Here is a 53752-nt window from a genome sequence, read left to right as displayed (position 1 = left end):
CGTGCCCGCGAGGACCTTGCGCTCCTCGCGGGACATCTCGTGCCGCCCGGCCGGGACGGCTGACGTGTGTGCCATGGGATCTCCAGTGTGGTCGGGGACGGTGTCGTCCTCGGCGGAACCGAACGCTTAATAACCGAACGTTCGGTAGTTCAAGAAGATCCTACGGAGGAAAGTGACGCCTGTCACTACGGATGCACTGCGATCGGACGCTGCGCCGGCATTGTGACGAAACCAGCCTTGCGGGGGGCCCGGGTGACCGGGCGCGGACCACCGGGGCCGTGGTGCCCGTGCCGTCCCGGTGCCCCTGCCACCCGGGCGGGATCCGCTCAGCCGAACAGCCGCTCCGAGGCCAGGCGCGCGCCGGCCGTGAGGGACTCCAGCTTGGCCCAGGCGATCTGCGGGTGCAGCCGTCCGCCCAGTCCGCAGTCGGTCGAGGCGACGACGTTCTCCCGGCCGACCACCGAGGCGAACTGCTCGATCCGGTCCGCGACGAGCTCGGGGTGCTCCACGACGTTGGTCGAGTGCGAGACCACCCCGGGAACGATCACCCGCCCCTCGGGCAGCGGGTGCTCCTTCCAGACCTTCCACTCGTGGGCGTGCCGGGCGGAGGCGCCCTCGAAGGTGTAGCCGCCGGCATTGATGGTCAGCATGAGGTCCACGAGGTGCTTGAGCTCGAGGTCCGTGGTGTGCGGGCCGTGCCAGGAGCCCCAGCACAGGTGGAAGCGCACCTGCTCCTCGGGGATCCCGCGCAGCGCGTGGTTGAGCGCCTCGACGCGCAGCCGCGTGAAGGCCAGGTAGTCCTCCACCGTGGGCTCCGGGTTGACCTGGTCCCAGGACTCCGCGATGGAGGGATCGTCGATCTGCACGATCAGCCCGGCCGCGGCGATCGCCAGGTACTCCTCCCGCATGGCGTCGGCGCACGCGTAGACGAGCTCCTCGTCGGTCCGGTAGTACTCGTTGGTCACGCGCGCGCAGGAGCCCGGGGACAGCGCCGCGACGAACCCCGTCTCCGCGCCCGTGGCGGCCATGGCGGCCTTGAGGTTGCGGACGTCGGAGGCCACCGCCTCCTGCCCGGTGTAGGTCAGCGGTCCGGTGATCTTCGGCTGCGTGGTCGAGGAGCGCCCGGTGAGGATGCCCGACGCCGGGTCCTCGTACGCCTCCCGGAACCGCTCCCGGTCCCGGCGATCCGGGAAGCTCGTGAGCACGACGTGCCCGGGCGAGGAGCGCCTGCGCTCCGTGGACGCCCACCGGTCCTCGTCCGTGGGCGTCAGCCCGCCGAGGCGCGAGAAGGAGTAGTTCCACCAGGCCCCGTAGTCGACGGCGCTGGACATCGTGTGCCCGTACTCGCCGTCGTTGACCACGTCCACGCCGGTCTCCCGCTGGCGCCGCACGACGTCCTCGACGCCCGTGGCGAGCTCGTCCGTGAGCTGCTCGAACGTGATCGCGCCCTCGGCGTGCTGCCGGTTGGCCTCCAGGAGGCGCGGGGTCCGGGGCAGGGAGCCCACATGGGTGGTCTGCACGCGATCGGTGTTCTGCAGGGTCATGGAGGTGCTCCTCGGGGGTGGCTGACGGGGGTGGGTGCGGGCGGGGCGCTCAGGCCCAGAGCCGGCGCGAGGCGAGCTCGGCGCCGCGGGCGAGCGTCTCGAGCTTCGCCCACGCGATCTGCGGGTGCACCCGCCCGCCCAGGCCGCAGTCGGTCGAGGCGATGACGCTCTCGCGCCCCACGAGCTTGGCGTAGCGCTCGATCCGGTCGGCGACGAGCTCGGGGTGCTCCACGACGTTGGTGGCGTGCGAGACCACGCCGGGCAGGATCAGCTTGCCCTCGGGCAGGGCGTGGTCCTCCCAGACCTTCCACTCGTGCTCGTGCCGGGCGTTGGCGCCCTCGAAGGAGTAGGCGCCCGCGTCGATCGACAGCAGCAGGTCCACCAGGTGCTTGAACTCGAGGTCCGTGGTGTGCGGGCCGTGCCAGGAGCCCCAGCACAGGTGGAAGCGGATCCGCTCCTGCGGCAGACCGCGGAGGGCGTGGTTGAGGGCCTCCACGCGGAGCTGGATGAAGCGCCGGTAGTCCTCGACGGCCGGCTCAGGGTTGATCTGGTCCCAGGACTCGGCGATGGAGGGGTCGTCGATCTGCAGCACCAGGCCGGCGTCGAGGATCGCGGTGTACTCCTCACGGAGCACGTCCGCCCACGTGTAGAGGAACTCCTCCTCGCTCGCGTAGTGGTGGTTGCCGATCCGTGCGGCCGAGCCGGGGGACAGGGCGGCGACGAAGCCCTCGGCCGCCCCCGTCTCCCGCAGCGCGGCGGTGAGGTTGGCGACGTCGGAGGACACCGCGTCCCGGCCGGTGTAGCTGATCGGCCCGGTCGCCGCCGGGAACACGGGCGGCGGCAGGTCGGGGTCGGCCAGGTGGATGCCGGAGGAGGGGTCCGTGTAGGCGTCGTGGAAGGCGGCGAGGTCCCGCCGGTCCAGGAAGCTCGTGAGCACCACGTTGCCGGGGGTCGAGCGCTTCGGGACGTGGACGTCGTTGTCGTCGACGATCTCGAGCCCGCCCGTGCGGTCGAAGGAGTAGGTCCACCACGCGCCGTAGTCCACCGAGTGGGTCATCGCGTGGCCGTACTCGCCGTCGTTGACCACGTCGATGCCGGCCTCGCGCTGGCGGCGCACGACGTCCACGACGGCGTCCCGCAGCAGGCGGTCGAACTCCTCGGCCCCGGCCGCGCCCGGGACACGGGCCTCGTTGGCCTCCAGCAGCTCCGGTGTCCGGGGGAGGGACCCGGCGTGGGACGTGAGGATGCGGTCGGCACTGTGCAGCATGGGGCGCTGTCCTTTCCATCGGTCCTGGCGGTAGCACCGGGGCGGAGGCGCGGGGGCCGTCCGTGCGGGTTGCTGCGGCGTCGTCGAGCCAGGTCTCTCGGCCGCTCTGGATGGTGACGACCCCATCCAATCCCACGGCCCGGATGTTGCGCCATTCGGGACCCGCGTGACGGGCATGACGCCGTGTGACGCGCGGGTCCCTGCTCGCCGTCGTGCTCCGGATCACATACCGTGACGGTGACCGGTGCCCCGGACCCTGTGGGCGCGGCGGACGGAAGGAAGGATCTCCATGTTCCAGGACAACGGCCTCGAGGGCCGCACCGCGCTGGTGACCGGTGGAGCGAGCGGCATCGGACTGGCCGCGGCCCGCGCCCTGGCGGGCGCCGGGGCGCACGTGGTCGTGGCCGACGTCGACGAGGCCGGCGCGCAGCGGGTCGCCGACGAGCTCGGCGGGCGGGCGTGGGCCGTCGACCTGCTCGACACCGCGGCGCTGGCCGGACTGAGCCTGGAGGCGGACGTGCTCGTGAACAACGCCGGCATCCAGAAGGTGTCCCCGATCCAGGACTTCGACCCCGCCGACTTCCACCGGATCCTCGTGCTCATGCTCGAGAGCCCGTTCCTGCTGGTGCGCGCGGCCCTGCCGCACATGTACGAGCGGGGCTGGGGGCGGGTCGTGAACATCTCGTCCGTGCACGGGCTGCGGGCCTCCCCCTACAAGAGCGCCTACGTCGCGGCCAAGCACGGCCTCGAGGGGCTGTCCAAGACCGTGGCCCTGGAGGGGGCGGCGCACGGGGTGACCAGCAACTGCGTCAACCCCGGCTACGTGCGCACCCCGCTGGTCGAGAAGCAGGTCGCCGACCAGGCCAGGGTGCACGGGATCCCCGAGTCCGAGGTCGTGGAGCGGATCATGCTCGGCGAGACGCCGGTGAAGAAGCTCGTGGACCCCGAGGACGTCGGCAGCCTCGTGGCGTGGCTGGCCGGACCGCACGCCTCCATGGTCACCGGCGCGTCCTACACGATGGACGGGGGCTGGACGGCGCGCTGAGCGGACCGCGGACCGTTCAGCGGTGGCCCAGCTCCCGGGAGAGCCGGTGGGCCTCCGTGAGCAGGGCCCGCCCCAGGAGGCCGCGGCGCTCCCCGGCGAAGCGCGGCTCGATCCCCGTGAGGCTCAGGGCGTAGACCGGCGCGCCGGTCGCGTCGAAGACCGCCGCGGCCATGCCCCAGCTGCCCTCCACGATCAGCCCCGGGTTCACCGCGAAGCCCTCCCGCCGCACGTCCTCCAGCAGCTCGCGGATCCGCTCGGAGGTGTGCAGCGGGCCCCACTCGGCGCGGACCGCGGTCGTGGCGGCGAGGATCCGCTCCACCTCCGCGTCCGGCAGGTGGGCCAGGACCACCAGACCGGCCGAGGCCACCCCCAGCGGCAGCCGCAGGCCCTCGTACAGCACGTGGGAGCGGATCGGGAACGCCCCCTCCACCCGCGCCAGGCACACCGTCTCGGTTCCCCGGCGGGCCGAGAGGAACGCGCTCTCCCCCGTGGCCTCGGCGAGCCGGCGCAGCGACGGCCCGGCCAGCTCCCGGATCGGGTAGCGGTGGGCCGCGACCGCGCCCAGCACGTAGAGCTCCGGGCCGAGCTGCCACGCCGTGCTGCCGGCCGGGCGGTCCACCAGTCCCTCCTCGGCCAGCCCCGTCAGGAGGCGGTGCACGGTGGGGCGCGTCAGCCCGGTCGCCGCCGCGAGCTCCGCCACGGTGCTGCCCTGCTCCCGCCCCGCGACGGCGCGCAGCAGCTGCGCGACGCGGTGGACCACCTGGGTGCCCGAGCCGGCCCCGACCTTCTCCGTCATGGACTCCACTATATGGACATTCGGGGACCTGATGGCCGGATGCTGAGGAAAGTCCGCGGGATCCCGGCCCACCGGTTGACCGGTATGTGGGGTGTTCCTAGATTGAGTCCTGGGTCACAGTTCACCGACAGGAAGGGACAAGGGTGTCCAAGGTCATCGACAACGCCGCCGAGCTGCTCGCGGAGCACCTGCGGGACGGCATGACGCTCGCCGTCGGCGGGTTCGGGCTCAGCGGGATCCCGCGGGACCTCATCGAGGCGGTCCGCGACTCCGGGGTCACCGGTCTCACGGTGGTCTCCAACAACATGGGCGTGGACGGCAAGGGCCTCGGGGTGCTGCTGGAGAACCACCAGGTCACGAAGGTGCTCGCCTCCTACGTGGGCGAGAACAAGCTCTTCGCCCAGCAGTACCTGGACGGCGAGCTCGAGGTCGAGTTCAACCCGCAGGGCACGCTCGCCGAGCGGCTCCGGGCCGGCGGCGCGGGCATCCCCGCCTTCTACACGAGGACCGGGGTCGGCACCCTCGTGGCCGAGGGCAAGCCGCACGCCGAGTTCGACGGCGAGACCTACGTGCAGGAGCGCGGCATCGTGGCCGACATCGCTCTGGTGCACGCCCACACCGGTGACACCGACGGGAACCTCGTCTACCGCTACACCGCGCGCAACTTCAACCCGATCGTCGCCACCGCCGGGAAGCTCACCGTCGCCGAGGTCGAGCACCTCGTGCCGGTCGGCGAGATCCACCCCGACCACATCGTGACCCCCGGCGTCTACGTCCAGCACGTCGTGCCGTACAGCGGCGCGCCCAAGGACATCGAGCAGCGCACCGTCCGCCCCCGCCCCGCCACGGCCGGGCAGCCCTCCCACCAGAACGGAGACCACGCATGAGCTGGACCCGCGACGAGATGGCGGCGATCGCCGCCGTGGAGCTCTCCGACGGCGACTACGTCAACCTCGGCATCGGCATCCCCACCCTGGTGGCCAACAACCTGCCCGAGGGCGTGAACGTGGTGCTGCAGTCGGAGAACGGCGTGCTCGGCATGGGCCCGTTCCCCTACGAGGGGGAGGAGGACCCGGACCTGATCAACGCCGGCAAGCAGACCATCACGCTGCTGCCCGGGGCCTCGATCTTCGACTCCGCCACGTCCTTCGGGATGATCCGCGGCGGCCACGTCAAGATCGCGATCCTGGGGGCCATGCAGGTCTCCGGCTCGGGCGACCTCGCCAACTGGATGATCCCCGGCAAGATGGTCAAGGGCATGGGCGGGGCCATGGACCTCGTCGCGGGCACCCCGCGCGTCGTCGTGCTGACCGAGCACGTGACCAAGGACGGCTCCGCCAAGATCAAGACCGAGTGCGACCTTCCGCTCACCGGTGTGGGCGTGGTCGACCGCATCGTCACGGACCTGTGCGTCTTCGACGTCGAGGACGGCGGGCTCGTGCTGCGCAGCCTCGCCCCCGGCGTCACCGAGGACGAGGTCCGCGCGAAGACCGAGGCGTCCTTCCGCACCGAGCTGCAGGACGTCACCCCCGAGAGCGTCCCCACCGAGACCGCTCCGACCGAGACCGTGTCCGCCGCACCAGGTGCTGCCGAGGAGAACCGATGAACACCCCGAACGACGTCGTCATCCTGTCCGGCGCCCGCACGCCCCAGGGCAAGATCCTGGGGCAGCTGGCGTCCCTCACCGCGGCCGAGCTGGGCGCCCACGCCATCACGTGCGCGCTCGAACGCGCCGGCCTCACCCCCGACCAGGTCGACTACGTGATCATGGGCCACGTCCTGCAGGCCGGGGCCGGCCAGAACCCCGCCCGCCAGGCGGCGGTCACCGCCGGCATCCCGCTCGGGGTGCCCGCCGAGACCGTCAACAAGGTGTGCCTCTCCGGGCTCGTGGCCATCACCAACGCCGCCCGGATGATCCGGGCCGGCGAGGCCGAGATCGTCGTGGCCGGCGGCCAGGAGTCCATGACCAACGCCCCGCACCTCGCCGCGGGGGTGCGGCAGGGCAAGAGCTACGGCGACCTGAAGCTCGAGGACGCCGTGGCCAAGGACGGTCTCGTGGACGTCGCCGCCTGCGTGTCCATGGGCTCGCTCACCGAGTCCGGCAACGGCGAGCGGTCCATCTCCCGCGCGGAGCAGGACGAGGTCGCGGCCCAGAGCCACCGGCGCGCGGCCCGCGCCACCGCCGACGGCGTCTTCCGCGAGGAGATCGCCCCGGTGACGATCCCGCAGCGCAAGGGCGACCCGCTCGTGGTCGACGCCGACCAGGGCATCCGGCCGGACGCCACGGCCGAGTCCATGGGGAGCCTGCGGCCGGCGTTCGCCAAGGACGGCACCATCACCGCCGGCAACTCCTCGCCGCTGTCCGACGGGGCGGCGGCCGTGGTGCTGACCAGCCGGGGATACGCCGAGCGCCACGGGCTGGAGCACCTCGCCGTCGTCGGCGCCCCCGGCCAGGTCGCCGGACCCGACACGTCCCTGCACTCCCAGCCGTCCCGGGCCATCGAGGCCGCCGTCGAGAAGGCCGGCTGGACCGTGCAGGACCTCGACTTCATCGAGATCAACGAGGCGTTCGCCTCCGTGCTGATCCAGTCCCTGCGGGACCTCGACTACCCGCTGGAGCAGGCCAACATCCACGGCGGCGCGGTGGCCCTCGGCCACCCGATCGGGGCCTCCGGGGCGCGCCTGGCCCTGCACGCGGCGCTCGAGCTCTCCCGCCGCGGCTCCGGCAAGGCCGCGGTCTCCCTCTGCGGCGGCGGCGGCCAGGGCGAGGCGCTGCTGCTCTACCGCGACTGACCCCGTCCGGCCCCCGCGACCCACCCGCCCCGCCCCCACCGCGAGACACCACGCCCGCCCCCGGTGACCACGAGCACCCGTGGTCACCGGGGGCCGGCGTGGATCCTCGCGCGCCCCCCACCGCAGGAGATCCCGTCATGAGCACCGACATCCGTGAGCCCGCGATCGCCCGGGCCATGCGGCCCGTCAACTCGGTCGTCGAGAAGTACATCCCGTCCGCGCTGAACTTCGCGATCCTGCTGAGCGTCGCCGTGGGCGTCATGGCGCTGCTGCTCACGGACGCCGGGCCCGCCGACGTGCTGCGCGGCTGGGGCGAGGGGCTCGCCGGGCTGCTCGCCTTCATGACCCAGATGGCGCTGATCCTGCTGCTGGGCCACGCCCTCGCCAACACCCGGCCGGTGCGCCGGCTGCTCGGCGGCCTCGCCCGGGTGCCCCGCACGGCGCTGCAGGCCTACGTGTTCGTCTTCCTCGTGGCGGCGCTCGCCTCCCTGATCACCTGGGGGCTCGGCCTCGTCGTCGGCGCCCTGCTCGCCCGCGACGTCGCCGCCGAGGGGGACCGCCGCGGCCTGGAGCTGAGCTTTCCGATGCTGGTGGCCTCCGGGTTCTCCGGCTTCGTGGTCTGGCACATGGGCTACTCCGGGTCCGGGCCGCTCACCGCGGCCACCCCGGGCTCCTTCATCGAGGAGCAGATCGGGCGCACCGTGCCCATCACGGAGACCACCTTCTCCGCCTGGAACATCACCGCCGCCGTGGTCACGATCGTGCTCGTCGCCCTGGCCCTGTGGCTCGTCGCCCCGCGGGCCGTGGACCCCGCCCACCGGATGACCGCCGCCGCCCTCGCCGCGTCGGAGCAGACGGTCGGCGAGGACGAGGTCGCCACTCCCGCCGACCGGCTCGACGCCAGCCGGGTCCCCACCCTGGTCGTCGGGCTGGCGCTCGCCGGCTACCTGGTGCTGCACTTCGCCGAGGGCGGCACCGTGACGCTCGACATCGTGAACTGGATGTTCCTGGCCCTGATCTTCCTGATCGCCCGCAACGCCTTCGAGGTCATGGCCCTGATCAAGAACGCCGCCGCCAACGTCGGGGACATCCTCCTGCAGTTCCCGCTCTACGCCGGGATCATGGGCATGATGGCGGCGACCGGGCTGATCCAGGTGCTCTCCGACTCGATCGTGGCCGTCGCCTCGCCCCAGACGCTGGGGCTGCTCGCGTTCCTGTCGGCGGGCATCGTCAACTTCTTCGTCCCCTCGGGCGGCGGCCAGGTCGCGATCCAGGCCCCGATCCTGCTCGACGCGGGCGCCCGGCTGGACGTGGACCCGGCCGTGATGATCATGGCCATCTCCTACGGCGACCAGTGGACCAACATGATCCAGCCGTTCTGGGCCCTGCCGCTGCTGGCCATCGCCGGGCTGAAGATCCGCGACATCCTCGGCTACACCACCGTGGTGCTCGTGGTCTCCGGCCTGGTCTTCGGCACGACCCTGCTGCTCGTCGGCGCGGGCTGAGCCCGGCTCAGCGGACGCGCCGGAGCAGGGCGCGGCCGGCGGCGAGGGCGGCGCCGCCGGCCAGGACCCAGGGCCCGGCCACGAGGAGCGGGTCCAGCCACTGGTGGGAGAGGTCGGTGCGCTGGTGCCCGGTGCGGGAGGAGAGCCCGTGGCGGGTGAACTCGGCGCGCACCCCGGTCTCGGTGACCGGGTTGTCCGGGCGCAGGGTGGCGAAGGAGGCCAGGTGGCTCTCCCAGGCGTCGATGCGGTCGGCGGCGAGCAGGATCAGCCAGTGCGCGGCCCGGCCTTCGCTGTAGCGGCGGTAGGCGTGCCGGCGCAGCACCCCGGAGAAGCCCTTGGGCGGGCAGGAGGTGCCGAAGACCGGGGGCAGCCCGGCGTGCTCGAGCGAGCGTTCCCGCGGCCAGCGTTCGGGCTGGCGCTCGGGGAACTCCCAGTGCGCCCCGGTGGCGGCCCGGTCGTAGCGCAGCCTCGGCACCGCGGGGCGGTCGGCCGGGTCCAGGTCCGCCCCCCAGCCGGGGATGCGGGCCCGCAGCGCCTCCCGGTCCACCCGCCGGTCCGGCTCCCCGGGCAGATAGGCGGCGTGGGCGGAGACGTCGCCGGGGGTGTCGGGGATGGGCGTCATGGCTTCCTCCTCGGTGGGCCGGTGGGCCGGTGGGCCGGTGGCTCGGGTCGGGGTGGGGTGCCGGGGCTCAGGAGGCCCCGGGCACCACCAGGGTCTTGATGCACCCGTCGAGCTTGGCCGAGAACATGTGGTAGCCCTCGGCGATGTGCTCCAGCGGGATGCGGTGGGTGACGATGTCGCTGGGGGTGAGGTAGCCGTTGCGGATGTGCTCGAACAGCCGCGGCCACTGCCGCTTCACCGGGCACTGGTTCATCCGCAGGGTCAGGCCCTTGTTCATCGCGTCGCCGAACTTCACCGCGCTGAACATCGGCCCGTAGGCGCCCATCACCGACACCGTCCCGCCCTTGCGCACCGCGTCGATCGCCCAGTTCAGCGCGATCGGGGACCCGCCCTGCAGCTTGAGCTTGGCCGCGGTGACGTGCTGGGTGAAGTTGCCGTCCGCCTCGGCCCCCACCGCGTCGATCACCACGTCCGCGCCCAGGTAGTCGGTGCTGCGCTTGAGCTCCACCACCACGTCGTCGTGCTCGGCGAAGTTGACCGTCTCGGCCTGGGCGAACTGGCGCGCCTTGGCCAGCCGGTAGTCCAGGTGGTCGACCACGATCACCCGGCCCGCGCCCATCAGCCACGCCGACTTCGCCGCGAACAACCCCACCGGCCCGGCCCCGAGGACCACCACGGTCTCGCCCTCGGCGATGTCGCCCAGCTGCGCCCCGAAGTAGCCGGTGGCCAGGGCGTCGGTGCACAGCACCGCGTCCTCCTCGTCCATCCACTCCGGGATCACCGCCGGCCCCACATCGGCGAAGGGCACCCGCACGAACTCGGCCTGCCCGCCGTCGTAGCCCCCGCAGGTGTGGGAGTAGCCGTAGATCCCGCCCACCGCGGTGGCATTGGGGTTCACATTGTGGCAGTTGGAGTACAGGCCCCGGGCGCAGAACCAGCAGGACCCGCAGAACACGTTGAACGGCACCATCACCCGGTCCCCGGGCACCAGGCGCTCCACCGAGGAGCCCACCTCGTGGACCACCCCGACGAACTCGTGGCCGAAGGTCATCCCCACCCGGGTGTCGGGCATCATCCCGTGGTAGAGGTGCAGATCCGACCCGCAGATCGCCGCCCGCGTCACCCGCACGATCGCGTCATTGGGATGCTCGATCCCCGGAACGTCCTTCTCCTCCACCCGCACCTTGTACGGCCCGCGGTACACCATTGCTCGCATCCGGCCCACCTCGATCAGTAAGCACACTGTTGATGGAGGCCAGCGTTGCACCGTCCCCCGGCGCGGTCAACCCCCTGTGCGGGACGGGGCCCGGGGGCTCAGCCCGCGCCGGCGGAGCTCGCCATGTCGCCCCGGTCCCGGTCCGCCCCGCCCACGGCTGCGGCGAGGTCGCCGCTGGAGGGCACGCGCGGGTGGAAGCGGCGGTCGAGCAGCGTGTTGGCCGCCCAGGCCAGCAGGTCGCGCTGCCGGACCGGCAGGTCCAGGCAGCCGTGCCGGTAGCCCTCGACCTCGAGCTCCCCGGCGGTCCCGCCGAGGGCGAGGTAGCGCACCCAGAGCCGGCGGCCGCCGATGCGCGCGTCCTCGAGCGTCCGGTGCAGCCGGGCAGCCTGTTCCCGGCCCAGGGTGTCGTCCATCGTCGTCCTTCCGTGCATCGGGGCGGGGGAGGCGGTGCCACGGCGGCGGCCGGCTCCCACTCCCACGGTAGGAAGGCGCTTCCCGGCGGGGCCACGGTTTTCACAGAGGCACAGCATTGTGTCCGTGTGTGGTGGCGCGTCCCCGTGTCCGGCCCTGCTGTCCGGCCCTGCTGTCCCGTCGCGATGTCCTGCGGGCCCCGGCCTTCCGGCGCCCGGTTCAGGGGGCGACGACCGCGCCGTAGAGCTCCTCGAAGCGGGCGCGGACCGCGGCGTAGTGCCCGGCCCGCTCCGGCACGGGCGCGCGCCCCGGGCCGTAGGGCGGACGGGCCCGCTCGACTTCCGGGGCCAGGGTCTCGAGGGCGAGCAGGGCCGTGCCGCGCAGCGTGGCGCGCTTGAACTCGGCCCGGGCCACGGGCTTGCCGAGGGTGTCGGCGAGGATCTGCATCAGCCCCGGCACGTCCTGGGACGCGCTGCCCGAGGCCACCACGCGCTGCACGCCGCCGGCGACGTCCTCGAGCTGGTCGGCCACGCGCGCGTAGGAGACCGCCACGCCCTCCAGCACGCCGCGCGCCAGGTCGGCGCCGGTGGCCGCGGCGGTGACGTCGGCCAGCACCGCCCGGGCGCCGCCGGCCCAGCCGGTCGAGCGCTCGCCCGTGAAGAAGGGCAGCACCACCGGGGTGCCCTCGGCGACCTCCGCCTCGGCGACGTCCTGCAGCGTGGCGCCCTCCGGCAGCCGCACCGTGCTCCCGAGCCAGCCGATCGCCCGTCCGACGTCGTTGAGGGCCCCGCCCAACAGGCAGCGCCGGGCGTCGACGCGGTAGCACCACAGCCCGCCGGGGACCCGCTCCGGGATCGCGTGCAGCAGCACGCGCGCGGCCCCCGAGGTGGCGGCGGAGACCACCAGGGTCGAGGCGTCGGCCCCGCCCGAGCCCAGGTTGGCGCTCAGCCCGTCGGCCACGGGCGCGAACCAGTGCGCGCCCTGGAGGGCGGGCCAGCGCCGGGCCGCGGAGTCCGCGACGTCCGGGATCGGCTCGTGCGGGTCGAGCACGGGGCTGAGCTGCCCGGGGGCCAGGCCGCAGGAGAGCAGCAGCTGCTCGTCCCACCGGCCCGTGCGCCGGTCCAGCAGGCCGGTCCACGCCGCCGTCGCGGTCCCGGCGTACGCGCTGCCGAGCAGGCGCAGGTGCACGTACTCGCCGAGGGACATCCACCGCCGTGCCCGCGCCCACGTCCGCGGGTCCGTCTCGCGGATCCAGCGCAGACGCGGGGCGAGGTACGAGGTGTGCAGGCGGGTGCCGGTGCGCTGGAGGACCGAGGACTCGTCGAGCTCCGCGCGCAGCGCCGCCAGCTGCTCCGCGCACCGGGAGTCCGCGTAGGTGAAGCAGGGGGTCAGCGCCCCGTCGTCGTCGCCGACCCCCACGAGCGAGGACGCGAAGGTGTCCAGGGCGACCCCGGCCACCCGGCCGGCCAGCGCCGGGTCGGCCAGGACGAGGTCGAGGATCGCCGCCAGCTCCTCGGTGACCTGGTCGGGGTCGATCACGGAGGTGCCGTCGGCCCCGGTGCTGAACTCGTGCTCGATCTTGTGCCGGTAGCCGCGCACCGGGGTCCCGGTGGCGTCGTGCAGACCGCCCCGGCTGCCCGTGGAGCCGACGTCGAGCGCCATCACCAGCGGGTCGACCGCCTCCGCCAGGCCCACGGAGAAGGAGGCGTTGTCGTCCGGCCGCGGGGGCGTGGCGTGCTGGCTCATGGGGGGAGTCCTCCTTCGGGTCGTGTCGTGCCCCAGTGTAGGAGCGCCCCGGGTGACCACATGGTGAGACAGCAGTCCGGGAAGCGGGACGACGGCGCGGCGGCGCGTATTCTGGGCGCCGGACCTCCGGCGGCCGCCCCGGTCGCGCCGGCTCTCGGCCGGTGCGCCGGGAGTCCGCCCCGCCGGCCCCCTCGTCCCAGGACCCGACCAAGGAGACGCAGCCGCGCCATGCCCCACCTCCGCTCCCGCACCTCGACCCACGGCCGGAACATGGCCGGCGCCCGCGCCCTGTGGCGGGCCACCGGCATGGGCGACGACGACTTCGGGAAGCCGATCGTCGCGATCGCCAACTCCTACACGCAGTTCGTGCCGGGCCACGTGCACCTCAAGGACATGGGCGACCTCGTGGCCTCCGCGATCCGGGAGGCGGGGGGCGTGGCCAAGGAGTTCAACACCATCGCGGTCGACGACGGCATCGCGATGGGCCACGACGGCATGCTCTACTCCCTGCCCTCTCGCGACATCATCGCGGACTCCGTGGAGTACATGGTCAACGCCCACCGGGCCGACGCCCTGGTGTGCATCTCCAACTGCGACAAGATCACCCCGGGCATGCTGCTGGCCGCGCTGCGGCTGAACATCCCGGTGGTCTTCGTCTCCGGCGGGCCCATGGAGTCCGGCGAGGCCGTCGAGGGCGTCGTGGAGCACCGCCTGGACCTCGTGGACGCCATGTCCATGGCCGTCGACGAGTCCGTCACCGACGAGCAGCTGGGCCAGATCGAGCGCAACGCCTGCCCCACCTGCGGGTCCTGCTCGGGCATGTTCACCGCCAACTCCATGAACTGCCTCACCGAGGCACTGGGACTGTCCCTGCCCGGCAACGGCACCACGCTGGCCACCCAGGTGGCCCGCAAGGAGCTGTTCCTCGAGGCCGGCCGCCGGGTGGTGGACCTGTGCTGCCGCTACTACGAGCAGGACGACGAGTCCGTGCTGCCGCGCAACATCGCCACGAAGGCCGCCTTCGAGAACGCCATGGCCCTGGACATCGCCATGGGCGGGTCCACCAACACGATCCTGCACATCCTCGCCGCCGCCCAGGAGGGCGAGATCGACTTCACCCTCCCGGACATCGACGCCCTGTCCCGCCGGGTGCCCTGCCTGTGCAAGGTCGCCCCGAACTCCACCCGGTTCCACATCGAGCACGTCCACCGCGCCGGCGGGATCCCCGCGATCCTCGGCGAGCTGCGCCGTGCGGGCCTGCTCAACGAGGACGTGCACACCGTGCACGCCCCGGACCTGGCCACGTGGCTCGACGAGTGGGACATCCGCAGCGGCCGCTCCTCGGAGCGCGCCCGGAAGCTCTTCCACGCCGCCCCCGGCGGCGTGCGCACCACCCAGGCCTTCTCCACCGCCAACGAGTTCGAGTCCCTGGACACCGACGCCGCCGACGGCTGCATCCGCTCCGTGGAGCACGCCTACACGGCGGACGGCGGCCTGGCGATCCTCTACGGCAACATCGCCGAGGACGGGGCGGTGATCAAGACCGCCGGCATCGACGAGGAGCTCTTCCACTTCGTCGGCAAGGCCTTCGTGGTGGAGTCCCAGGACGAGGCCGTGTTCGAGATCCTCTCCAAGAACGTGCAGCCCGGCGACATCGTGGTCATCACCCACGAGGGCCCCAAGGGCGGGCCCGGGATGCAGGAGATGCTCTACCCCACCTCCTACCTCAAGGGCCTCGGCCTGGGCCGGGAGTGCGCGCTGATCACCGACGGCCGCTTCTCCGGAGGCACCTCCGGGATCTCCATCGGGCACATCTCCCCGGAGGCCGCCGCCGGCGGCGCCGTGGGGCTCATCGAGACCGGCGACGAGATCGAGATCGACGTCGCGCAGCGGGTGCTGCGGGTCAACGTCGACGACGCGACGCTCGCCGCCCGGCGCCAGGCCAGGGGCCCGGCCCCCTGGTATCCCACCAAGCCGCGGGAGCGGCAGGTCTCCAAGGCCCTGCGCGCATACGCCTCCATGGTCACCTCCGCGGACAAGGGCGCGGTGCGCGTGATCTGATCCCCCGTCCACCCACTCCCCGAGGGTGCGGGGGTCGAGACGCTCGTCACTTCCACTAGAGTGTGCCGGTGGCACGCCCAACAGGGCGCTCCTGTCGTTCACGCGGCCCCGCAGACCCACGTCCGGGGCCGCGCCCGTCACAGTTCGGAGTTGGAATGGATCTCTTGACCGAGTTCGTGGGCACCCTGGGAACCTGGGTGTGGTACGTGGTGTTCGCCGTCCTCGTCGGGGTGGGCCTCTACCTCACCGTGCGCACCGGCGTGGTGCAGCTGCGGCTCGTCCCGGAGATGTTCCGGGTGCTCGCCGACAAGCCCGGCATGGCCGAGGACGGCAAGAAGGGCATCTCCTCCTTCCGCGCGTTCACGGTCTCGGCCGCGGCCCGGGTCGGCACCGGCAACATCGCCGGCGTGGCCATCGCGATCAGCCTCGGCGGCCCCGGCGCCGTCTTCTGGATGTGGGTGATCGCGGGCATCGGCGCGGCCAGCGCCTTCGTGGAGTCCCTGCTCGGCCAGCTCTACAAGATCAAGGCCCCCGCCGGCTACGTGGGCGGACCGGCCTTCTACATGGAGCGCGGCATCGGCGCGCGGTGGATGGGGCTGCTGTTCGCGGTCGTCATCACCCTCACCTACGGCTTCGTGTTCAACTCCGTGCAGTCCAACTCCATCGTCGATGCCCTGGGCGGGTCCTTCGGCATCGACATCACCGCCGCGGACGCCCTCTGGTTCCGCATCCTCGTCGGCGCCGTGCTGGTCGGGCTCACCGCCGCGATCATCTTCGGCGGCATCCGCCGCATCTCCGCGGTCTCCGAGATCGTCGTGCCGGTCATGGCGGTGCTCTACATCTTCCTCGGCCTGCTCGTGGTGGTCCTGAACATCGGCGAGGTCCCGGTCGTGCTCGGCCAGATCCTGTCGGGTGCCTTCGGCGTCCGGGAGTTCGTCACCGGCGGCCTGATCGGAGTCATCATCCAGGGCATGAAGCGCGGCCTGTTCTCCAACGAGGCCGGCATGGGATCGGCCCCCAACGCCGGGGCGACCGCCTCGATCTCGCACCCGGCCAAGCAGGGCTTCGTCCAGGCGCTGGGCGTGTACTTCGACACCTGGATCATCTGCTCGATCACCGCGTTCATCGTCCTGCTCTCGAACCCCGAGTTCGGCGGCCGGGAGGGCGCGTCCCTCACCCAGTCCGCGCTCGCCCTCCAGCTGGGCAACTGGGCGGTGCACTTCCTGACCGTGGCGATCTTCCTCTTCGCGTTCACCTCGGTGATCGGCAACTACTACTACGGCGAGTCCAACATCCGCTTCCTCAGCGGCTCGAGGGCCGTCATGGCGGGCTACCGCGTGCTGGTGCTGGTCTTCGTCTTCGCCGGTGCCGTGCTCGCGCTGGACCTCGTCTGGTCCCTCGCCGACCTGTTCATGGCCTTCATGGCCACGATCAACCTCGTGGCCCTGGTGCTGCTGGCCGGGGTGGCCGTGCGGGTGCTCAAGAACTACGAGGCCCAGCGCAGGCAGGGGCTGGAGCCGGTGTTCCACAGCGGCGACGTCCCCGGGCTGTCCGGGCTCGGGGCGTGGGACGGCACCGACGTGGTGACCACCCGCGCGTACTGGGACGACCTGGCGGCCCAGCGCGTCCGCTGAGCCGATCCACCGAGCCGATCCGCTGAGCCTGTCCGGCGCGGATGCACCGCATGGTGCCGTCCGCGCCGGACGCTCTACAGTGACAGCATGGAATCTCGAACCCAGATGACCGCCGCGGAACTCCGACAGCTCCAGGCGCCGCTCAAGGACCGCTACCGGGCGGAGCCCGAGGCGGCCCGCACGCCCCTGCACTCCCACGGGGACTTCCGGGACCCCGGCCTGACCTGCACGGTGGACACCTGGGCCGGCCCCGTGCGCGGCGGCCCGCACGCCGCCACCGGCGGCGACGGCAGCGACGCCTGCTCCGGGGACATGCTCCTCGACGCGCTCCTGGCCTGCGCCGGGGTGACGCTGCGCAGCGTCGCCACCGCCATGGGCGTGGAGGTGCGCTCGGCCGAGCTGACCGCCGACGGCATGTTCGACGCCCGCGGCACCCTGGGCGTCGACCGCTCCGTGCCCGTCGGCGTCCAGGACGTCGTGGTCACCGCCCGGGTGGACGCCGACCTCGACGACACCGCCCTGGAGCGCCTCGCGCGCGCCACGGAGCGGTACTGCGTGGTGAGCCAGAGCCTGAAGGCCGACGTGACGTTCGTCCTCGAGCGCGTGTAGCGACCCGCCCCTCGGGACGGCGACGGCCCCGGAAGCACCAGGCTTCCGGGGCCGTCGCGCGTCCCGGGACAGGAGGTCCCGGGACGGGACCTGTCAGGACAGGACCTGACGCTTCGCCGAGATGACCCCGGTGTTGAAGCCGGCCAGGTGGAGGCCGCCGTGGAAGCGGGCGTGCTCGATCTTCAGGCAGCGGTCCATCACCACGTCGAGCCCTCCCTCCTCGGCGATCCGGGCGGCCTCCTCGTGCCAGGAGCCCAGCTGCAGCCACAGGGTCTTCGCGCCGACGGCCACGGCGTCGCGCGCCACGCCGGGCAGGTCGTCGTGGCGCCGGAAGGCGTCGACGAGGTCGGGGGTCTCCGGCAGGTCCGCCAGGGACGGATAGACGGGCCGGCCCATGATCTCCCGCAGCACCGGGTTGACGAAGTACACCCGGTACGGCGAGGAGGACAGCAGGTAGGTGGCGACGAAGTAGGAGGCGCGGGAGGGCTTGTCGGAGGCCCCCACGATGGCGATCGACTCCGTGCCGCGCAGCAGGTTCAGCCGCTCGGGGGCGCTGGGGCCCTGCCAGGTGCGGGTCTCGGCGGTCATCGGAGTGCTCCTTCGACGGTCGGGGCGGACGTCCGGGCGAGCCCGGTGGCCGCGGAGAGGGCCTGGTCGAGGTCCCAGAGGATGTCCTCGGCGTCCTCGATGCCCACGGAGATGCGGATGAGGTCCTCGGACACCCCGCCCACCTCCAGCTGCTCGGGACTGAGCTGCTGGTGCGTGGTGGAGGCCGGGTGCAGCACGAGGGTGCGGGCGTCGCCGATGTTGGCGAGGTGGCTGGCCAGCTGCAGGTTCTCGATGAACCGCTCGCCGACCTGCCGCCCGGTGAGCTCGCCGGTGGCCGTCACGCCGAACGAGAAGACGGAGCCCACGCCCAGCGGCAGGTACTTCCGGGCCCGCTCGTGGTGGGGGTGGCCGGGCAGCCCCGCGTAGTTGACGTAGGAGACCCGCGGGTCCTCCGCCAGCCACTGCGCCACCGCCGCGGCGTTGGCCAGGTGGGCGTCCATCCGCTGCGGCAGCGTCTCGACGCCCTGCAGCAGGTTCCACGCCGACTGCGGGGACAGCGCCGGGCCGATGTCCCGCAGCTGCTCCGAGCGCAGCTTGGTCAGGAAGCCGTACTCGCCGAAGTTCTCCCACCAGGAGACGTTGTTGTAGGAGGGGACGGGCTCGGTCATGGACGGGAAGTTCCCGTTGCCCCAGTCGAAGCGCCCGGACTCGACGACGACGCCGCCCAGCGTGGTGCCGTGGCCGCCCAGGAACTTGGTGGCCGAGTGGATGACGATGTCCGCGCCGTGCTCCATCGGACGGATCAGGTACGGCGGGGTCATCGTGGCGTCCACCACGAGCGGGATGCCGGCGACGTGGGCCACGGCCGCCAGGCCCTCGAGATCGGCGACCTCCCCGGAGGGGTTCGCGACGACCTCGGTGTAGACGGCCTTGGTGTTCGGCCGCAGCGCCGCCCGGTAGTCCTCCGGGTCCGTGCCGTGCACGAACGTGGTGTCCACGCCGAAGCGGCGCAGCGTGACGTCGAGCTGGGTGACGGTCCCGCCGTAGAGCTGCCCGGCCGCCACGAGGTGGTCGCCCGCCTGGGCGAGCGCGGCGAAGGTCAGGAACTCGGCGGCCATCCCGGAGGCGGTGGCCACGGCGCCGATGCCGCCCTCCAGGGAGGCGATGCGCTCCTCGAACGCGGCGACGGTGGGGTTGCCGATGCGGGAGTAGATGTTGCCGTACTTCTGCAGGGCGAACAGGTTGGCGGCGTCGTCGGCGTCCTTGAAGACGAACGAGCTGGTCTGGTAGATCGGGACCGCGCGGGCGCCGTGCTCGGCGTCGGGGGTGCCCCCGGCGTGCAGGGCGCGGGTGCGGAACCCGAACTGGTGGTCGGCCATGGGAAGGACTCCTCGTGCGAGTGGTGCCGCTGGTCGGTCCCGGGCGGAGAGGTGTCCCGGCGGGGGTGCCGGGAGTGCGCTGCTCCATCGGTCCTGGCGGTAGCACCGTGCGGTCTGCGACGTCGACCACGGTTGCTGCGGCGTCGTCGATCCAGGTCTCTCGGCCGCTCGGGATGGCTGCCCTCCATTCTGCGGCTCCGGGTGCCGGAGCGCCAGCCGGGCCCCGGGGAGGCCCCGGCGGGCTATGCTCGGCACCAGTCGTGGAGCGCAGCCGCCTCCGCGGTCCCGACGACGCTGCGGAGGAATCCTGTGACCGGCACACGGCAGTACACCATCGACGTCATCGCCGGCGACGGCATCGGCCAGGAGGTCATGCCGGCCGCGCTGCGCTGCGTCGACGCCCTGGCGGGCGCGCACGGCTTCACCGTGCGCTGGCGCGAGCGGGACTGGGGCTCGGACCACTACCGGGCGCACGGGAGGATGATGCCGGCCGACGGCATCGAGCAGCTGGCCTCCGGGGACGGCGTCCTGCTCGGCGCGATCGGCGACCCGGACATCCCCGACGACGTGACCCTGTGGGGGCTGCTGATCCCGATCCGCCGGGAGTTCCACCAGTACGTCAACCTCCGGCCGATCCGGATCCTGCCCGGCGTCACCTCGCCGCTGCGCGGGCTCGACGAGCTGGACCTGGTCGTCGTCCGCGAGAACATCGAGGGGGAGTACTCGGAGGTCGGCGGCCGCATCTACCGGGGCCGGCCCGAGGAGATGGCTGTCCAGGAGTCCGTGTTCACCCGGGCGGGGGTGACCCGGATCGCCCGCTACGCGGCCGAGCTGGCCCAGGGGCGCTCCGGCCGGCTCATCTCGGCGACGAAGTCCAACGGGATCATCCACACCATGCCGTTCTGGGACGAGGTCGTGGAGGCCACGGTCGCCGAGCACCCGGGCGTGACGGTCGAGAAGGTGCTCATCGACGCGCTGGCCGCCCGGATGGTGCTCAAGCCGCGCAGCGTCGACGTGGTCGTGGCCCCCAACCTCTTCGGCGACATCCTCTCCGACCTCGCGGCCGGGGTCGCGGGCTCCATCGGGGTGGCGCCCAGCGCCAACCTGAACCCGGAGAAGACCCACCCGTCCATGTTCGAGCCGGTGCACGGCTCCGCCCCCGACATCGCGGGGCAGGGGATCGCGAACCCGGTGGGCACGATGTGGGCCGCGGCCATGATGCTGGATCACCTGGGCGAGGAGGAGGCGGCCCGGCACCTCGAGTCGGCCTTCGAGCAGGCCATGGCCGGCGGCACCCTGACCGGGGACCTGGGCGGCACGGCGAGCACCGAGGAGTTCACGCAGGCCGTGCTGGCCCGCTGCACCACGGCCCCCCGGGCCTTGACCCCGTAGCCCAGAGTCGTGCGGCCCAGGACCCGCGGACCGGTCCGGCGGAGCCCCCCGCCCGGCGGAACCGGGCCGCGGTCCGGCTCAGATCACCAGGCCCAGAGCGAACGGGCCGATCAGCACCGTGAAGAGCGTGATCAGGATGACGCCCACGATGTTGAGCACGATGCCGCCGCGGACCATCTCGGCGATCTTGACCTGGCCGGTGGCGAAGACGATGGCGTTGGGCGGGGTGCCCACCGGGAGCATGAAGGCGCAGGTGGCCGCCAGCGCCGCCGGGATCAGCAGCGTCATGGGGTCCACCCCGATGCCCACCGCGACCCCGCCCAGGATCGGGATGAACGTGGCCGCGGTGGCGGTGTTGGAGGTGATCTCGGTCAGCAGCAGCACGATCGCGACCACCGCCGCGAGCAGCAGGACGATCGGCAGCGCGCCGAGCCCGCTGACCTGCGCGCCGAACCAGGCGTCGAGCCCGGTGCCGGCCACCGCCGCGGCCAGGGACAGTCCGCCGCCGAAGAGCAGCAGCACCCCCCAGGGCAGGCCCTCCTCGGCGTCGTTCCACTCCAGGGTCATGTTGCCCTGCTTGTCCCCGGGCAGCAGGAAGAGCAGCACGCCGGCGCCGATGGCGACCACCGTGTCGTCGAAGAGCTCCAGCCAGGGCAGCTGCTCGCCGAGCTCGCCGATCCCGGAGAGCAGGCCGGGCACGATCCAGAAGAACGCCGCGGTGACGAACACGGCGAGCACGGTCCTCTCGCCCTTGCTCATGGGGCCCAGGGCGGCGATCTCCTCGTCGATGAGCTCCCGGCCCCCGGGCACCTCGGCCAGGTCGAAGCGGAAGATCACCCGGGTGATGAGCCACCACGCGAGGCCGATGAAGACCACCACGATGGGCACGCCGAGCATCATCCACTGGGCGAAGCCCACGGTGCGGTCCAGCTCGTCGCTGATGTAGCCGGCCACGATCGCGTTGGGCGGGGAGCCCAGCAGGGTGCCGAGGCCGCCGATCGTGGCCGCCCAGGCGATCGCCAGCACCAGGGCCACGCCGAACAGGCGCACGTCGCGGTCGTCGATCACGTCGCTGATGGCCTGACCGGACCGGATGTCCTCGCCCATCGCCGCCGCCTCGGCGCGGGTGGCGCCCTTGCGGCTGTTCTCGACCACCAGCGTGAGCACGGACAGCCCGATGGGCAGCATCATCAGGGTGGTCGCGGTGTTGGAGACCCACATGGACAGGAACGCCGTGGAGATCATCAGGCCCAGGATGATCTGCCGCGGATGGGTGCCGACCCGGCGCAGGGTCAGCAGCGCGATGCGGCGGTGCAGGTTCCACTTCTGCATGGCGATCGCGATCAGGAACCCGCCCAGGAACAGGAACACGATCGGGTTGGCGTAGGGGGCGGTGACCTCGGAGACCTCGAGCGCGGTCAGCACCGGGAACAGCACGATCGGCAGCAGCGAGGTCACCGACAGGGGCATGGACTCGGTCATCCACCACACCGCCATCAGCGTGGCCACCGCACCCACCACCCGGGCGTCGGCGGAGACGTCCGCTCCGCCGAGCAGGAACCACACGACGAGGGCCAGCAGCAGCCCCAGCCCGCGCAGGAGCCATGTGCGGGCCGGTGCCCGGGCGGGCTCGCGGTCCTCCGGCTCGTAGTCGAACTCACCTTGTTCGGGAATGACGCCCGGGGACCGCTCGCTCACGTGCTCCACCTCACACCTCGTCGTGTCGTCCCCGAAACGTAACAGTCCGTCATGGAACGGACAAGGCGTGGTGGGAGCGTCAGCCGTCGTCCGCAGCCCGCCGGGGGAAGCGGTTGCGCAGGTTCTCCCGCGCCACCGCGGAGAGGTTCTCGATCGGCAGCCCGGCCGGGCAGACCTCCACGCAGTCGCCCAGCAGCGAGCACGGGCCGAACTCGTCCTCGGCCGCGGCGAGCACCTTCGCGGAGCGCTCCCGGCGCTCGGCGTCGTTCTTGGCCAGCGGCGGCAGCTCCCGCAGCATGGTGCCCACGAACAGCTGCCCGGAGCCGTTGGGGCAGGAGGAGATGCACGCCCCGCAGCTGATGCAGCCGCCGTTGGCCAGCGCCTTCATCGCCACGGGGAACTTGGCCGCCTTGGCCACCCGGCGCAGCGCCTTCTTGTCCACCGAGAGGTCCTGCTTCACGGGCAGGGACGCCGCCTGCAGCGGCTCGATGCGGACGCGGTCCCCGTCCCGGTAGGCGCCCAGGTGCTGCATGCAGCTGGCCGCGTTGCGCTCGGGGCCGTGCGCCACGCCGTCGACCGTCACCCCGCACTTGCCGCACACGCCCTCGCGGCAGCCGTCGTCGAAGGCGACGGGCTCCTCGCCGGCGTCCGCCCGCTGGGCGTTGATCCGGTCCAGGAGCTCGAGCACGGTCATGTCCGGGCCGGCGTCCGGGACCACGTGGGTCACGAAGTGCCCCGGCTCGTCCGGGGAGGCCTGGCGCCACACGTCCACGGTCAGGGAGAAGGTGCTCACTCGCTCGGATCCTTGTCGTCTGGGGGTCGTCCGGGAAGGGGTCAGCGGACCGCGCGCGTCAGCACGGCCACCGGGATGGTGGTGTTGCCGACGGCCACCGCGGCGCCGAAGGCGTTGGCGCCGATCCGCAGCCGCCGCCGGGTGCGCCGGTCGCTGCCCGCCCCGACGTCGTTGGCGATCTCCGGGATGCCGTGCACCAGGTGCGCGGCCAGCGCGGCCATCGACACGGCGTACGCGACCGCCACGGGCGGGCGGGACAGGCTCGCGACGAGGTTGGCGTAGGCGCTGCCGTGCGCGAAGTCCCGGGACGCCGCGGGACGGGTGCCCGTCGTGAGGTCCAGGACGTGGAAGGCGGTGAACAGGCCCAGCACGCCGCCGGTGCTGCGCATCGAGCGCCGGGCGACCTCCCACGGGGAGCGGCGCCGTTCCCGCGGCCGCCGGGGCCGCCGCGGCAGGAGCGTGCCGTTGGCCCGCCAGGCGCGGGCGGTGAGCATCCCCGCGGCGCCCACGTGCACGACCAGGCTCGCGGTGAGGGCCGCGCGCGCCGCCCAGAGCACGGTGCCGCGAGGCAGCACGGGAGCCCCGGCGGTGCGGAGGAACTCGGCGTAGGCGTTGAACTTCTCCTCGCCCTGGTAGACCTTCAGGTTGCCGAGCATGTGCACCAGCACGTAGCCGGAGAACACGGCGCCGGACCCGGCCATCCCGAGCTTGAGGTCGGTGCTGGACAGCTCGGGGAGCGCGGCGGGGAGGGGGATGCGGGGCAGCTCCGGCAGGAGGCGGCGCCGGGCCGGGGCGGGGGTGGCGGGGGAGGAGCTCACGGTGTTCATCCTAGGAGTCCGACGCGGGGCTGGTCACACGGCTCAACCTGGGGTCATCCGGCTTGACGGCACGGGGCCGGGCACCCCGGGCGGCTCAGCCGCGCGCCGCCAGCACCTCGGCGATGCGCTCGAGCGCCTCCTCGTTCTGCAGGGAGGAGCGGTCGCCGAGCGGCTCGCCCTCCCACAGCTGCGCGAGGAGCCGGCGGGTGATCTTCCCGGAGCGGGTCTTCGGCAGGTCCGGGACCGCCACGACGGCCCGCGGCTTGGCGATCGGGCCGATCTCGTGGGAGACGTGCTCCCGCAGGGCCGCGGTCAGCTCGTCCGCCGGCACCCGCCCGGCCTCGGGCGTCAGCACGACGTACGCGAGCACCGCGTGCCCGGTCAGCTCGTCGCGCACGGGAGCGGCCCCGGCCTCCACGACCCACGGGTGGGTGACGAGGGCCGACTCGATCTCGATGGTCGACAGCCGGTGCCCGGAGACGTTGATGACGTCGTCGACCCGGCCCAGGATGTAGATGTCGCCCTCCTCGTCGTAGCGGGCGCCGTCCCCGGCGAGGAACCAGCCCTGCTCGGCGTAGGCCTGCCAGTAGGAGGACAGGTAGCGCTGCGGGTCGCCCCAGACGGTGCGCGCCATCGACGGCCCGGTCCGGTCGACGACGACGAAGCCCTGCACACCGGGCGGGACCGTCGCCCCGGCCTCGTCGACCACGCGGGTGGAGAGCCCCGGGACGGCTCGGGTGGCGCAGCCGGGCTTGAGGGCGGTGTGCGGGGCGCCGTCGTCGAACGTCCCGGGGGGCGCGAACTGCGGGTCGTGCGGGCGCGGGGACATCACGGTCGCGCCGGTCTCGGACTGCCACCACGTGTCCACGAACGGCACCTCGTCCCGGCCCAGCTGCGCGCGCAGCCAGCGCCAGGCCTCCGGGTTGACCGACTCGCCCACGGAGCCGAGCAGCCGGACGGAGTTGAGGTTGTAGAGCGGGGGGACGCCCTTGGGGAACGCGCCCATGAGCGAGCGGATCAGGGTGGGCGCCGTGTAGTAGGTGGTGACCCCGTAGCGCTCGATCACCTCGAAGTGCCGGCCCCAGTGCGGGGTGTTCGGGGTGCCCTCGTAGATCACCTCGGACACGCCGTTGACCAGCGGGCCGTAGATCTCGTAGGTGTGCGCGGTGACCCAGGCGAGGTCGGCGGTGCACCAGTGCACGGTCGAGTCGACCTTGGCGGGGTCGTTGACGGCGGACAGCTCGTCGGGCCGCAGCCGCCCCTCGTCGTCGCGCACGTCCGGCAGCAGGTCGAAGAGCAGGGCGTGGGTGTAGGCGGCCTGCACCAGGTACCCGCCCATGGTGTGCACCAGGCCCTTGGGGCGGCCGGTGGTGCCGGAGGTGTAGATGATGAACAGCGGGCTCTCCGCGTCGAAGGCCTCGGCCTCGTGCACGTCGGACTGCTCGGCCACCAGCTCGTGCCACCACACGTCGCGCCCGCGCGTCCACGGGACCGCGTCCTCCTCCTTGGAGTGCGTCCCCCGGGTCCCGCGCGGCAGGTCGCTGCGGCCCGGGCGGGAGGTGCGGCGCACCACGACGACGTGCTCGATCGCGTTGTCCCCGCCGCACGCCTCGTCGGCGACGGCCTTGACGGGCACCACGGCCCCGCGCCGGTGCTGCCCGTCCGTGGTCACGAGCACCTTCGCGCCGGTGTCCTCGACGCGGAACCGCAGGGCCTCGGCGGAGAACCCGCCGAAGACCAGCGAGTGCACGGCGCCGATCCGGGCGCAGGCCAGCGTGATGATGACGGTCTCCGGGATCACCGGCAGGTAGACCACCACCCGGTCGCCCTGCTCCACGCCCAGGGCGAGCAGGGCGTTGGCCGCCCGGGACACCTCGCGCTGCAGGTCCGCGTAGGTGTAGACCAGCCGGTCGCCGGGCTCGCCCTCGAAGTACAGGGCCACGTGGGCGCCGCGGCCCGCCTCGACGTGGCGGTCCACGCAGTTGTGCGCCACGTTGAGCGTCCCGCCCTCGAACCACGCCAGCTCCGGGACCGACCAGGTGGGGTTGCCGTCCGCGTCCTGCCCGATCCGCCGCGGGCCCTCGAAGCGGTGCGCCGTGGTCCACGGCTCGGACCAGTCGAGCCGGGAGGCCTGGCCCTCCCAGAAGGCGACGCGCGCGGCGTCGGAGACCAGGGCCGGGTTCGGGGTGGGGGAGAGCGGGTCGCTCCAGCTGGCGTTCACGGTGCTGCGGTCCTTTCCTGGCGGCACGGGCGTGCCCGGTGTGTGCCCACTGTGCCAGACGGGGATGTCAGGCCCATTTCTTCACGGCCCACTTCTCGAACACGCCCAGCAGCGCGTCGGAGAGCTTGCCGAGCACGGCCAGCAGGACGATGGCCAGCAGCAGGCGGTCGGTGCGGCCGTTGTTCTGCGAGTCGGTGAGGAGGAAGCCCAGCCCCATGGACGCGCCCAGCAGCTCCGCGGCCACCAGGAACAGCCACGCCTGGGCCAGCGCCAGGCGCAGCCCCGAGATGACCGAGGGCATGACCGCCGGCAGCTGCACCGTGGTGAGCAGCCGCAACCCGTGCACGCCGAAGGCCCGGGCCGCCTCGAGCAGGTTGCGGTCCACGTGCTGCAGGGCGGCCGAGACGGTGGTGTAGACGGGGAAGAACGCCCCGATCGCCACCAGCGTCACCTTGGAGTCCTCGCCGAGGCCGATCCACAGCAGCAGCAGCGGCACCCACGCCAGCGAGGGTACCGCGCGGAAGGCCCCGATCGTGGGGCCCACGAGCGCGGAGCCCCAGCGGGAGAGCCCGATGAAGGAGCCCGCCGCCAGGCCCAGCCCGGCGCCGACCAGGAAGCCGATGAGCACGCGCTGGGTGGAGATGCCCACGTGCGTCCACAGCTCGCCCCGGGACAGCAGGTCGGCGCCGGCGGTCAGGACCGCCAGCGGGGCGGGCAGCTGGACGGCGCTGAAGGCCCCGGCGGTGGACAGCACGTGCCACAGCACCAGCAGCGCCGCGGGCAGGAGCAGGCCGAGTCCCGCGCGCAGCAGGGGACGGCGGCGGGGCTGCGCGACGGGGGCGGGCGCCGCGCCCGGGTCGTCGGCGCCGACGGCGTCGTCGGTGCGGACGGCGTCCCCGGACGGGCTCAGCGGCGCCGTCACAGCCCGGCCTCCGCGCCCTCGGCGGCCTCGGCCACGCGGGCGGCGTCGGCGCCCTCGGCGTAGGAGCTCTCCACGAGGCCGGCCAGGGCCTCGTCGATCTCCTCCTGGCCGGACACGTCACCGGAGTCCACGAAGATCGGGCCGACCTTCTCGAGCACGGCCAGCTGCTGCTCGCCGGGCACGTGGTCGATGTCCAGGCGGGTCCGTTCGAGCACCTGCTCGGCCACGGACAGCTCGATCCCGGCCGCGTCGGCGAGCAGCTGGGCGGTCTCCTCGGGGTGGGCCAGTGCCCAGTCCCGGGCGTAGGCGTAGACGTCCACCACGGTCTGCGCCGCCTCGGGCTGCTCCTCGAGGAAGGTCTCGTGCGCGTTGAGGAAGCCGTAGGTGTTGAAGTCCACGTTGCGGTAGAACAGCTCGGCGCCGTTCTGCTCCGCGGCGGCCATGATCGGGTCCAGCCCGGACCAGGCGTCCACCTGGCCGTTCTCCAGCGCCGAGCGGCCGTCGGCGTGCTGCAGGTTCTGGATCGTGACGTCGGCCGGGTCCACCCCGCCCTCCTCGAGGGCCTGGAGCAGGAAGAAGTAGGGGTCGGTGCCCTTGGTGGCGGCCACGGTGCGGCCCTCGAGGTCGGCCACCGACCCCACCCCGCTGCCCGGGGTGGTGACGAGCGCGGACCACTCCGGTTGCGAGTACAGGTCGATCACCTTGATCGGGGTGCCGTTGCTGCGGGCCAGCAGCGCCGCGGAGCCGGCGGTGGAGCCGATGTCGACCGCCTCGGCGCGCAGCGCCTCGTTCGCCTTGTTCGAGCCCGCGGACTGCACCCACTCCACCTCGGTGCCCTCCTCGGCGAAGGCGGCCTCGAGCCAGCCCTTCTCCTTGATCACCACGGAGAGCGGGTTGTAGGTGGCCCAGTCGACCGTGACCTTCTCGGCCGCCTGTGCCTCGCCGGAGCCCTCACCCGAGCCCTCCCCGGCCATGCACCCGGTCAGGGACAGGGTCAGGACGGCGGCGAGGGCGGGGACCGTGCGGGCGGGGCGCGGGGACAGCGGCATGGTGGGGCCTTTCGTGGTGGGGTGGGCGTGCCGGGCGGACCCGGCGCGGCGCAGGGCCGCGCCGCGCCCGGGGGGAGCGGGGCGGGATCAGCGGGTCGCGGGGTGGTGGGCGTCGACGCCCAGGTGGCCGAGCAGCTGCACCCGCAGCTCGGCGAGGACCTCGGAGGCCCGGTCGCGGGGACGGTCGCCGGGCACGGAGAGCACCGTGCTGATCGAGGCGGGGGCGGTCGGGCCGGTGCGGCCCAGGACCACGATCCGGTCGGCCAGCTGCAGGGCCTCGTCGACGTCGTGGGTCACCAGCAGGACGGTGGTCGGCTGCGCGGCGTGGACGGTGAGCAGGAGGTCCTGCATCCGCAGCCGGGTCAGGGCGTCGAGGGCGCCGAAGGGCTCGTCGAGCAGCAGCACGCCGGGGTTGCGGGCCAGCGCCCGGGCCAGCGACGCGCGCTGGGCCATGCCGCCCGAGATCGCCCGGGGACGGTGGTGGGCGTGGGCGGTCAGCCCGACCAGGTGCAGCAGGTCGTCGATCACGGCGTCGGCCTCGGCCCGGCCCAGCCCGGAGGGCAGCCCCAGGCGGACGTTCTCGCGCACGGAGCGCCACGGCAGCAGCCGCGGCTCCTGGAAGGCGACGGCGCAGCGCGGGTCGATCCCGGAGACCGGGGTGCCGTCGATGAGCACCCGGCCGGCCGAGGCGGTGTCGAGGCCGGCGGCGGCCCGCAGCAGCGTGGACTTGCCGCAGCCCGAGGGCCCCAGGATCGCCAGGACCTCCCCGGGCCGGGCCGTGACGTCGACGTCGTGCAGGACGTGGTGGTCGTACCCGCCGGACGGGAAGGCCTTGCCGACGTGCTCGAAGGCCACCGAGCAGGCGCGCTTCGCGGTGGCCGGTGCGGCAGTGGTGGACGGTGCAGAGCCCAGCAGAGACGTGCCCATGATCAACTCCATCGGTCCTGGCATTAGCACCTCGCACGGGGATCGGACGGATCCGTGCCGGTTGCTGCGACGTCGACGAGCCAGGTCTCTCAGCCGCTCCGGATGGTTACCGCCCCATTGAACGTGCTCCGCGGGCCGCCTGGCAAATCGCTCCGCGGGCCGTCATGGTCGAAAACGGTGGCACGCCGCGCCCTCGTGCCGCACCATGGACCCATGACGAGCCGGAACACCCCGACCCGGGCGGACCTGGTCCGCGACGCCTGCACGGCGTTCGCGGCGGTCCTGGACGGGCTCGGGGACGACGACTCCTGGGCTCCCACCGGCTGCCGCGGGTGGTCGGTGCGGGACCTCGCCCACCACTGCGCCGCGGATGCGGTGCGCGGTCTGGTCGCCCTGCACACGCCCACCACGGCCCGCCCGGATCGGGACGCCGCGACCTACTGGGCGGACCGGGGGGTGGACCCCGCGGCCGCGGCCGAGGACCGGCGCCGCACCCGGGCGGCGGCGAGCCTGTACCCGGACTGGGAGGAGCTGCGGGGGCACTACCGGGAGTCGGCGCGGGCGCTGGTGCACGCGGCGGAGCGCTGCCGGCCCGGCGGGACGGTCCGCACCCAGGGCCACGTGCTCCGGGTCGACGACCTCCTGAGCACCCTGGCCGTGGAGGCCACGGTGCACCACCTGGACCTCATCGAGCACCTGGAGGGCTGCCCGGGGCCGGCGGTGGACGGGCTCGCCGAGGTCCGCCGGGTCCTCATCGACCTGTGGGAGCGGGAGCCGCCCGAGCACTGGAGCGACGAGCACTTCGCCCGGGTGGGCACCGGCCGCGCGGCCCTGCCCGCCCAGGACCGCGCGCACCTGGGCCCCGAAGCCGACCTGTTCCCGCTCTTCTCCTGACCCATCCCTCCTGCCCTCCCGCCGGGATCGCACGTGTCGGCGACCCGTGCGCGGTGGCCGGGACGTGCAACCTCGGGACATGGTGGGGATGCGTGCGGGACGTGGGCGGCGGGTTCGTGCCAGGGTGGGGGCATGAGCCGCAACGACCCAGCCGTGATCGACCGCCTGATGACACAGTCCGGACGGTGGGCCGTGGTGGGGCTGACCGGGAACACGGCCCGGCCCGCGCACTCGGTCGCCAAGCGCATCCGGGACGACCTCGGCATGACGATCGTCCCGGTCAACCCGAAGGGCGAGGTGGTGCACGGTGAGCCCGGCTTCCGCACGCTCGCCGAGGTCCCGGGGCGGATCGACGTGGTGGACTGCTTCGTCAACTCCCGCCGCGTCGGGGCCGTCGTGGACCAGGCCATCGCCGCCGGCGCCAGCGCCGTGTGGCTGCAGCTGGGCGTCGTGGACCACGCGGCGGCGGACCGCGCCGCTGCCGCGGGACTCGACGTGGTGATGGACACGTGCCCGCTGATCGAGCTCGGGGCGCGGCTGCGGCGCGGCTGGACGCTGGACCCGCGGCGCTCGCCGCCGCTCGCCCCGCCGGCCTGACTCCTCCCGCGGTCCTTCCGCGAGTTTCCGTGATCCTCCCGTGCACCGGGTGGACGAGGGGTTGCCCCGTGTGCGGGGGGAGCCGCTAAGCTGGTCCGCGACGACGATGACGAGTCCCGACGCGAAGCTCTGGCTGGTCGGGCGGCAACCCTCTCCCGTAGCGGGGTGCCCCAGATGAACATCGGGCCGCGGCGCACTCGCCCCGTGGCAAGTACGGCGCCCACGAGTGCGTCGGACCCGCGAGCAGGTCTTCACGACGCACGGGCGCGGGTCGATGATCGACCTGGGAGGTCCCTGTGAGCAAGCGCATCGCCCTGAACGCCTTCGACATGACCTGCGTGGGGCACCAGGCCCCGGGCCTGTGGAAGCACCCGCGCTCCCGCGCCGACGAGTACAACACCCTCGAGTACTGGACGGACGTCGCCCAGGTCCTGGAGAAGGGCCTGTTCGACGCGATGTTCCTCGCCGACGTGGTCGGCTACTACGACGTCTACCGGAACTCCGCGGCGCCGGTGATCAAGGACGCCACCCAGATCCCGGTCAACGACCCGTTCATGCAGATCTCCGCGATGGCGGCCGTGACGAAGCACCTCGGCTTCGGGGTGACCAGCGCGATCACCTACGAGCAGCCGTATCCGCTGGCACGGAAGTTCGCGACCCTCGACCACCTGACCAAGGGCCGGATCGGCTTCAACGTGGTGACGTCCTACCTGAAGTCCGCGGCCGAGAACCACGGGCTGACGGAGCAGATCTCCCACGACGAGCGGTACGAGATCGCCGAGGAGTTCATGGAGGTCTGCTACAAGCTGTGGGAGGGGTCCTGGGAGGACGGTGCGGTCAAGCGCGACCGCAAGAACGGGGTCTTCGCCGACCCGTCCCTCGTGCACCCCATCCAGCACCACGGCAAGTACTTCGACGTGCCGGGCATCGGGCTGACCGAGCCGTCCCCGCAGCGCACCCCGCTGATCTTCCAGGCCGGCGCCTCCTCGCGCGGGCGCGCCTTCGCCGGGCGGCACGCGGAGGCGGTGTTCGTGGGCGGCATCCGCCCGGACCTCACCCGCGTGGTCACCGACAAGCTGCGCGACGAGGCCGAGGCCCAGGGCCGGGGGCGGGACGACCTCAAGATCTTCGCCATGCTGCACGTGATCGTCGACGAGACCGACGCGAAGGCCGAGCAGAAGCGGCGCGACTACGAGCAGTACGCGGACGCCGACGGCGCCCTGGGTCTCGTGGGCGGCTGGTCCGGGGTGGACCTGGGCCGCTACGACGAGAACGACGTGCTGGAGTACATCAAGACCGACTCCATCCAGTCCTTCCTCACCCCGTTCACCACCGCGGACCCGAAGAAGAAGTGGACGGTCAAGGAGGTCGCCAAGCACATCTCGATGGGCGGGATGGGCGTGCCGATCGTCGGGTCCCCGCAGACGGTGGCCGACGAGCTGGAGCGGTGGATCGACGACGGCGGCCTGGACGGCATCAACCTCGCCTACCACGTCTCCCCGGGCTCGTTCGAGGACTTCGTGGAGTGGGTCGTGCCGGAGCTGCAGAAGCGCGGCCGCTACCGCACCGCCTACGAGGGCACCACGCTGCGCGAGAACGTCTACGGCGCCGGACGGACCAGGGTGCTCGACACCCACCCGGCCGCGCGGTATCGGGGCGCCTACGCCGGCAAGCCGTCCGCCGCGGACACCCCCGCCCGCGATCTCGTGTCCTGACGCACTCGGGGTCGCGGGCCCCGCGCTCTTCCACCGCGTGCGGCAGCGCAGTACTCTGGTGGTACCAAGCATGCTTTCCATGAACGTCCGCCGCTCCGGTCCCACACCCGGATCACCGCAGACACGAAGGAAGCGAGGCACCACCATGACCACTCCCGCCGCCCGGCCGGACCACCGGACCGCGCACCGCTCACCTGTCCAGACCGCCGCTCTGCTGTACGGGGCGGTCTTCCTGCTCGTGGGCGTGGCCGGCTTCATCCCGGGCCTGACCACGAACTACGACCAGCTCATGGCCGCCGGCCACCAGTCCGAGGCGATGCTGCTGGGCGTCTTCCAGGTCTCCTGGCTGCACAACATCGTCCACCTGCTCTACGGTGTGGCCGGGCTGGCCCTGGCCCGCTCCGCCGCCGGGGCCCGCAGCTTCCTGCTGTGGGGTGGGCTGGTCTATCTGGTCCTGTGGATCTACGGGCTGCTCGTGGGCCCGGAGTCGCCCGCGAACGTCGTGCCGGTGAACACCGCCGACGACTGGCTGCACCTGGTCCTGGGCGTGACCATGGTGGGCCTGTCCTTCCTGCGCCGGGACACCCACGACCGCAGCGCCACGCGCAACACCACCGGCCCGGCCTACTGACCGCTCCGCCGCACCGACAGCGCGGTGCGGCCAGCAGGTCCGCACAGCAGGCCCGCACGGCAACGGCTCCCCCGCCTCGGCGGGGGAGCCGTTGCCGTGCGGCGGGGCCGGTCAGCCGGCCGGGGCGGCGCGCCAGCGCAGCAGGGCCGCCACGTCCGTGCTGTCCGGCAGGGCTCCGGGCGGCACGAAGACCGGGCGGCCGTCGGTCAGCACCGCGGCGCGGACCAGCGCGGCGTCGGCAGGTACCCGGCCGAGCACGCGGGCGCCCACGGCCTCCGACTCCGTCACGGCGACCCACGGCTCGGCGTCCAGCGCGAGCAGCTGCTGCTCCGCGTCCAGGTGGGTGTCGTCGATCAGCAGCGTCTCGGCCTGCGCCTGCTGGAGCGCCGAGACCACCGGCTCGATCCCGGACACCGCCGTGGGGTCCGGGCGGCCCTGCTGCTCGGCCAGCCGCTCGAGCAGCTCGTGCTGCCGGTGGGCGATGACCTCCGCGACGCGCCCCTCGACCTGGTGGCCGAAGTCGGCGGACTGGCTGCCCTCGGCCCGGGTGTTCGCGTCCACGACGCTCACCAGGGCACGGGTGGCCTTGGACAGCTGCTCCTCGACGAGGCCCCGGGCCCGCAGGTCCCCGGCCAGGACGACGAGCTGCGCCCCGCTCTCGGCCACGACCTTGTCGATCTGCTCGGCGACCTGCTCCGTGTTGCGCCGCCACACGTCCTCGGTGTGCCGCTGCCAGCGTCCCTGCGACCAGCCGCCGCCGGGGAACTTCTTCAGGTGCTCGGTCTCGCCCTCGATCTGCTGCTCGTCCAGGGCGCGGGCGCGGCTGGCGTACTCCAGGCAGATCTCGCCGCCGTCCCGCCCCACCTCGGCCACCACGTAGGGGAAGTCGTCCGGACGGTGCCGGAACAGGGGGGTGAGGTCGGGCACCTCGCCCACCTCGAGCACGCCGCGCCCGGCCAGGGGGCCGGGGAGGACCTCGTTGATCTCCACGGCGCCGTCGCGCACCAGCAGATAGCGGCACACCGGGTCCGGCACGCCCTCCGCCGGGCGCACGGCGGCCTCCACCGCGGCGAGATCGGCCTTGGACGCCCCCTGCTGCTCCAGCTCCCGGCAGATGTTCTCCGGCAGGACGTCGATCGCGTGCAGCGAGTCGACCGTGCCCGTGCTGATGTCCGTGTACACGGTGCACCAGGGACCGGTGCTCTTGAACAGTTCGGCATAGCGGTGGAATCGACTCGTCATGATGGACAACTCCTGCTGTTGAGCGGTGCTTCCTGTGGTGCAGACCACGTTATCGGACGCCCAGGGGGCTGGGAACAGCGGCCGGGCCGAGTAAGGTCGGACGCACGCGACCGGTCGCCCGACCGGTGGCTCCATCGGTCCCACGACGCAGGAGGCAGCCATGAGCGACGCACCCGGTTCGAGCAGCGAGTACAACGAGGCCGACCGGCTCGAGCAGTCGATCGACGCCGAGCCGCCCGAGATGGACGACCAGGACGTCGAGGCGTCGGCGCACACGCCCGACCGCTCGGAGGCGTCCTCGCTCGAGGCGAATCCCGCCGACCTCGAGGAGCAGGACCGCGAGGTCACGCTCGAGGAGCCGGCCGAGGGGTCGACGCTCGAGGAGATCTGAGCCCCGTGCCGCGTGCGGGCCCGCCCGGCCGTTCCTGCGGACGGCCCGCGGCGGGCGCCGCCGCGCCGGGCGCGCGGCTCAGACCGCCGACCAGCCGCCGTCCGAGGGCAGGACGACACCGTTGACGTTGGACGCGTCGTCGCTGGCGAGGAAGACGACGACGGCGGCCACCTGCTCCGCCGTGGCGGTGTAGGGGACGTTCTGCAGGAACGCTCCCATCCGCCCGGGGAACAGATCCGAGTCCATGGGGGCCTCGATGCCGGTCGCGGTCGCGCCGGGAGCCACGGCGTTGGTGCGGATGCCGTCGGCCGCGTGCATGAGGGCGGTGTTGCGGGTCAGCCCCACCACCGCGTGCTTCGAGGCCGTGTAGGCGGCGCCGGCGGCGGAGCCGCGCAGGGAGGCCTCGGAGGCCACGTTGACGATCGCCCCTCGGCCGGAGGCCCGCAGCAGCGGGATCGCCGCCCGGGTCAGCCGCATGACGGCGACGACGTTGACGGCGAAGACCCGGTCCCACGTCTCGTCGTCGACCTCGGCGACGGATTCGAACCGGTCCATGATCCCGGCGTTGTTGACGAGCACGTCCAGCCGGCCGTCCGCGGCCGCGAGCACCCGGCCCGCCGCGCCCTCCTCGGTGAGGTCGGCCACCACGGGGAACAGCGGCAGGAGGGGTTCGTCCGCCACCAGGTCCTCCAGCCGGCGCGCCGAGGAGTCCACCACCACGACGGTGGCCCCCTCCCGGGCGAGCCGGAGCGCGGTGGCGCGCCCGATCCCGGAGCCCGCCCCGGTGACGACGGCGGTGCGGGCGGTGAAGCGCTGGTCGTCCACGGTGGCTCCTGCTGCTCGGCGGGCGGACGGGGAGCGCCCCCGGGCGGGCCGCGGTGACGCCCTCCCATTCTGGGGCGGAGCGGGTCGGGAAGAACTTCTCGGAAAAAATGTGACCTGCTGCATCCGGCGGGGGGTCCCCGCCGGTAGTACGGGTGCAAGGTCGATCCCGCTTCCGCCAGGGAGCCCGTTCAAGGAGCACACACCATGCGCAAGACCCTTTCCGCCGCCGCAGTCCTCGGCCTCGGTGCCGGCGCCCTCACCATGACCCCGGCGTTCGCCGCCGAGCACGCGGAGCTCTCCGTGCTGCACGGGGTCCCGGACACCGTCGTGGACGTGTACGTCAACGGCGAGCTGACTCTGGACGACTTCGAGCCCGGCACCCTGGCCGGCCCGCTGGAGCTGCCCGCCGGCAGCTACGACCTGGCGATCACCGCCCCGGACGCCGCGGACGCCTCGGCGCCGATCATCGGCCCCGTCACCGCGGACCTGCAGACCGGGACGAGCTACACGGCCGCGGCCCACCTGGACGCGGAGGGCAACCCCACGGCCGCCCTGTTCACCAACGACATGTCCGAGATCGAGGCCGGCAAGTCCCAGCTGACGGTCCGGCACGTGGCCGCGGCCCCGGCCGTGGACGTGCTGGCCGGTGGCCAGCCGGTCATCAGCGGTCTCGAGAACCCGAACGAGGAGTCCCTGACGGTCGACGCGGGCACGGTCTCCGCGTCCGTGGCCGCCGCCGGCACCACCGAGCCGGTCATCGGCCCAGCCGATCTCGAGCTGGCCGAGGGCACCCACAACATCGTGTACGCGTGGGGCTCCCTCGAGGCCGGGAACCTGGCCCTCGCCGTCCAGACCCTCGAGGGCATGGAGCAGGCGCCCGGGGCCGTGCCGGGCGGCCAGTCCGGCCTGGCGGCCCAGGAGCAGGACACCATGCTCACCGCCGGCCTCGCGGCCGCCGGTGCGCTGGGGCTCATCGGCGCCGCCTACGGCGCCCGCCGGGTGCTCGCGGGGAACCGCCGGTAGTGAACCGCCCCGGCAGCCACGGCCCGGGCGCGCGGCAGGCTGCGGCCCACCGCGCGCCCGGGCCCGCCACTCCCGGCGCCCGTCGTCGTCGTCTGGCGGCGGCGGGTGCCGGGGCTCTCGCCTCCGTGTCCCTGCTGGTCGCGGCCGCCGTCACGGCCCTCCCTGCCGAGGGCGGGCCCGCGCCGTCGGCGCCCCTGGCGGCGGGTCCCTGGACGGCCCCGGCGCCCGTGCCGGTGCCCGCCGCCGACCCGTCGGAGGACCCTGCGGACGGCACCGCGGACGGCACCGCGACGGCGCAGGACACGGCACCGGACGGATCGGCGGCCCGGGCGCAGGACCCGTCGCCGGCGGGCACGGCGCCGGACCGGATCCCCGACCGGGTCCCCGTCGCTCCCGCCACCCAGGCGCCCCGCCCGGACGTCCCCGCCCCCGTGCGGGTGGTGGTGGACGGGTCGCCGATCGACATGTCCGTGGTCCCCGTGGGGATCGAGGACAACGGCGCCATGACCATCCCGGACAACCACGTGGAGCTGGGCTGGTACCGGCACGGACCGGCCCCCGGATCCGGGGAGGGCGCCGCGGTCGTCGCCGGACACGTCGACACCCTCACCGAGGTCACGCCGATGGCGCGCCTGAAGGACGTGCCGGTCGGGGCGGAGGTCAGGGTGGAGCGCGCGGACGGCAGCGTCCAGCGCTACCGCACCGAGTCCGTCCGGCACATCCACAAGGAGTCCCTCGCGGACGCGGACCTGTTCCGCCGCACGGGCGAGCCCGTGCTCCACCTCGTGACCTGCGGCGGGGAGTGGCTCGAGGAGATCGGGGACTACGAGGACAACGTGGTGCTGAGAGCGGTCCCGGTGCCCTGAGGGACGGGAGGATGTGATGTCCATGACCGGATGGCCGGCGTCCACTAGGCTGGGCGGGACGCACACGCCCGGGTCCCACCCGGTCGCCCGTCACCACGACCTCCGGCCCACGAGGAGCCCTTCGCCGATGCCGCCGCCGCCCCCGGAATGGGGACCCGAGCTCGACGCCGCGTTCGCCGCGGGGGACGAGCAGGCGCTCAGCGCGGCCTACCGGCACTGCGCGGGCGTCATCCGGGGCCTCGCCGTCCGGGCCCTGCGGGACGACACGGCGGCGGACGACGTCGTTCAGGAGGTCTTCATCCGGGCGTGGAAGTATCGGTCCGGATACCGCCCCGAGCAGTCCTCGGCCCCCGCGTGGCTGATCGGCATCGCGCGCAACTGCATCGCCGACGCCGCCCGGACCGCCGGCCGGGAGGCGGAGCGCCGGCAGGCGGACGCCGTCCGGTCGGACCGGGAGCCGCGGCACGAGGAGTCGGACCTGCTCGTGGACCGGCTCGTGGTGCGGGCGGAGGTCGAGCGGCTGGGCCCGCCCCGGTCGACGATCATGGCGCTGGCGTTCTACGAGGAGCTCACGCACCAGCAGATCGCGCAGCACCTGGACCTGCCGCTCGGCACGGTCAAGAGTCATCTGAGGCGCGGCCTCATCAACCTGCGGACACGATTGGGAGACGGTCATGGCACACCTGAGTGAGGAGTCGCTGGCGCTCCTGGCTCTGGGTGAGGCCGGAGACGCCCAGGCCCAGGAGCACCTCGCCGCGTGCCCGGAGTGCGCCACGGAGCTCGAGGCCCTCCAGCACGTGGTGCAGGCCGCCCGCGCGCGACCGCCCGCCCCCGCGGCGCCGGGGCCGGAGGTCTGGGCCGCCATCCACGCCGAGCTGGGCCTCTCCGACGCGGTCGCGGCGGATCCGCTCGCCGGCTCCCGGGCCGGCGGCCGGCAGCGCGCTGAGGACGACGCCGCGGGCGGCGGGGACCCCGCGCCCGCCGACGACGACGGTGGCCGCGGCGGGGCGACCGTCGTGGACCTCGCGGCCCGCCGCCGGCGCGGGGTGCCCTATCCGCTGGCGGCCGCCGCGGCCGCGGCGGCGCTGCTGGTGGGAGGCCTCTCGGTCTGGGGCGCGCAGCGGCTGGGCCTGGAGCCCGAGCCCACGGTGCTGGCCACCGCCGAGCTCGAGCCCCTGGCCGGCTACACCGCCCGCGGCTCGGCCGAGGTGGACGAGCGGCCGGACGGGACCCGTCAGCTGGTGGTGCGCACCGACCCGGCCGACGTGGAGGGCTTCAAGGAGGTCTGGCTGCTGGCGCCCGACGCCCAGCGGATGGTCAGCCTGGGCGTGATGGCCGGGGACGAGGCCGTGTTCGTGCTGCCCGCGAACCTGGACGTGGGGGAGTTCCCCGTCGTGGACGTCTCGAACGAGCCGATCGACGGCGACCCGACGCACTCGGGGGACTCGATCGTGCGGGGCACCCTGCAGGCCTGAGCCGGCTCACGCCCAGCGCGGAGCAGCGCCGGGCTCGGGGCGGCGCCGGGCTCAGAGGAGCGCCGAGGTCAGCCGGGCCACGTTGTCCGCGTACTTCTGCCACAGCGGCCGCCGCTTCCACGCCTCGACGTCCAGCAGCGTGCTGGCCTCGTGGAACTCGGCGACCACCGCGTCCATCCGCCGCCGGAACTCGCGGTCCACGATGTACACGGACACCTCGAGGTCCAGGGCGAAGGAACGTTCGTCCATGTTGGAGGAGCCGATCACCGAGACGTAGTCGTCCACGAGCACGAACTTGGCGTGCAGGACCGTGGGGGAGCGGTAGCGGTAGATCTTCACCCCCGCCTCGACCAGTTCCTGGTAGTAGGAGTTCTGGGCGTGGTGGGCGAGGACGTGGTCGGAGGTCTCGCCCACGAACAGCTGCACGTCCACCCCGGACTGGGCCTCGGTGGTCAGCGCGTGCATCAGCGACTCGTCCGGGACGAAGTAGGGGCTCGCGATGATGATCTGCTCGTTGGCGTTGTAGATCAGGTGGTTGAACAGGCGCAGGTTGTTCTCCGTCTCGAACCCGGGCCCGGAGGGCAGGACCTGGGCGAGGACGGGCCCCCCGACGTCGGGCACCTCGCGGGTGACCTCGTCGAGGAGGAGGTCACCGGTCTCGGAGTACCAGTCGCTCGTGAACAGCGCGTCGAGCTCGGCCACGACCGGGCCCGTGCACCGGATCATGAGGTCCTTCCACTCGAGGCCCTTCCGCAGGTTCTTCCGCTTGTTGTAGGAGCGGTGGATGACGTTCTGCGACCCGGTGAAGGCCAGGCTCCCGTCGACCACCAGGATCTTGCGGTGGTTGCGCAGGTCGGGCCGCTGCCACTCGCCCTTCCACGGCCGCACGGGGAGCATGCGCCGCCACGGGAGACCGGATCGGTCGAAGTGCCGGACGAGCTCCCGGTACCCCGGGTAGCCGACCGAGCCGAGGTGGTCGACGAGCACGCGGACCCGCACCCCGCGCTCGTGCGCGCGGACCAGGGCGTCGAGGAGCACCCGGGACGTGTCGTCGACGGCCACGATGTAGAACTCGAAGTGGACGTAGTCCTCGGCCCGGTCCACCGCCTCCGCCATGGCCCGCAGGCACTCGTGGTTGTCCGTGACGATCTCGAAGGAGTTGCCGCCGACCATGGGCAGCGCCCCGAGGCTGTAGTTCAGCGCCGCGGTGGACTCGACCCAGTCCGGCAGCTGCTCGTGGGCGTTGCCGAGGATGTGCGCGTCCGGGGTGTTCTCCCGGATGACGTCGTTCATCTTCGCCTGCATCGCCATCCGCTTCCGGGGCAGCCGGGTGGAGCCGATCACGAGGAAGAGGAGCACTCCCACGATGGGCTGCAGGAAGATCGCCAGCAGCCAGGCCAGTGCGACCGAGGGCCGGCGGTTGTGCGGGATCCAGCCCAGCGCCACGAGCCGCAGGATCCAGTCGAGCACCACCACGACGACGAGGATCGACTGTGGCACGCCGTCCAGGGGCAGCAGGTCGTAGGGGAGCAGGCGGAAGTCCACCGTGCCAGCCTATCGGCGCGGTGCGGGCGGGCGCCGTTCAGGCCGGGCGGGGCAGGACGTAGTCGATCTGCAGGCCCGGGCCCTCCCGCCGCACGAAGCCCGCCGCCACCAGCACCTGCGCGGCCGGGGCGTTGTCCTCGGGCACGCTCGCCCGCACCGCGGTGACGGAGGGGTCCGCGAACGCGACCCGCAGCAGCGCCGCGATCGCCTCCTGCGCGTATCCCCGGTTCCGGCGGCCGGCCGCCAGGGAGCCCACGACCTCCAGCTCCGCGTCGATCGGCGGGCCCACGAAGCCGGCGGTGCCCACCACCTGCCCGCTCGCCTTCTCGAGGACGGCCAGCCGTGCGTAGACGGACTCCGTGGAGAAGTAGCCGCCGGCCAGCAGGGACTCGCGGGCGAAGTCCACGTCCTCGGGCCCGGGGAACCCCGCGGCGAAGTGCTCCGCCGTCCCGCCCGCGGCCACGGCGTCGAGCTCCTCGGCGGTGAACGGGCGGAGCAGGAGCCGGTCGGTCTCCAGGACGTGTGCGGGACGCAGGGCCTCGAGGTCCTCAGTCATGCTGGTGCTGCTTTCTGCGTGCGCGGGTCGCGCGGGGAACGGTGCCGAGGTACCGAGGATACCCGCGCCGGGCGGCGCGGGTGTCCCCGGGGATCAGGCGAAGTACCTCGGCAGGGTGGCCTCGTGGGCCGCGCGGAGCTCGTCCAGGCCGATCCCGAACTCGCCCTGCACGTCCAGTGCGCGGTTCTCGGCGTCCACCACGCCGATCCGCTCGTGCGGATAGGCGCGCATGGTGCACATGTCCTTGAACCGGACCTCCTCGCTGCGGGGCACGGCCACCACGGCGCGGCCCTGCGTCTCGGAGAAGAGCATCGTGAACAGGTCCACGCCGTCGCGCTCGCACACCTCGCCCAGGCCGATGCGCGCGCCGACGCCGAAGCGCAGCGCCATCTCCGCCAGGGTCGCGGCGAGACCGCCCTCGGCGACGTCGTGGGCGGCGTCGACCATGCCGTCGCGGGACATGTTGATCAGCAGGTCGCCGAGCAGCTTCTCCTGGGCCAGGTCCACGGCCGGGGGGAGCCCGCCCAGGTGGCCGCGCAGGTTCGCCCACTCGGAGCCGTCCAGCTCGTCGCGGGTGGTGCCGAGCAGGTAGATCGCCTGACCGTCCTCGCGCCAGCCGGAGGGGGTGCGGCGGCGGACGTCGTCGAGCACGCCCAGCATCGCGACCACCGGGGTCGGGTGGATGGCGACCCCGCCGGTCTGGTTGTACAGGGAGACGTTGCCGCCGGTCACCGGCACGCCGAGCTCCTGGCAGCCGTCGGCGAGCCCGCGCACGGCCTCCGCGAACTGCCACATGGTCTCGGGGTCCTCCGGGGAGCCGAAGTTCAGGCAGTCGGAGACGGCCACGGGCCGCGCTCCGGAGGTGGCCACGTTGCGGTACGCCTCGGCGAGGGCCAGCTGCGCGCCCTGGTACGGGTCCAGGTAGGCGTAGCGGCCGTTGCAGTCGGTGGACAGGGCCACGCCGAGGCCGGTCTCCTCGTCCACGCGGACCACGCCCGCGTCGTCGGGCATGGCCATGGCGGTGTTGCCCTGCACGTAGCGGTCGTACTGGTCCGTGACCCAGTCCTTGGCGCACAGGTTGGGCGAGGCCATGAGCTCCAGCACGGCGTGCTTCAGCTCCGCGCCCGAGGGCCGGGAGGCGTCGGCGGGGGACCCGCTGAAGTGCTCGGCCTGGATCCGGTCCTGGTCCGCGGGGCGGTGGTAGGGACGCTCGTAGACGGGGCCCTCGTGGGCGACGGTGCGCGGGTCGACGTCGACGATGACCTCGCCGCCCCACTCGATCACGAGCCGGCCGGTGTCGGTGACCTCGCCGATCCAGGAGTGCTCGACGTCCCACTTGGCCATGACCGCCTCGAAGTCCGCGACCCGCTCCGGGGTCACGACCGCCATCATGCGCTCCTGCGACTCGGACATCAGGATCTCGCCCGGGGTGAGGGTGGGGTCGCGCAGCAGCACCGCGGTGAGGTCCACGTGCATGCCGCCCTCGCCGTTGGAGGCCAGCTCCGAGGTGGCGCAGGAGATGCCCGCCGCGCCCAGGTCCTGGATGCCCTCCACCAGGGAGCCCTTGAACAGCTCGAGGCAGCACTCGATGAGCACCTTCTCCGCGAAGGGGTCGCCCACCTGCACGGCCGGCCGCTTGGACGGCTTGGCGTCGTCGAAGGACTCCGAGGCGAGCACCGAGGCCCCGCCGATGCCGTCGCCGCCGGTGCGGGCGCCGAAGAGGACCACCTTGTTGCCCACGCCGGAGGCGTTGGCCAGGCGGATGTCCTCGTGGCGCATCACCCCCACGGCCAGCGCGTTGACCAGCGGGTTGCCCTGGTAGACGGAGTCGAAGACGACCTCGCCGCCGATGTTGGGCAGGCCCAGCGAGTTGCCGTAGCCGCCGACGCCGGCGACGACGCCGTGCACCACGCGGGCGGTGTCCGGGTGGTCGATCGCCCCGAAGCGCAGCGGGTCCATCACGGCCACCGGGCGGGCGCCCATCGAGATGATGTCGCGCACGATCCCGCCCACGCCCGTGGCGGCGCCCTGGTAGGGCTCCACGTAGGACGGGTGGTTGTGGGACTCGATCTTGAAGGTCACGGCCCAGCCGTCCCCGAGGTCCGTGACGCCGGCGTTCTCGCCGATGCCGACCAGGAGGTCCTTCTTCATCTCCTCGGTGACCTTCTCGCCGAACTGGCGCAGGTGCACCTTGGAGGACTTGTAGGAGCAGTGCTCGGACCACATGACCGAGTACATGGCCAGCTCCGCGGCGGTGGGGCGGCGGCCGAGGATCTTCTTGATCTCCTCGAACTCGTTGTCCTTGAGGCCCAGCTCGGCCCAGGGCAGCTCGGTGTCGGGGGTGCCCGCCGCGTGCTCGACGGTGTCCAGGTTGAAGTGCTTCTCGCTCATGGAGTGTTCGGTGTCCCTTACTTGACCAGTGCCTTGAGGGCGGAGACGAACAGGCCCAGCCCGTCCGTGCCGTCGCGCATGCCGACCTCGCCGGCGGCGGAGAAGTCCGCGCCGAAGCCGGGCTCCACCGCGTGCTCGGGGTGCGGCATGAGGCCCACCACGTTGCCGCGGTCGTTGCAGATCCCGGCGATGTCCCGGCGGGAGCCGTTGGGGTTGACCCCGACGTAGCGGAAGACCACGCGGCCCTCGGCCTCGAGGGCGTCGAGGGTGCGCTCGTCCGCCACGTACTGCCCGTCCTGGTTCTTCAGCGGGACCACGATCTCCTGGCCCTGCTCGAACTCGGTCGTCCACACGGTGGCGCTGTTCTCCACGCGCAGGCGCTGGTCCCGGCACAGGAACTTGAGGTGGTCGTTCTTGATCATGGAGCCCGGCAGCAGGTGGGACTCGGTGAGGACCTGGAAGCCGTTGCAGATGCCCAGGACCGGCAGCGGGGCGGAGCCGGAGGTGCCCGCGGCGGTCGCGCCGTCGATGATCCGGCCCATCAGCGGGGCGAACCGGGCGATCGCCCCGGCCCGCAGGTAGTCCCCGTAGGAGAAGCCTCCCGGCAGGATGACGGCGTCGACGCCCTGCAGGTCCTCGTCGGCGTACCAGAGGGGAACGGGGGTGCCGCCGGCGAGCATCACGGCCCGCGCGGCGTCGCGGTCGTCCAGGGTGCCTGGGAAGGTGACGACCCCGATCCGTGCGTCCGCGAGCGCGGCGTCCGGTGCGGGGCTGGAGAGGTCCGCGATCAGCGGGGTCTCGGCCATGCTCAGTGCTCCTCGTCCAGGACGGCCACCCGCACGACGTCCTCGATCACGGGGTTGGACAGCAGCTTCTCGGCGGCCTCGCGCGCCTGGGCCAGCACGTCCTCGGTGGCCTCGCCGTCGACGGTGAGCTCGAAGCGCTTGCCCTGGCGCACACCGGCGAACCGGTCCAGCCCGATCCGCGGCAGCTCGTTGGCGATCGCCTTTCCCTGCGGGTCGAGGATCTCGGGCTTGGGCATGACGTCGACAACAATGCGGGCCATCGGGGAACTCCTGAGGGTCGTGCAGCGGGCCGGGATCCGGCGAACGGTGACCATCCTATCGTTCCGCCGCAGGCTGACCGGCCGGACCGGGGTCGACCGCGGGAAGTGTGGTATGCGGCACGCCGTCGGCACCGACCGCCGGAGCCGTACGCCCCCGGTTTGGGACTCTGGACGAAAGACGGCGTCCCGACGGGCGGAGGCCGCCGTGCGGCGTGATAGCCATGTATATGCAATGACATGTGGAACGGCCGTGGGGCAGTTCCGGACCGGCCGCCCGGCCCCGCCGGCGGCCCCGTGGGAAGAGAGAAGAAGTGGACTACCCCGGACTCCTCATCGGCGTCGCTCCGCTGTTCCTGGGACTGGCGGTGCTCTCCGTCGTGGCCTCCCGGATCGGCCGCGGAACGGATCTGGAGCCGAACAGGTACTTCGGGATCCGGACGAGGCACACCCTGAGGTCCGCAGAGCAGTGGAACGCGGGGCACCTCGCGGCCCGACCCGCGCTCCTGGCGTGCGCCGTGGTGACCGCCACGGGATACCTCACGGCGGTCGCGCTGATCGTGGCGGCGCCCGGTACGCGGCCCACGGGGGTCGTCGTCCTGGCGGTGACCCTGGTCGTGGCCGTCTTCCTGCTGATCACCGCCGCCGTCACCGCGGACCGCCGTGCCAGACGGCTCGAAACCCCCTAGGAGCACGCAGTGAACAAGTACGTCGCCCAGCCTCTGGCCCTGTGGGCCGCCGCCCTCTGCCTCGTCGCCGGCTCCGTCGCCCCGGCGGCGGCGGCCCCGGCGGAGACGCCCGGCAGCGAGCCCGCCGCAGGCGTCTCGATCCCTTCGACGCACTCGGACGAGGAGATCCTGCAGCTGCTCTTCGCCGGGGTGGGCCCCATCGCCGAGCAGCACCCGGACATCGTGGAGTCGCTCGGCTTCGCCCCCGGCCGGCCCCTGCCGCAGGAGGCCGAGCTCGCCGACTTCATCGACTCCTTCCTGCGGGCGACCCCCCGCTTCCACGAGACGGTCGCCGTCCCGCTGACCTCCGGGGACCCCCTGCTGGTGGAGAAGGCGCTCAAGACCGTCACCGCGCAGCTGGAGGAGTACGTCGCCGCGGAGGCCTCCCAGGCGCGACCCGGCCCGGTGCAGGACCCGGGGATGACCGGGCTCGGATACTGGCACACCACCACGAATGTCTACCTGGGGAGCCAGATCGCCGCCTACGCCCACATCGGGGCGGTCGCGAACGCGGCCGTGTACGCCAACGTGGGCCTGGCCACCTTCGCACTGGCCACCCTCGGGATCGTCACCTGGTACCTCATGGACGACCCGAAGGAGTTCAACGACGTCGAGCGGGGGGCCTTCGTCGCGGACATGACCGACGCACTGGCATGAGCCGGCGCGCACCGGGCGGTGCGCGGCCCGCCACCGGCCGCTCCCTCCTCGGGCTCGGCGCCCTGGCCGCCGTTCTGGCGCTCCTCGCGGTCACCATCTTCTTCGGGCAGCCCAGCAACACCCTGGCCACCCGGGACGACTCTGCGCCGCGCCGGCTGGCCACCCACTTCTTCCCCCAGGCATGGGAGTTCTTCACCAAGCCGCCCAGCGACCCGGAGGCCGTTCCCTACCGGATCACGGCCTCCGGAGCGGTCGAGTCGATGTCCGCGCTGCCCCAGGGCAGACGCGAGAACCTGTACGGATTGAGCCGGGCCCAGCGTGCGCAGGGAACCGAGTCGGGATACATCGTGCAGCAGATCGACGAGTGGGTCGAGTGCTCGGCCAGCACCACCGTTGCGTGCCTGGACGGAGCCGAGGATTTCCCCGTGAACCGGGTGGAGAACAACACCCCCGACCCCACGATGTGCGGGCGGGTCGTCATGGCGGAGACCGCCCCCGTGCCGTGGGCGTACCGCGACTACTACGACCACCAGCGGGTCTTCAACCGCGTGGCGGTGCTGGAGGTGACCTGCCGTGCATAACGTGCTGGCCGCGGTCGACAGGTCTGTGGCCTCCTTCGACCCGACGAGCCGCTTCGTCTCCGCCGGGCGCACCGTCATCGCGCTGGCCCAGCTGACCGTCCTCTGGTTCACGCCGTCGGAGAAGTACTTCGTCCCTCTGCTGGGGGAGTTCGTCGAGCCGCAGTGCCGAACCGCGGTGGACAGGATCTCGCTGTACTGCTTCGGTTGGGGGGAGGGCCACCTGGTCGAGACCGTGGTCGCCTCCCTCGTCCTGATCAGTGTGGTGGTCGGCGTCCTGCCGCGCCTGACCGCGGTCCTGCACTGGTGGGTGTCCTTGTCGATCAGCACCTCGTTCGCGCTGGTGGACGGGGGAGAGGCCGTGGCGCAGGTGGCCACGTTCTTCCTCGTGCTCATCTGTGCGGGCGACAGCAGGACCTGGCAGTGGGGGGCTCGGACGCCGCCCCGCGACCGGTCCCGCCTGACACCTGTCTCCTGGGCCGGCCACATCGGCCTCCGGGCCCAGATGGCCTATGTCTATCTGGATAGCTCCCTCTCCAAGCTGGCGGTCCCGGACTGGCAGCAGGGCAGCGCGGTGTACTACGTGCTCCGAGGAGAGTTCTTCGGCGCCGGCAACTGGCTCGGCCGAGTGGTGGCCGACCTGTCCGGCGTGCCCGTGGTGGCACTGACGCTGACCTGGGGAACCATTGCGCTCGAGGTGGCGATCGCCGTGCTCCTGCTGGTGCGGAACCGGTGGCGGGTCATCGCCCTGGTTCTCTGCGTGCTCCTGCACCTCGGCATCGTCGCCGTGGTCGGCCTGTGGTCCTTCGGCCTGATCATGATGGGGGCCGTGATCGTGTGCACGGCGGGGTGGCAGTGGACGAGGCCGCGAGGGGCTGACGCGGACGGGGCGGCGCCGCTGGTCCCGCAGCGTTCCGTGCCGGACGCCGTGGACCCGGAGCGGGAGAGGAGCCTGGCATGAAACGCTGGAACTTCGTGCGGACACCGCTGGCCGCCGTCCTCGCGGTCGGCCTCACCGCCCTCGCACCGGCCGCCGCGGCCGGGGAGCATCCCGCCGGCGGACTGCCCCCGGCCCCGGCCCTGGAGGCGCTGGAGAGGGCCGCCGAGGCGTTCCGCGAGCACACCGACGTGGCGTTCGCCGCCGCCCCCGCCGGAGAGGTCGGCGGTGCGTGCCGTGCGACGGGTCTGCAGCGCTGGTCGGCGGAGGCCACCGCGGACTGGACCGGCCTGGACCGGGCCGTGCTCGGCGCGGCGGCGGCGACCATGTTGCCGGCCTACGAGGTGATGTACGGTCTCCATCCCGCTCTCGGCTCGCCGCAGGAGCCGGTGTTGCCCGGAGCGCGGCCGGCGCCCGAGCACCAGCGGATCTGGCGGAAACTGGCCGGTTTCTGGGGGGCGGAACCGGGTGGGACCGCGCTGTTGTCCCTCGACGGGAGCATGCTGACGGATCCGGAGCGGACCTCGCGTGTCTACCGCGACGTCTTCGGCATGCGTGCGGCCGACGCCGATGCGCTCGCCGAGTACGTCGCCGCCTACGTGGACCAGGAGAGGTTCGACCACGGTGACCACCCCGCGTTCACCAATGTCACCTTCGCGCACCGCTTCTCGGACGAGATTGCGGCCGGCACAGGCCGCAGAAGCGTGGTCGCGGTCGGAGAGGGCTCTGCGGCGGCGCTGCGGGACCTCGGCCACGAGCACGCCGTGGACGTCCTGCTCGCCCACGAGTACGCGCACCTGGTGGGCTGGCGGATGGACGGCTCCGTCCGCGGCGACGTCCGCGGCGACGAACTCGCGGCGGACGCCCTGAGCGCATACTTCCTCTCCCATCCGCACGGCATGGCGTGGCAGTGGCAGAAGCTGCGCGGGCGGTTCACGGTGTACGGCGAGCTCGGGGACTGCGCGGCGGGCGCGCCGTGGCACCACGGCACTCCGGCGCAGCGCGAAGCGGCCGCGATGTGGGGCTACCGGCAGCAGGAGGCCTCGAGACCGCGGTCCCTGGTACTGGCCCCCCAGCAGGTCGTCGCCGAGTTCCTGGCGAAGCCCTGACGGGCCCGCCGCCCGGCGGCCGGGCCGGTCCGCCGGTCCGGGGTCGACCGCCCGTCCCGGACCGCCTAAAGTGGTCAGCGTGCTGATCATCGGGGTGTCCCGGTGGCCGGCGCGTGCACCGACCGGAACCGCACACCTCGGAAGGACCACGTCATGAGTCAGCCAGAACAGCAGCAGGACGTCCCCGGCGAGCAGTCGGAGATGACCCCCGTCCCGGACTGCGGGGAGCACAGCTACCGCGGCTCCGGCAAGCTCGAGGGCAAGGCCGCGATCATCACCGGCGGCGACAGCGGCATCGGCCGCGCCGCGGCGATCGCCTACGCGCGGGAGGGCGCGGACGTCCTGGTGGCCTATCTCGAGGAGGACGACGACGCCCAGGACACCGCCCGCTGGATCGAGGAGGCCGGGCGCAAGGCCGTGCTGGTGCGCGGGGACCTCTCCGACCCGGCGCACTGCCGCGGCGTCGTGGACCGGGCCGTCCAGGAGTTCGGCAAGGTCGACGTGCTGGTCTCCAACGCCGCCTTCCAGATGAGCCACGAGAGCCTCGACGAGATCAGCGACGAGGAGTGGGACTACACCTTCCGGCTCAACGTCGGGGCGATGTTCCACCTGACCAAGGCCGCGGTGCCGCACATGGCCCCCGGCTCGGCGATCATCGGCAGCTCCTCGGTGCAGTCCGACCAGCCGTCCCCGCAGCTGGCGCCCTACGCCGCGACGAAGGCCGCGATCGCGAACTTCTCCGCCGGCCTGGCGCAGATGCTGGGGGAGAAGGGCATCCGCGTGAACAGCGTGGCCCCCGGTCCGATCTGGACGCCGCTCATCCCGGCGACCATGCCCCCGGAGAAGGTCGGCGCCTTCGGCGACGACGTCCCCTTGGGGCGCGCCGGGCAGCCTGCCGAGCTGGCGCCCGTCTACGTGCTGCTGGCCTCCGACGACGGCAGCTACATCTCCGGGTCCCGGGTCGCCGTGACCGGGGGCAAGCCGATCCTGTGACGGCCCGTCCACGGCCCGTCGTGGCACCGTCCGACCTGTCACCCCGCCGGGACGGCTACGTGGAGCTGCGCTCCTACGCGGCCATCGGGGACGGCCGCACGGTCGCGATGGTGGCCCACGACGGGTCCGTGGACTGGTACCCGGTGCCCGATCTGGACTCCGCCCCCGCGTTCGCGCGGCTGCTGGACGCCGAGCACGGTGGGTGCGTGGAGCTGTCCCCGGCCGGCCCCTTCGCGACCAGCCGCGGCTACGTGCCCGGCACGAACGTGCTGCAGACCACCTACACGACCGACACCGGGGTGGTGCGGGTGACGGACTCGCTCAACGTCGGCTCCACCGGGCGGCTGCCGTGGAACGAGCTGGCCCGCACGGTGGAGGGCGTCGCCGGGGAGGTGCCCATGACGTGGCGGGTGACCCCGGGGACGATGTTCAACACGGTCTCCCCCTGGATCCAGGACACCGAGCAGGGCCCCGTGCTGCGCGTGGACGCGGTGTCGTTCGGGGTGCGCTCGGAGGCGCTGGGCGAGTGCGTGGTGGGCGGGCAGGAGATCTCCGGGCGCTTCGGCACGACCCCGGGCTCCCAGCACCTGCTCGCGGTCGTCTCGACGCACAGCGAGCCGCTGCGGCTGCCCACCCCGGCGAGCATCCGCAAGAACGTGGACCTCACCCTGGACATGTGGCGGCGCTGGACCGACCTGCTGGAGTACGACGGCCCCTACCGGGCCGACGTGGAGCGCAGCGCCCTCACGCTGAAGATGCTCAGCCACGGGCCGTCCGGCTCGATCGCCGCCGCCGCCACCACCTCGCTGCCGGAGAACCGGGCGGGCACCAAGAACTACGACTACCGCTTCGCCTGGGTGCGCGACGCCGCCTACACCCTGCACGCGCTCCTGCGCCTGGGCGAGCAGGAGGACGTGCACGCCGCGGTGTCCTGGCTGCTGCGCCTGGCCCGGGCACAGTCCCCGCAGCTGCACGTGCTCAACCGGCTCAACGGCGCGGTGCCCGGGGACGGGACGACCGTCTACGAGGCCCCGGGGTGGCAGGGCGTGGGCCCCGTGGTCTCGGGCAACGCCGCCGCCGAGCAGCTCCAGCTGGGTGTCTACGGGGACCTCTTCGACATGGTGGACCTCTACGTGGACGGCGGCAACGTGCTCGACGCGGCCACCGGGCGGATGCTCGCCGACGTGGCCGACCGGATCTGCGACCTGTGGCGCCGTCCCGACGCCGGGATGTGGGAGCTGCCCGAGCACCGCCACTACACGAGCTCGAAGATGGGCTGCTGGCACGGCCTCGACCGCGCGGTGCACCTGGCCGACGTCGGCCAGATCCCCGGCGGCGCCGACCGCTGGCGGGCGGAGCGGGACCGGATCGCCACGTGGATCGACGAGAACTGCTGGAGCGCCGCGCGCGGAGCCTACGTCTGGTACCCGGGCACGGACGAGCTCGACACCTCGGTGCTGCTGCACGCGATCAGCGGCCTGGACCGGGGTCCGCGGATGAGCTGCACCATCGACGCGCTGCGGGAGGAGCTGGGCACCGGCCCCCTGCTGCACCGCTACAGCGGGATGCAGCACGAGGAGGGCGCCTTCGTCGCCTGCTCGTTCTGGGCCGTGGCGGCGCTCGCCCACGTGGGCCGGCAGGACGAGGCCGTCGAGCTCATGGACGAGATGCTCGGCCGGGGCAACGACCTGGGCCTCTACACCGAGATGATCGACCCCGCGGACGACGCGTTCCTCGGCAACTTCCCGCAGGCCCTGAGCCACCTCGCGCTGCTGACCGCGGCCCTGACCCTGGAGGACACGGGCCGGTCCTGACCGGCGCCGCTCCCGCGACGCGGCCGGCGCCGGTCAGGGCCCGGCCGTCAGTACCGGTCGGCGGAGACGAGGCGCACGAGCTCCCCGACCCGGTCCTCGGGCAGGGAGCGGGCGACGTCCGCCTGGCTGAGCATCCCGACGAGGTCGTGCCCGTCGATCACCGGCAGGCGGCGCACCTGGTGCTCCTGCATGGTCCGCATGGCCTCCTCGACGCTGTCGTCGGCGCCGATGGTCACGGGCTTGCCCTCGGCGAGCTCCCGGGCCCGGGCCGTCCGGGCGTCCCCGCCGTCCGCGATGCAGCGCACGACGATGTCCCGGTCGGTCAGCACGCCGACCAGCCGGCCGTGCTCCCCGCAGACGGGCAGGGCGCCGACGCCCAGGTCCTTCATCTTCCGGGCGGCCGCCTCGAGGGTCTCCTGCTCGCCGATGCACTCCGCACCGGGGGTCATGATCTCGCGTGCCTTCGTCATGGCTGCTCCTCCTGCTCCAGGGACTCCTGCCCGAGCAACGCCTACTCGGTGGACTCCTGCTCGGTGGACGCGGACCGCCGGCGCGCCGGCGGTCCGTGGCACCAGGGTAGGAGCCGCGCCCGGGCTTGTCTGCCCCGGAGGGCGGAGCCGGACCGGCGGCGTGGCGCGGCCGGCGGGCTGGAAGAATGGGCCCATGACCCAGCACCCTCCGACGACCACCCCCGGACTCGACGGCCGGGACGCCGAACGACTGGCGCAGGCCCTGGAGTCCCGGGACGTGACGGTCTTCGTGGACGGCACCTCCCTGCGCCTGCCGGAGGGCGCGCGCGACGCCGTCGTCGACCTCCTGTCCCGGCTCACGCGCGGGGAGTCCGTCACCGTGAGCTCCGCCCGGCAGCCGCTGACCGGCTCCGAGGAGCTGCTGACCACGTCCCAGGCGGCGGCGCTGGCCGGGATCTCCCACACCTACCTGCGCAACCTCACCAGCGAAGGCGTGATCCCGGTGCAGTACCGCGGCAGCCACCGCCGGATCCGCCGCTCGGACATCCAGGCCTGGCTGGCCCGCCACGGCGAGGACGCCGCCGACTCCGCCGACGCCGCGGCGGAGCTGCTGACCACGTCCCAGGCGGCGGCGCTGGCCGGGATCTCCCACACCTACCTGCGCAACCTCACCAGCGAGGGCGTGATCCCGGTGCAGTACCGCGGCAGCCACCGCCGGATCCGCCGCTCCGACGTCCAGGACTGGCTGGCGGGGCGGCAGCGCCACGACGCCGGGGCCGCGCCCGCGGCGGACTGATCCCGGTTCAGCCGAAGCGGGCCACGACCCAGCCGTCGACCACCTCGACCGCGGCGGCGGTCAGGTCCTTGGCCGGGTCCGCCGGCGCGCGCCGGCCGGCCGCGAGCGCCAGGCGCGAGCCCAGGAACCGGCCGTCGGGCGCGAAGACCCAGTAGTGGTTGGGGCACTCGAAGCTCTCGGCGCGTCCGGCGGCCTCGCGGCACACGGCGGCCTGCTGGTGGGTGCAGGCGTTGCGCAGCACGTGCAGGGCGCCCTCCGCGTCACGGGCGACGATCACCGGCCCTCCGCGGGCGGCGGCGGTCACGAAGTCGAGCGGCTCCGGCACGGCGGAGGCCTCCACGATCCGCTCCCACGGTCCGGTCGAGCTCACGCGGCGGCCCCGCCGGTGGCGTGCTCCGGGTCGAGCAGGTCGATGGCCTCGGCCAGCCGGCGGCGCAGCGGCTCGGCCCGCCGGGCGAAGTCCCGCTGCCGGCGCACGTACTCGGCCTTGCCCTCCGGCGTCTCGATCCGCACGGGTTCGTAGCCCCAGCCGGAGAGGTCGTAGGGGGCGGCCTGCATGTCGGTCTCCCGCACGTCCCGGGCCAGCTCGAAGCAGTCCATGAGCAGCTCGGAGGGGATCGCGGGCACGAGCTTGTACGCCCACTTGTAGAGGTCCATGGTGGCGTGCAGGCAGCCCGGCTGCTCCAGCCGGCGCTGGGACTCCCGCGTCGGCCGCAGCTCGTTGAGCGGGACCGCCTGCGGCTGGAAGAACCGGAACGCGTCGAAGTGGGTGCAGCGGATGCGGGAGGACTCGACGACGGCGTCGGTGCCCTCGGCGCCCAGCCGCAGCTCGAGGTACTCGTGCCGGAGCTCGTTGTCCTCCGAGCGGTACGCCATCGCCCACTCGTGCAGCCCGAAGCAGCCGAGGAAGCCGGGGTTGCGCGCGTGCGCGCCCAGCACCGCGCGGGCGAAGTCGACCGCGGCGCCCCGCCGCTCCCGGAAGGCGGCGGCGTCGACCGTCACCGCCCCGTCGGCGGCGTCGAGCCCGAGCGCCGTCAGCTCGGGGCCGGTGAGCGCGCGGTAGAACTTCTCCCCGGCGCGCCCGGCCGCGTCCAGCAGGACCACGCCCGTCCCGGGGTGCCAGCGCTTGAGCTGCGCCGGCTTGAGCGTGTAGTAGGTGAACAGGAAGTCCTCGACCGGGTGCTTGGCCCCGCGGTGCCGGCGGGCCACGAACGGGTCCGCGTGGGCGGCCGCGCGCCGCTCGTGGGCGTGCGCGCGCGGCTCCCAGTCCGCCCGGGACAGGACGGCGACGGGGCGGGTCACCGGACCCGCCCCGTCGGACCGGTGGAGCGCAGCGGACCGGTCAGCGGCCGGTCCCCGCGTACACCGTGGCCTCGTCCTCGGAGTCGAGGCCGAAGGCGCTGTGCACCACGCGCACGGCCTCGTCGAGGCGGTCGGCGGCCGTGACCACCGAGATCCG

General features: G+C 73.1%; 52 protein-coding genes and 4 riboswitches. Of the genes, 26 read left to right on the top strand and 26 right to left on the bottom strand.

Going from position 1 to position 53752, the window contains the following annotated elements:
* Positions 1-326 precede the first annotated feature (326 nt).
* Together GMA12_RS15870 and GMA12_RS15865 are read right to left on the bottom strand one after the other, a co-directional pair.
* Positions 327-1544 (bottom strand): cobalamin-independent methionine synthase II family protein, encoded by a 1218-nt coding sequence (locus GMA12_RS15870; protein WP_156270474.1) that lies wholly within the window; start codon positions 1542-1544, stop codon positions 327-329.
* 49 nt (positions 1545-1593) lie between these two features.
* Positions 1594-2811, bottom strand: coding sequence for a cobalamin-independent methionine synthase II family protein (locus tag GMA12_RS15865; RefSeq protein ID WP_156270473.1), 1218 nt, complete (start codon positions 2809-2811; stop codon positions 1594-1596).
* A gap of 12 nt (positions 2812-2823) precedes the next feature.
* Positions 2824-2928, bottom strand: a riboswitch (SAM riboswitch).
* A 172-nt stretch (positions 2929-3100) separates the two neighbouring features.
* Between GMA12_RS15865 and GMA12_RS15860 the strand changes: the two genes are divergently transcribed.
* Positions 3101-3856: a 3-hydroxybutyrate dehydrogenase gene (locus GMA12_RS15860; RefSeq protein ID WP_156270472.1), complete on the top strand. Its 756-nt coding sequence runs from the start codon at positions 3101-3103 to the stop codon at positions 3854-3856.
* Between the two features lie 16 nt (positions 3857-3872).
* Here the strand turns inward: GMA12_RS15860 and GMA12_RS15855 are convergent, their stop codons facing one another.
* Entirely contained in the window at positions 3873-4652 is a 780-nt protein-coding gene (locus tag GMA12_RS15855; RefSeq protein ID WP_156270471.1) for an IclR family transcriptional regulator, read from the bottom strand.
* 143 nt (positions 4653-4795) lie between these two features.
* On the opposite strand from GMA12_RS15855, the gene GMA12_RS15850 reads away from it, so the two are divergent.
* From GMA12_RS15850 to GMA12_RS15835, 4 genes are all read left to right on the top strand, one after another.
* Positions 4796-5539: a CoA transferase subunit A gene (locus tag GMA12_RS15850; protein ID WP_162459956.1), complete on the top strand. Its 744-nt coding sequence runs from the start codon at positions 4796-4798 to the stop codon at positions 5537-5539.
* Complete coding sequence (locus GMA12_RS15845; protein ID WP_156270470.1) at positions 5536-6258, top strand: CoA transferase subunit B; 723 nt, start codon at positions 5536-5538, stop codon at positions 6256-6258. The genes GMA12_RS15850 and GMA12_RS15845 overlap by 4 nt, the downstream gene beginning before the upstream one ends.
* Complete coding sequence (locus GMA12_RS15840) at positions 6255-7445, top strand: acetyl-CoA C-acetyltransferase (protein ID WP_156270469.1); 1191 nt, start codon at positions 6255-6257, stop codon at positions 7443-7445. Before GMA12_RS15845 ends, GMA12_RS15840 begins: the two co-directional genes overlap by 4 nt.
* A gap of 137 nt (positions 7446-7582) precedes the next feature.
* The gene (locus tag GMA12_RS15835) at positions 7583-8950 is read left to right on the top strand and encodes a short-chain fatty acid transporter (RefSeq protein WP_156270468.1); all 1368 of its coding nucleotides are present in this window, start codon (positions 7583-7585) and stop codon (positions 8948-8950) included.
* Positions 8951-8957: 7 nt separating this feature from the next.
* Here GMA12_RS15835 and GMA12_RS15830 read toward each other — a convergent pair whose 3' ends face one another.
* The 4 genes from GMA12_RS15830 to GMA12_RS15815 all read right to left on the bottom strand — a co-directional run bounded on the left by GMA12_RS15830 (position 8958) and on the right by GMA12_RS15815 (position 12945).
* On the bottom strand, positions 8958-9572 hold the full coding sequence (locus GMA12_RS15830; RefSeq protein ID WP_240898887.1) for a hypothetical protein: 615 nt from the start codon (positions 9570-9572) through the stop codon (positions 8958-8960).
* A gap of 67 nt (positions 9573-9639) precedes the next feature.
* Positions 9640-10788, bottom strand: a complete 1149-nt coding sequence (locus tag GMA12_RS15825; protein WP_156270467.1) for a zinc-dependent alcohol dehydrogenase — start codon at positions 10786-10788, stop codon at positions 9640-9642.
* 98 nt (positions 10789-10886) lie between these two features.
* Positions 10887-11201, bottom strand: a complete 315-nt coding sequence (locus GMA12_RS15820; protein WP_156270466.1) for a hypothetical protein — start codon at positions 11199-11201, stop codon at positions 10887-10889.
* Between the two features lie 217 nt (positions 11202-11418).
* Positions 11419-12945, bottom strand: coding sequence for a gluconokinase (locus GMA12_RS15815; RefSeq protein ID WP_156270465.1), 1527 nt, complete (start codon positions 12943-12945; stop codon positions 11419-11421).
* A gap of 228 nt (positions 12946-13173) precedes the next feature.
* Here GMA12_RS15815 and ilvD point away from each other — a divergent pair, with 228 nt between their 5' ends.
* The 3 genes from ilvD to GMA12_RS15800 all read left to right on the top strand — a co-directional run bounded on the left by ilvD (position 13174) and on the right by GMA12_RS15800 (position 17249).
* Positions 13174-15006 (top strand): dihydroxy-acid dehydratase, encoded by a 1833-nt coding sequence (ilvD, locus tag GMA12_RS15810; RefSeq protein WP_156270464.1) that lies wholly within the window; start codon positions 13174-13176, stop codon positions 15004-15006.
* A 155-nt stretch (positions 15007-15161) separates the two neighbouring features.
* Complete coding sequence (locus GMA12_RS15805) at positions 15162-16640, top strand: alanine/glycine:cation symporter family protein (RefSeq protein ID WP_156270463.1); 1479 nt, start codon at positions 15162-15164, stop codon at positions 16638-16640.
* Between the two features lie 87 nt (positions 16641-16727).
* Entirely contained in the window at positions 16728-17249 is a 522-nt protein-coding gene (locus GMA12_RS15800) for an OsmC family protein (protein WP_206064715.1), read from the top strand.
* Between the two features lie 93 nt (positions 17250-17342).
* Here the strand turns inward: GMA12_RS15800 and GMA12_RS15795 are convergent, their stop codons facing one another.
* Positions 17343-17837, bottom strand: a complete 495-nt coding sequence (locus GMA12_RS15795; RefSeq protein ID WP_156270462.1) for a CoA-binding protein — start codon at positions 17835-17837, stop codon at positions 17343-17345.
* Complete coding sequence (locus tag GMA12_RS15790; RefSeq protein ID WP_156270461.1) at positions 17834-19177, bottom strand: O-acetylhomoserine aminocarboxypropyltransferase/cysteine synthase family protein; 1344 nt, start codon at positions 19175-19177, stop codon at positions 17834-17836. Before GMA12_RS15790 ends, GMA12_RS15795 begins: the two co-directional genes overlap by 4 nt.
* Before the next feature lie 81 nt (positions 19178-19258).
* A riboswitch (SAM riboswitch) is annotated at positions 19259-19357 on the bottom strand.
* Positions 19358-19486: 129 nt separating this feature from the next.
* On the opposite strand from GMA12_RS15790, the gene GMA12_RS15785 reads away from it, so the two are divergent.
* Complete coding sequence (locus tag GMA12_RS15785; RefSeq protein ID WP_162459955.1) at positions 19487-20569, top strand: tartrate dehydrogenase; 1083 nt, start codon at positions 19487-19489, stop codon at positions 20567-20569.
* A 78-nt stretch (positions 20570-20647) separates the two neighbouring features.
* Here GMA12_RS15785 and GMA12_RS15780 read toward each other — a convergent pair whose 3' ends face one another.
* The 7 genes from GMA12_RS15780 to GMA12_RS15750 form a co-directional block, all read right to left on the bottom strand.
* On the bottom strand, positions 20648-22267 hold the full coding sequence (locus GMA12_RS15780) for an SLC13 family permease (RefSeq protein ID WP_162459954.1): 1620 nt from the start codon (positions 22265-22267) through the stop codon (positions 20648-20650).
* Positions 22268-22346: 79 nt separating this feature from the next.
* The gene (locus tag GMA12_RS15775; protein ID WP_162459953.1) at positions 22347-23060 is read right to left on the bottom strand and encodes a 2Fe-2S iron-sulfur cluster-binding protein; all 714 of its coding nucleotides are present in this window, start codon (positions 23058-23060) and stop codon (positions 22347-22349) included.
* A 41-nt stretch (positions 23061-23101) separates the two neighbouring features.
* Complete coding sequence (locus tag GMA12_RS15770; protein WP_156270459.1) at positions 23102-23887, bottom strand: succinate dehydrogenase cytochrome b subunit; 786 nt, start codon at positions 23885-23887, stop codon at positions 23102-23104.
* Positions 23888-23972: 85 nt separating this feature from the next.
* Positions 23973-26099, bottom strand: a complete 2127-nt coding sequence (locus tag GMA12_RS15765) for an AMP-binding protein (RefSeq protein WP_162459952.1) — start codon at positions 26097-26099, stop codon at positions 23973-23975.
* Positions 26100-26166: 67 nt separating this feature from the next.
* A complete protein-coding gene (locus GMA12_RS15760; protein ID WP_162459951.1) occupies positions 26167-27021 on the bottom strand; it encodes an ABC transporter permease in 855 nt (284 codons plus the stop codon).
* Positions 27018-28070, bottom strand: coding sequence for an aliphatic sulfonate ABC transporter substrate-binding protein (locus tag GMA12_RS15755; RefSeq protein WP_156270458.1), 1053 nt, complete (start codon positions 28068-28070; stop codon positions 27018-27020). Before GMA12_RS15755 ends, GMA12_RS15760 begins: the two co-directional genes overlap by 4 nt.
* Positions 28071-28157: 87 nt before the next feature.
* Positions 28158-28997 (bottom strand): ABC transporter ATP-binding protein, encoded by an 840-nt coding sequence (locus tag GMA12_RS15750; RefSeq protein ID WP_156270457.1) that lies wholly within the window; start codon positions 28995-28997, stop codon positions 28158-28160.
* Between the two features lie 5 nt (positions 28998-29002).
* A riboswitch (SAM riboswitch) is annotated at positions 29003-29106 on the bottom strand.
* Positions 29107-29210: 104 nt separating this feature from the next.
* Here GMA12_RS15750 and GMA12_RS15745 point away from each other — a divergent pair.
* The 4 genes from GMA12_RS15745 to GMA12_RS15730 all read left to right on the top strand — a co-directional run bounded on the left by GMA12_RS15745 (position 29211) and on the right by GMA12_RS15730 (position 32834).
* Positions 29211-29891, top strand: a complete 681-nt coding sequence (locus tag GMA12_RS15745) for a maleylpyruvate isomerase N-terminal domain-containing protein (RefSeq protein WP_156270456.1) — start codon at positions 29211-29213, stop codon at positions 29889-29891.
* A gap of 132 nt (positions 29892-30023) precedes the next feature.
* Positions 30024-30488 carry a CoA-binding protein gene (locus GMA12_RS15740; protein ID WP_156270455.1) on the top strand — a complete coding sequence of 155 codons (465 nt, stop codon included), beginning with the start codon at positions 30024-30026 and terminating at the stop codon, positions 30486-30488.
* Between the two features lie 105 nt (positions 30489-30593).
* A riboswitch (SAM riboswitch) is annotated at positions 30594-30708 on the top strand.
* A gap of 76 nt (positions 30709-30784) precedes the next feature.
* Complete coding sequence (locus GMA12_RS15735) at positions 30785-32203, top strand: LLM class flavin-dependent oxidoreductase (protein ID WP_370831807.1); 1419 nt, start codon at positions 30785-30787, stop codon at positions 32201-32203.
* 145 nt (positions 32204-32348) lie between these two features.
* Positions 32349-32834 (top strand): DUF4383 domain-containing protein, encoded by a 486-nt coding sequence (locus tag GMA12_RS15730; RefSeq protein ID WP_156270454.1) that lies wholly within the window; start codon positions 32349-32351, stop codon positions 32832-32834.
* 111 nt (positions 32835-32945) lie between these two features.
* Here GMA12_RS15730 and GMA12_RS15725 read toward each other — a convergent pair whose 3' ends face one another.
* Positions 32946-34076, bottom strand: a complete 1131-nt coding sequence (locus GMA12_RS15725) for a baeRF2 domain-containing protein (protein ID WP_156270453.1) — start codon at positions 34074-34076, stop codon at positions 32946-32948.
* Between the two features lie 160 nt (positions 34077-34236).
* Here GMA12_RS15725 and GMA12_RS15720 point away from each other — a divergent pair, with 160 nt between their 5' ends.
* Positions 34237-34467, top strand: a complete 231-nt coding sequence (locus GMA12_RS15720; RefSeq protein ID WP_156270452.1) for an Rv3202a family protein — start codon at positions 34237-34239, stop codon at positions 34465-34467.
* Positions 34468-34545: 78 nt separating this feature from the next.
* On the opposite strand, the gene GMA12_RS15715 is transcribed toward GMA12_RS15720, so the two are convergent.
* Positions 34546-35292 carry an SDR family NAD(P)-dependent oxidoreductase gene (locus GMA12_RS15715; RefSeq protein ID WP_370831803.1) on the bottom strand — a complete coding sequence of 249 codons (747 nt, stop codon included), beginning with the start codon at positions 35290-35292 and terminating at the stop codon, positions 34546-34548.
* 204 nt (positions 35293-35496) lie between these two features.
* On the opposite strand from GMA12_RS15715, the gene GMA12_RS15710 reads away from it, so the two are divergent.
* The 4 genes from GMA12_RS15710 (at position 35497) to GMA12_RS15695 (ending at position 38656) form a co-directional block, all read left to right on the top strand.
* Positions 35497-36315, top strand: coding sequence for a DUF4397 domain-containing protein (locus GMA12_RS15710; protein ID WP_156270450.1), 819 nt, complete (start codon positions 35497-35499; stop codon positions 36313-36315).
* Positions 36315-37181 (top strand): sortase domain-containing protein, encoded by an 867-nt coding sequence (locus GMA12_RS19615; RefSeq protein ID WP_156270449.1) that lies wholly within the window; start codon positions 36315-36317, stop codon positions 37179-37181. Before GMA12_RS15710 ends, GMA12_RS19615 begins: the two co-directional genes overlap by 1 nt.
* 127 nt (positions 37182-37308) lie before the next feature.
* Entirely contained in the window at positions 37309-37872 is a 564-nt protein-coding gene (locus tag GMA12_RS15700) for an RNA polymerase sigma factor (RefSeq protein ID WP_156270448.1), read from the top strand.
* Positions 37856-38656: an anti-sigma factor gene (locus GMA12_RS15695; RefSeq protein ID WP_156270447.1), complete on the top strand. Its 801-nt coding sequence runs from the start codon at positions 37856-37858 to the stop codon at positions 38654-38656. The genes GMA12_RS15700 and GMA12_RS15695 overlap by 17 nt, the downstream gene beginning before the upstream one ends.
* 51 nt (positions 38657-38707) lie before the next feature.
* Here GMA12_RS15695 and cls read toward each other — a convergent pair whose 3' ends face one another.
* From cls to purS, 5 genes are all read right to left on the bottom strand, one after another.
* Positions 38708-40201: a cardiolipin synthase gene (cls, locus tag GMA12_RS15690; RefSeq protein ID WP_370831798.1), complete on the bottom strand. Its 1494-nt coding sequence runs from the start codon at positions 40199-40201 to the stop codon at positions 38708-38710.
* 37 nt (positions 40202-40238) lie between these two features.
* Complete coding sequence (locus GMA12_RS15685) at positions 40239-40757, bottom strand: GNAT family N-acetyltransferase (protein WP_156270446.1); 519 nt, start codon at positions 40755-40757, stop codon at positions 40239-40241.
* A gap of 93 nt (positions 40758-40850) precedes the next feature.
* On the bottom strand, positions 40851-43148 hold the full coding sequence (purL, locus tag GMA12_RS15680; protein WP_156270445.1) for a phosphoribosylformylglycinamidine synthase subunit PurL: 2298 nt from the start codon (positions 43146-43148) through the stop codon (positions 40851-40853).
* A gap of 17 nt (positions 43149-43165) precedes the next feature.
* Entirely contained in the window at positions 43166-43954 is a 789-nt protein-coding gene (gene purQ, locus GMA12_RS15675) for a phosphoribosylformylglycinamidine synthase subunit PurQ (RefSeq protein WP_156270444.1), read from the bottom strand.
* A gap of 2 nt (positions 43955-43956) precedes the next feature.
* Positions 43957-44214, bottom strand: coding sequence for a phosphoribosylformylglycinamidine synthase subunit PurS (purS, locus tag GMA12_RS15670; RefSeq protein ID WP_062735294.1), 258 nt, complete (start codon positions 44212-44214; stop codon positions 43957-43959).
* Positions 44215-44525: 311 nt separating this feature from the next.
* On the opposite strand from purS, the gene GMA12_RS19040 reads away from it, so the two are divergent.
* The 7 genes from GMA12_RS19040 to GMA12_RS15635 all read left to right on the top strand — a co-directional run bounded on the left by GMA12_RS19040 (position 44526) and on the right by GMA12_RS15635 (position 51027).
* The gene (locus tag GMA12_RS19040; RefSeq protein WP_156270443.1) at positions 44526-44900 is read left to right on the top strand and encodes an SdpI family protein; all 375 of its coding nucleotides are present in this window, start codon (positions 44526-44528) and stop codon (positions 44898-44900) included.
* A 9-nt stretch (positions 44901-44909) separates the two neighbouring features.
* Entirely contained in the window at positions 44910-45596 is a 687-nt protein-coding gene (locus GMA12_RS15660) for a sporulation delaying protein family toxin (protein ID WP_156270442.1), read from the top strand.
* Positions 45593-46177 (top strand): SdpA family antimicrobial peptide system protein, encoded by a 585-nt coding sequence (locus GMA12_RS15655; protein WP_156270441.1) that lies wholly within the window; start codon positions 45593-45595, stop codon positions 46175-46177. Before GMA12_RS15660 ends, GMA12_RS15655 begins: the two co-directional genes overlap by 4 nt.
* Positions 46170-47135, top strand: a complete 966-nt coding sequence (locus GMA12_RS15650) for a sporulation-delaying protein SdpB family protein (RefSeq protein WP_156270440.1) — start codon at positions 46170-46172, stop codon at positions 47133-47135. The genes GMA12_RS15655 and GMA12_RS15650 overlap by 8 nt, the downstream gene beginning before the upstream one ends.
* The gene (locus GMA12_RS15645) at positions 47132-48220 is read left to right on the top strand and encodes a hypothetical protein (protein ID WP_156270439.1); all 1089 of its coding nucleotides are present in this window, start codon (positions 47132-47134) and stop codon (positions 48218-48220) included. The genes GMA12_RS15650 and GMA12_RS15645 overlap by 4 nt, the downstream gene beginning before the upstream one ends.
* 153 nt (positions 48221-48373) lie before the next feature.
* The gene (locus tag GMA12_RS15640) at positions 48374-49213 is read left to right on the top strand and encodes an SDR family oxidoreductase (protein WP_156270438.1); all 840 of its coding nucleotides are present in this window, start codon (positions 48374-48376) and stop codon (positions 49211-49213) included.
* Positions 49214-49233: 20 nt separating this feature from the next.
* A complete protein-coding gene (locus tag GMA12_RS15635) occupies positions 49234-51027 on the top strand; it encodes a glycoside hydrolase family 15 protein (protein ID WP_370831791.1) in 1794 nt (597 codons plus the stop codon).
* A gap of 47 nt (positions 51028-51074) precedes the next feature.
* On the opposite strand, the gene GMA12_RS15630 is transcribed toward GMA12_RS15635, so the two are convergent.
* The gene (locus GMA12_RS15630; RefSeq protein WP_156270437.1) at positions 51075-51497 is read right to left on the bottom strand and encodes a CBS domain-containing protein; all 423 of its coding nucleotides are present in this window, start codon (positions 51495-51497) and stop codon (positions 51075-51077) included.
* A 193-nt stretch (positions 51498-51690) separates the two neighbouring features.
* Between GMA12_RS15630 and GMA12_RS19610 the strand changes: the two genes are divergently transcribed.
* Positions 51691-52293, top strand: a complete 603-nt coding sequence (locus tag GMA12_RS19610) for a helix-turn-helix domain-containing protein (RefSeq protein WP_156270436.1) — start codon at positions 51691-51693, stop codon at positions 52291-52293.
* Between the two features lie 7 nt (positions 52294-52300).
* Here the strand turns inward: GMA12_RS19610 and GMA12_RS15620 are convergent, their stop codons facing one another.
* Positions 52301-52663, bottom strand: coding sequence for a Rieske 2Fe-2S domain-containing protein (locus tag GMA12_RS15620; protein ID WP_162459950.1), 363 nt, complete (start codon positions 52661-52663; stop codon positions 52301-52303).
* Positions 52660-53595, bottom strand: coding sequence for a 3-methyladenine DNA glycosylase (locus tag GMA12_RS15615; protein WP_162459949.1), 936 nt, complete (start codon positions 53593-53595; stop codon positions 52660-52662). The genes GMA12_RS15620 and GMA12_RS15615 overlap by 4 nt, the downstream gene beginning before the upstream one ends.
* Positions 53596-53752 lie beyond the last annotated feature (157 nt).

This window comes from Kocuria sediminis (genome assembly GCF_009735315.1).
GTDB lineage: Bacteria > Actinomycetota > Actinomycetes > Actinomycetales > Micrococcaceae > Kocuria > Kocuria turfanensis.
Note: the sequence above shows the minus strand (reverse complement) of the source record. Positions and strands in the feature narration are given on the sequence as shown.

Coding starts and splice junctions, on each gene's coding strand:
- GMA12_RS15870 (WP_156270474.1), bottom strand. CDS start 1,544: ATGACCCTGCAGAACACCGATCGCGTGCAGACCACCCATGTGGGCTCC.
- GMA12_RS15865 (WP_156270473.1), bottom strand. CDS start 2,811: ATGCTGCACAGTGCCGACCGCATCCTCACGTCCCACGCCGGGTCCCTC.
- GMA12_RS15860 (WP_156270472.1), top strand. CDS start 3,101: ATGTTCCAGGACAACGGCCTCGAGGGCCGCACCGCGCTGGTGACCGGT.
- GMA12_RS15855 (WP_156270471.1), bottom strand. CDS start 4,652: ATGACGGAGAAGGTCGGGGCCGGCTCGGGCACCCAGGTGGTCCACCGC.
- GMA12_RS15845 (WP_156270470.1), top strand. CDS start 5,536: ATGAGCTGGACCCGCGACGAGATGGCGGCGATCGCCGCCGTGGAGCTC.
- GMA12_RS15840 (WP_156270469.1), top strand. CDS start 6,255: ATGAACACCCCGAACGACGTCGTCATCCTGTCCGGCGCCCGCACGCCC.
- GMA12_RS15835 (WP_156270468.1), top strand. CDS start 7,583: ATGAGCACCGACATCCGTGAGCCCGCGATCGCCCGGGCCATGCGGCCC.
- GMA12_RS15830 (WP_240898887.1), bottom strand. CDS start 9,572: ATGACGCCCATCCCCGACACCCCCGGCGACGTCTCCGCCCACGCCGCC.
- GMA12_RS15825 (WP_156270467.1), bottom strand. CDS start 10,788: ATGCGAGCAATGGTGTACCGCGGGCCGTACAAGGTGCGGGTGGAGGAG.
- GMA12_RS15820 (WP_156270466.1), bottom strand. CDS start 11,201: ATGGACGACACCCTGGGCCGGGAACAGGCTGCCCGGCTGCACCGGACG.
- GMA12_RS15815 (WP_156270465.1), bottom strand. CDS start 12,945: ATGAGCCAGCACGCCACGCCCCCGCGGCCGGACGACAACGCCTCCTTC.
- ilvD (WP_156270464.1), top strand. CDS start 13,174: ATGCCCCACCTCCGCTCCCGCACCTCGACCCACGGCCGGAACATGGCC.
- GMA12_RS15805 (WP_156270463.1), top strand. CDS start 15,162: ATGGATCTCTTGACCGAGTTCGTGGGCACCCTGGGAACCTGGGTGTGG.
- GMA12_RS15800 (WP_206064715.1), top strand. CDS start 16,728: ATGGAATCTCGAACCCAGATGACCGCCGCGGAACTCCGACAGCTCCAG.
- GMA12_RS15795 (WP_156270462.1), bottom strand. CDS start 17,837: ATGACCGCCGAGACCCGCACCTGGCAGGGCCCCAGCGCCCCCGAGCGG.
- GMA12_RS15790 (WP_156270461.1), bottom strand. CDS start 19,177: ATGGCCGACCACCAGTTCGGGTTCCGCACCCGCGCCCTGCACGCCGGG.
- GMA12_RS15770 (WP_156270459.1), bottom strand. CDS start 23,887: ATGAACACCGTGAGCTCCTCCCCCGCCACCCCCGCCCCGGCCCGGCGC.
- GMA12_RS15755 (WP_156270458.1), bottom strand. CDS start 28,070: ATGCCGCTGTCCCCGCGCCCCGCCCGCACGGTCCCCGCCCTCGCCGCC.
- GMA12_RS15750 (WP_156270457.1), bottom strand. CDS start 28,997: ATGGGCACGTCTCTGCTGGGCTCTGCACCGTCCACCACTGCCGCACCG.
- GMA12_RS15745 (WP_156270456.1), top strand. CDS start 29,211: ATGACGAGCCGGAACACCCCGACCCGGGCGGACCTGGTCCGCGACGCC.
- GMA12_RS15740 (WP_156270455.1), top strand. CDS start 30,024: ATGAGCCGCAACGACCCAGCCGTGATCGACCGCCTGATGACACAGTCC.
- GMA12_RS15730 (WP_156270454.1), top strand. CDS start 32,349: ATGACCACTCCCGCCGCCCGGCCGGACCACCGGACCGCGCACCGCTCA.
- GMA12_RS15725 (WP_156270453.1), bottom strand. CDS start 34,076: ATGACGAGTCGATTCCACCGCTATGCCGAACTGTTCAAGAGCACCGGT.
- GMA12_RS15720 (WP_156270452.1), top strand. CDS start 34,237: ATGAGCGACGCACCCGGTTCGAGCAGCGAGTACAACGAGGCCGACCGG.
- GMA12_RS15710 (WP_156270450.1), top strand. CDS start 35,497: ATGCGCAAGACCCTTTCCGCCGCCGCAGTCCTCGGCCTCGGTGCCGGC.
- GMA12_RS15700 (WP_156270448.1), top strand. CDS start 37,309: ATGCCGCCGCCGCCCCCGGAATGGGGACCCGAGCTCGACGCCGCGTTC.
- GMA12_RS15695 (WP_156270447.1), top strand. CDS start 37,856: ATGGCACACCTGAGTGAGGAGTCGCTGGCGCTCCTGGCTCTGGGTGAG.
- GMA12_RS15685 (WP_156270446.1), bottom strand. CDS start 40,757: ATGACTGAGGACCTCGAGGCCCTGCGTCCCGCACACGTCCTGGAGACC.
- purL (WP_156270445.1), bottom strand. CDS start 43,148: ATGAGCGAGAAGCACTTCAACCTGGACACCGTCGAGCACGCGGCGGGC.
- purQ (WP_156270444.1), bottom strand. CDS start 43,954: ATGGCCGAGACCCCGCTGATCGCGGACCTCTCCAGCCCCGCACCGGAC.
- purS (WP_062735294.1), bottom strand. CDS start 44,214: ATGGCCCGCATTGTTGTCGACGTCATGCCCAAGCCCGAGATCCTCGAC.
- GMA12_RS15655 (WP_156270441.1), top strand. CDS start 45,593: ATGAGCCGGCGCGCACCGGGCGGTGCGCGGCCCGCCACCGGCCGCTCC.
- GMA12_RS15645 (WP_156270439.1), top strand. CDS start 47,132: ATGAAACGCTGGAACTTCGTGCGGACACCGCTGGCCGCCGTCCTCGCG.
- GMA12_RS15640 (WP_156270438.1), top strand. CDS start 48,374: ATGAGTCAGCCAGAACAGCAGCAGGACGTCCCCGGCGAGCAGTCGGAG.
- GMA12_RS15630 (WP_156270437.1), bottom strand. CDS start 51,497: ATGACGAAGGCACGCGAGATCATGACCCCCGGTGCGGAGTGCATCGGC.
- GMA12_RS19610 (WP_156270436.1), top strand. CDS start 51,691: ATGACCCAGCACCCTCCGACGACCACCCCCGGACTCGACGGCCGGGAC.